This window comes from Streptosporangium sp. NPDC050148, assembly GCF_055586505.1.
Map to the genome: position 1 here is coordinate 1 of NZ_JBVJIA010000027.1, position 56715 is coordinate 56715.

A 56715-nucleotide genomic window follows, 5' to 3' on the forward strand; every position below is an offset into this window, starting at 1 on the left:
GTCACTTCGCCGACGCCGCCTGCAACACCGCGCCCGCACCAGCCATTACCAACGGCGACATTCGATCAACAACGAAGTGCTGTTGTAGTACTAGGCGCCTCGTACGTCGGAGAGCCATGCTCGGGGCGTGGACGAGCCGAACAGGTCGGTGCCACTGACCAGCCAATCGGCGCCGCTAGCCGTGGCGAGACGGCCAATCTCGCGGGTCACGCCGCCGTCGAGCCCCAGCAGGCGGGAGGCTCCGGGGGCGGCCTCCCGGAGCGCCCGCACGGTCGCGAGGGCCGACTCGTCGAACGTGGCGCCGGCCTCCCCCGGGACGACCGACATGGTGAGAACGGCCAGCTCGTCCGAGGGCACGAACGTCGCCGGGGTGCCCCGGGACAGGGCCAGGGCCGGCCGGGAACCGCGTCGTTCGATACGGTCGAGCGCCGCCCGCCACCCCTCGGCCTCGGCGTGGACGATGACGAGCTCGCAGAAGCCGGTCCATGCGTCGAGGCGGGCGAGCGGGTCGGTGACCATGAGGTGGGCCTCGGCGCGCATCCCGCTCTCCCCGGTCATTGCGGCGGCCGTCTCGACCGAGAACCCGCCCTCACGGGCGAAGACGCCGTCGGTAGTGTCCCAGTGGAGCACGTCGAGCCCAGCGTCGCGAAGCCGGTGCGCCTCACTTGCCTGTGCAGCTGGGGGGACCGACCACAGGGAGCCCGCGATCCGCATACGCTCAGCCACCGGCGGGGTGGTCGAAAGGCTCGTGGAGCACGACCTCGGCGAGGGCTCGGTCGGTGACCAGGGAGGACAGCAGCCCGGAGCGAGCCACGGCGAGCACGGCCTCAGCCTTGTCGGCGCCTGCGGCGACCGCGATGACGCGCGGCACCCGCCCGAGCTCCTGGGCGCTGATGGACAGGCACCGCTCGGCGAAGTCCTCTCCGACGAGGCGCCCGTGGCGGTCGATGAGGATCCCGGCGACCTCGGCCTGCACCCCCCTGGCCGCGAGTTCCGCGCGGTCGGCGTCGGACATGACCTCGCGGAACTGCGAGATCGGCGGATCCCATGAGCCGACGGCGACCACGGCGACGGTCACCTGAGTGAACAGCCGCATGGCCGCGGCGACGTCGGTCTGCCGTCGGAGGGCCGCCGCGGTCGCCGCGTCCTCCACGACCAGTGGCGCGAAGATGGCGTGCGCCTTGCCTCCCGCGCTCAGCGAGGCCTTGCGCACGACCTCGACGGGTGACTCGGCAAGGTCGGAGCCGACGGCACCGGTGAGCTGCACAACCGAGACGGGCGGTAGGGAGGTGAGGCTCTCGGTCATCGCGGTGAGGGTTCTGCCCCATGCCAGGCCGAGGACGTCGCCGGGGTGGAGCGTCTCGGTGAGCAAGGTTGCGGCGGCGGCCCCGACCTGGCTGCGCACCTGCGCGTCGGTTCCGAGCGTTTCGACAACAATCGCCTCACGGAGCCGCATATGTGCGCTGAGCTGGGCGGACATGACGTCGTCGACATACCCGGCGTCCCTTAGAGTGATGGTCACGATACCGGTGCTCTTCGCCTGCTCAAGCAGTCGGGCGATCTTGAATCGCGAGAGCTCGAGCTCCTTGGCGATCTCCACCTTCGAGACGTCATCAATGTAGAAGCGTCTCGCGACGGTCGCCATGAGCCTTCGTTCGGCGGCCGTCACCTTCGCAATATCGCTCATATGAGCGCCGGCATTGCTCATTCGTTACCTCACTGCGACCCGTATGCCTTGTTAGCAGACTCTAATGGACCCTATAGTACACAAACGAGCATCCCTGATGCTCATATGAGCGGAGCTCGGGAGGGGCAGTTGTGAGAACACGCCGTATGCCGGACGAGATCGGGATCTTCGGGATTCTGATCCTGGTCGCCCTCGTCATGAGCCTGCTGTCCGAGAACTTCCGGACCGTCGACAACCTACAGATCTTGCTACTCAACGGCGCGGTCATCGCCTTCCTCGCCCTGGGGCAGACCTTCGTGCTCCTGACAGGAGGCATCGACCTGTCCACGGGGTCGAACGTCGCCCTGACGGGGATGCTGGCGGCGGTCGTCATGAAGGCAGGGGTCGGGTGGCCGATCGCCGCGCTGGTGGCCATTCTCGCAGGAATCGTAGTCGGCCTGTTCAACGGCGCGATCATCCATTACCTGAAGCTTCCGCCGTTCATCGTGACCTTCTCCACCTTCGGCATCGCCGCGAGCATTCCCCAGATCATGACCGGCGCGAAGTCGGTGTCGGTCACCGACCCGATGTTCGCCGTCATCGGCCGCGGCGCCTTGCTGGGCGTCCCGATGCCGGTAGTCCTGGTCATCGTCGCCGCCTGCGTCTTGGCCTTCTTCCTGCGCAGGACCGCCACGGGCGTGCACATCTACGCCGTCGGCGGCAACACCGAGACCAGCCGCCTTGCCGGGATCGGGATCGGGCGCACCACCATGCTGGTCTACGCGGTGAGCGGCCTGTGCGCGGCGTTCGGCGGGCTCATCACCACCAGCCGGCTCATGGTCGGCTACCCCACCGCCGGTTCGGGCAACGAGCTGTTCTTCTCCATCGCGGCGGCCGTTGTCGGCGGCGTCAGCCTGTTCGGCGGCATCGGCTCCGTCCCCGGCGCCTTCCTCGGCGCGGTGCTGATCGCGACCGTGTCCAACGGCATGAACGTCATCGGCGTCGACAGCTTCTGGCAGCCGCTCGTCATCGGCGTCATCATCCTGCTCGGCGTCAGCCTCGACACCTACCGCCGCAGGCTCTCACTCTCCGACTTCTCCCGGCTGTTCAGCCGTTCCGGTCCCCCGGGCCCGACGACAGCTCGTGAACCGCTCGATTCCCTCGCGCCGGGCGAAGGCGCTGTTTCCAACGAAAACCGGAGGTAGCTCCCCATGAAGCGACGTTTTTCCCTGGCCACCGGCGCGGCGCTCGCCGCGCTGACCCTCGCCGGATGTAGCACAGGGGTCGACACCGGCGCCCAGGCCGGCGCCGGCAAGCCCGAGGGCGGCATCCCCCGGCCCGAGGCGTGCGCCGCCGACTCCAAGTACGTGGCGGTCGCGCTCCCCAACCTGACCAACCCCTACTACGTGGCCATGAAGAAGGGCTTCGAGACGGCGGGCCAGGCGGCGGGCTTCGAGACCGAGGTCCAGATCGCCAACGACGACGACGCGGCACAGCTCGCCCAGGTCCAGGCGATGCTCCAGAAGAAGCCGTGCGCGCTCGCGCTCAACCCCGTGAAGTCCGAGCCCGCCGCAGCGATCGTGAAACTGGCCAACGACGCGGGCGTGCCCGTGTTCACCGTGAACGTCACCGTGGACGACGCCGCGCTCAAGGCCCAGGGCGCGAGCATCGTGCAGTACCTCGGCGCCGACAACGCCGCGGGCGGGAAGCAGGTGGCCGAGCAGGTGCTCAAGGACATCGGCGCCGACGCCGACCTCAAGGTCGGTTTCATCACCGAGCCCGACGAGGGCCCGGTCGTCGCCCGGGACAAGGGCTTCGAGGACACCGTCGCCGCCGACGTCAAGGCCAAGATCGTGGCCAAGGTGGACGGCAACGTCAAGCCCGACGACAGCCTTGCCGCGACCACCGAGCTGCTCCAGGGCAACCCGGACGTGAACGTCCTGTTCACCAGCACCGGCCCCGCCTCTTATGGAGCGCTCCAAGCCATCCAGAGCGGCGGCAAGAAGGTCAAGGTCTACGGCTTCTGCGCGGCCGACGAGCCGCTGACCGACCAGTACCCGGCGTGCGTGGCACAGGAGCCCGAGGACTACGGCAAACGCGTGATCGAGCAGATCTCCGCCTGGCTGGGCGGCGCCAAGCCCGAGGCCCAGATCCTGCGCCCGCTCAAGCTTTACACCAAGGGCCAGACGCCCGCACCGGGCGAGGTGGGCTGAATGACCGGGCCGACGGCCACGGCCACGTCGGCCGGAGGAGCGCACCCCGGACCGGCGGAGGGTCTCCGGGCCGAGGGGATCGTCAAGCGATACGCCGGTGTCCCCGTGCTCTCCGGCGTGACCGTCACCGTCCGGCCCGGCGAGGTCGTCGGACTGGTCGGGCACAACGGCGCGGGCAAGTCCACCCTGCTCAGGACGCTCTCCGGGGCGATCAGGCCGGACGAGGGGACGATCAGCGTGAACGGCGGCCGGATGCAGCTGACCGGCCCCGCGGTCGCCCTGAAGGCCGGCATCTCCACCGTCTACCAGGAGCTGTCGCTCCTGCCGAACCTCACGATCACCCAGAATGTGTTCCTGGGCCGCGAGCGGCGGCGCGGCGCGCGGACGCTCGACGGCGAAGGCATGCGCCGAGCGGCCCGGGACCTGGTCGATCGCTTCGGTCTGCGGGTCGACGTGGACCGGCCGCTGGGCCACTATCCGGTGGCCACCCGACAGCTCCTGGAGATCGCGATCGCCACCGAGCGCGAGACCCGTTTCCTGCTCCTGGACGAGCCGACGACGAGTCTGGAGGGTGAGCAGGTCGACAGGCTGCTCGAACTGATCAGGTCCTTGACCAGGGAGTCGGGACTCGGCGTACTACTCGTCGACCACAAGCTCGACGAGTTGTACGCCGTGGCCGACTCGGTCGTGGCCTTGGTCGACGGTGAGGTCCGAATCGCCGGGCCGGTCGAGGAGACCGACCGGGCGGACGTCATCCGCGCGATCGCGGGTGAGGAAGCCGCCGTGCACCTGGCCGAGACTGGGCAGTACGACCAGCTCCCGGTGGAGGAACTGGGCGACCTGGCGTCAGGGCGGCCCCAGGGACGGCGTCCCGTCTCGGCGCTGCCGGTCGGGGCCCGGCCGAGCCTCCGGGTGCGCGGCCTGCGGGCGCCCGGCCTCACCGACGTGTCCCTCGACGCCTATCCGGGACGGGTTCTCGGCGTCTACGGCCTTGTCGGGTCGGGGCGCACGGAGTTCCTGCGCGCGCTGGTCGGGCTGGACAGGATCGACGCCGGGCGGCTGGAGCTGTTCGGAGAGCCTTATCGGCCGCGCAACCCCTCCCACGCGCGGCGAGCCGGCGTCGTCTACCTCACCGAGGAACGCAAGGTCGACGGGATCGTGCCTGGGCTCGACTCCGCCACGAACATCGTCCTGCCCGTGCTGCACGGCTTCTCCAGGTACGGAGTGCTGGACCGCCGTGCCATGGCAAGGAGCGCCGCCCGGTTCATGGACCAGCTCCACGTGCGCGGCGACAGAGACGCCCCGGTCGTCAGCCTGTCCGGCGGCAACCAGCAGAAGGTCCTTCTGGCGCGAGCGCTGGCGCAGGAGCCCCGACTACTGCTTCTGGACGAGCCCACCAAGGGCGTGGACATCGGCGTGAAGACCGAGATCCATCGCCTGCTCCGCCGCCTCGCCTCCGAGCAGGGCATGACCGTCGTGGTCGTGTCGAGCGAGGAGGAGGAGATCCTCGACGTGTCCGACGACGTCGTGACGTTCTCGCACGGGCGATGCGACGGCGGCGTCCAGCTCGCCTCCGAGCTCACGCTGGTCAAACTCCGGCAGGTCGCGTGGGGGGCGGCATGATCCCCCGCCTCGGGCCCGCTCCCCAAGAAAGGCAACAGAGAACATTGATGGCCGCTGCTGCGAATGATGTGCTGTCCGAGGGCCGCGAAGTCGTACGCCGGGAAGCGGACGGCGTGCTGTCCGTCGCCGACCAGCTGGACGACAGCTTCGTAGAGGCGGCCCGCCTGCTCTACGACTGCGAGGGCAAGGTGTTCGTCACGGGGGCCGGGACCTCCGGGGCGGTGGCCCGGCGCATGGCTCATTTGCTGTCCGTCTGCGGCACGCCGGCGCTGTTCATCCAGGCGGCCGACGCCCTGCACGGCACGATGGGAGCCGTCACGGAGGGCGACATCCTGATCGCGATCTCGCGGGGCGGCGGGTCCCGGGAGATCAACGACTTGACCGAGCGCGTACGGGAACGCGGTGCCCGGGTGATCGCCCTGACGGCGGTCACCGAGTCCGAGCTGGGGAACCGCGCGGACCTGGTGGTCAAGCTGGAGAGCCCGCCCGGCGTGGATCCGGGCGAGGTGATCGCCATGGGTTCGACGCTCGTCACCGCGGTGTGGGGCGACGCGCTCGCGTACGTCCTGATGAGGCTGCGCGGCTACGGATGGGAGCAGGTGCTGCACAGTCACCCGTCGGGGGCCGTGGGGCAGATCGACGACGCCCCAGAGCCCCTGCCCGCGCTGACCTTCGACGCCGGCACCGAGGCGGCGGGCGTGTCGAGGGGCACGGTCTGACCATGCCCATCGTCGCAGGCATCGACAGTTCGACGCAGTCCTGCACCGTGGAGCTCCGCGACGCCGGTGACGGTGCGCTGCTCGGGACCGGCCGCGCCCCGCATCCGGTGACGCACCCACCGCTCAGCGAGCAGGATCCCGCGGCCTGGTGGCGCGCCCTGGCCACCGCGCTCGCCCTGGCCTGCCGGGACGCAGGCGTACGGCCGGGCTCCATCGACGCCGTGAGCGTGACCGCCCAGTGTCACGGCCTGGTCGCCCTCGACGCCGCCGGCCAGGTCCTGCGGCCTGCCAAGCTGTGGAACGACACGACGTCCGCGTCGCAGGCGGCCAGCCTGGTGACGCGCTACGGGGCCCGGAACTGGGTGCGCGCGACCGGCCTGACCCCGACCGCCGCGCTGACCGTCACCAAGCTGGCCTGGCTGGCCGAGCACGAGCCCGGCAACCTGCGGCGCCTCACCACCGTGCTGGTGCCGCACGACTGGCTGACGTACCGGCTGACCGGCGAGCGTGTCACGGACCGATCCGACGCCTCCGGGACCGGCTACTACGCGGCGTTCGAGAATCGGTGGCGTACCGACCTGCTCACCGAGCTGGTGTCGCCGAACGTCGACTGGGACGCGGCGGTTCCCCGGGTGCTCGGCCTCGCCGAACCCGCGGGCCGCGTGCTGCCCGAGGTCGCGGCCGAGCTCGGGCTGCGGCCCGGCGTGCTGGTCGGCCCGGGCGGCGGCGACCAGCATCTCGGCGCCGTCGGTCTCGGCCTGAGGACCGGCGACGTCGCCTACAGCCTCGGCACCTCCGGGGTGGTGCTGTCGGTGAGTGCCGACCCCGTCTTCGACTTCACCGGCTGGGTGGACGGCGTCGCGGACGCGACGGGGGGCTACCTGCCGCTGGTGTGCACGCTCAACTCCACCAAGGTCACCGACACCTTCGCCCGCCTGCTGGGGGTCGACGTCGGGACACTGGGCCACCTTGCGCTGGCCGCCGACCCCGCGCAAGCACGGCCTACGCTGGTCGCCTATCTGGACGGTGAACGCAGCCCGGACCTGCCGAACGCCCAGGGGGTGATGGCCGGCCTGACGACCGCCTCGACACGTGAAGGCTTGGCGCTCAGCGTGTTCGAGAGCGTGATCTTCGGGCTCGTGCGCGGGCACCAAGCGATCGACGCCGCGGGCGTGCCGACCCCGGGCGAGGTGGTGGCCGTGGGCGGAGGCGCACGATCCCTCGCCTACCGGCAGGTCCTCGCGGACGTACTCGGCCGTCCGGTGATCACGCGGGACGCACCCGAGGTGAGCGCCCGGGGTGCCTGCGTCCAGGGCAGCGCAGTGCTCTCCGGTTCCGATATCAAGGACGTGCGCGACGCGTGGCGTCCACCTCTGGCGACGATCGTAACTCCCCGGCCCGGCGACTCGGCCGCGCTGATGGAGCGCTACCTGCTGCTGGCCGAGCAGGTGAGGGCGGACAACGGCTGACAGATCGCCGTCTCACGGACTCGTGCACCCGCCCTCGATTGCATCCCCCATCCATAGATTCGTGTACCCGCCATTCACAGATCCGTGCAAAGGAATGGACCCATGCCCCTCTACGTCGACTCCGCGGAACGCTCGGCCGTTGAACCTCTGCTGGCCACCGGCCTGTTCGCCGGTGTCACCACCAATCCTGCGCTGCTCGCTCGCGCCGGGCTGATCCAGGCCGACCTTCCCGCCGTATTCGCCTGGGCCACGGCCGCGGGCGCGAAGCAGGTATTCATGCAGACGTTGGGCACGACCGCCGGGAAGATCCTCGCCGCGGGCAGGAGGATCCGCGACCTCGGACCGCAGGCGATCGTGAAGATCCCCGCCACGCGGGAGGGACTGGGCGCCGCCCGTGTCCTGGCGGACGAGGACGTGCCCATTCTGGTCACCGCCGTCCACCACGCGACGCAGGCACTGTTCGCGGATGCCGTCGGCGCGCGCTTCATCGCGCCGTACGTCGGCCGGATGACGGACCAGGGCCGCGACGGCGTCGCCGAGACGATCCAGATGCATCAGGTGTTGTCCGGATCGGGCACGCGGGTGCTCGCGGCGAGCCTGCGTGACCGGGAGGACGTCGCGGCGCTGGCCGCCGCGGGCGTACCCGACTTCGCGCTGAGCGCTCCGCTGTGCGAAGCACTACTGGCCGACGAGCCCACGCTCGCCGCTGCCGACCAGTTCGAGACCATCGCGGCGCGCCAGAATTGACGACGCCTCCGAAATCACTCGGAACCATCCCCCGAGTATCTGGGGATGATGTGCAGGTGCAGGTGGAAGACCTCCTGGAAGGCCACCTCGCCGTCGGCGAGGAAGAGGTTCATCCGCTCACAACGTACCCCCGACCGCCGGCGAAGCGCCCGGGCGACCCGCTGTCGGGCCCGCCAGACCTGGGCACTGGTCTCTCCGACTCTATTTTCTTGATTTTGAATTCTTCTTTCCCCTTTGCAATGTAGATTTATGATGAAATGACCGTATAGTCACCGGCTGACCACCGATCGCGGCAGAAGTCGGCACACCCGATCTCGTGGCGGCACCGCCGACAGACGACGGTGACCATCGGCGTCCTGCCCTCTCCCTGCGCCCCTCACGGCGTGGTCTTCCCTCCCCTCACGTACGTGAGAACCACTCCCCGTCCCCCACGGTCACGGCGCATGTCTGCTCGGCGGTCGGTTCCGGCCCGGAGTGAGAGGCCCGAGGTGACGATCGATCCGATCGGGCACGGATCTGCACCGTAGGTGATCGATCCACGCTGTGACGTTCGCAGACGGTGGTTCAGGCCGATCCCGGACTCGCCGAGGTGCGCATTTCTAGCTGCTCGTCGCTGTAGGGCTGTTGTGCGCGCTGTCGGCGAGGGATGTCTGGTGGACGGCGGGCAGGACGCGGGTGGTGTGAGGTGTGGCGGGTTCCCTGGCGGGGTGGGGCTGACGGCGTCGGATGCCGCGGCGGCGCGGTCGTGCGGCGGAGGTGGTGGCGGGCGGGGCGGCGTGGGGGTGCACCACGGCGATGGCGGCGCTCAGCAGCTGGGTGTTGGGTATCGCCAGTGGGGCGTCGGGGGTGCGCAGGTGCACGTGGATGAGGCCGATCTCGGTGACGGTACCTTCGAAGGTGCCCCCCAGGGTGCCCGAGTGCAGCCGGATGTGGTCGCCGACGCTGACGGTGCGGGTGAACAGCAGGACGACGCCGGCGATGAGGTTGGCCAGGGTCTGCTGGCCGGCGATGCCCAGCAGGGCGCCGGTGAGCGCGCCGCCGAGCAGCAGCTGCCCCACCGGTACGGCGAGCAGTCCCAAGGTGAGCAGGAGGGTGCCTGCGGCGCCGGTCACGACGGCGAGGATGCGCACGACGCTGGCGTGCGTCTCGCCGATACGGGCGGCTGTGCGGGTGCGCAGCCAGGTGGCGCCGCGCAGGACCGCCATGGTGGCGGAGACGATGAAGACGGCGGCGCCCGCGGCGCACAGCAGCCGGCCGCTCAGGTCCGGTGAGCGCAGGTCGCCGGCGGATGCGATGACCGCGGCGACGACGGCGAGCATGGTCAACGCCGCGGGCTGCCTGCCGGGTACGGGCAGGCGTGTACGCGCGTCGCCCGAGGCGTACGACGAGGAGCGTTCGGTGCCGGGCTGGGAAACGGGGCGTGCCGCGGTGTGTTCTCGCGGGTCGAGCACCAGGGTGTGTTCTTGCGGGTCGAGCATGGTGTGATTCTTCGGGTCCAGACTGTGACGGATGTGGGTCCGGTGACGGCGCGCAGGACGCGAGCGGGCCGGCGCGCGTGGCCGGTTCGCGGTCCGGCACCCCCGGGTGAGGGCACCGGACCGCTTCGGAGGTGACCAGGGATAGGGCTCACGGGTGGGCGCGGTGGGCGCGGCGCGGGTCAGCCCGTGATCTGCTTGCGGTCGCCGTTGCCGTTGCCGCTTCTGATGCTGATCTTGCGGGGCCTGGCCTTGTCCGACACCGGGATGCGTAAGCTCAGCACACCGGCGTCGTAGACGGCTTCGAGCCTGTCGGTGTCGAGGGTGTCACCCAGGAACAGCTGCCGGCTGAACACGCCCATCGGCCGCTCGGAGATCACGCTCTCCGCGCCGTCCTTGCTCCGGCGCTGCCGCTGGGCCTTGACCGTCAGCACGTTGCGCTCGACGGTGACGTCGATCGAGTCGGAGTCGACGCCGGGCAGGTCGAAGTGGACGTTGAACCAGTCACCGTCGCGTTCCGCGTCGACGTGCATCACCGCGGGCCGGCTCACGGTGCCGACGAGCTGCTCGAAAATGTGGTCGATGCCCCGGAAGGGATCGGTACGCATCAGCATGGTCATTTCCTCCTTGGTGCTCCTTCACCAAAGCCTCGGTACCGGGATGCCCGGTGTTGAGTGCCCTCGACTCAACGCGCTTCCACCAGTACAACATGCTCGTGTCACTGTCAATCTTGACGCTGCCGTCTTTTCGAAGGCTGACGGCCGGGCCTTGCCGGGCGCCCGCATCCGATCTTCGGGGCGGGCGGACCGGCCGGTGCCGGCGCGCACACCTGCGCGAGTACGGACGCGCCGGACTCCGTACCCGGCTCCGAGCAGACGGGGAGGTGCCGGTACGGCGGCAGAGGCGGAGCGTTTGGGGGCGTGCACCGTGTGCGCCGTGTGCACCGCGTGCGCCGGACCGGCGCCCCTCCCCCTCGCACGCCGGTGATGGCGTCCCTCCGATGCCACCCGGCACGCCGGCCGAGTGCCGTCATGCGCACTTGTCGAGGGCCTCTGCCTGGTCCAGGAGCCTGAGTAGGCGCTTCATACGGGCCGGCACGCCGCTCAGACGGGCTTCGCCGTCGCGGCACAGGCCGGTCAGCATGCGCAGGCCGCCGAGGTCGACGAACGTCAACCGGCTGACGTCGACGACGAGGGGGGCCTCTGCCGCGCGGGCCCGGGTCAGGGTCTGGGCCACCGCGCGGGTGTTGGTGGCGTCGAGTTCGCCGACCAGCCGGGCCAGGCCTCCGGGCGGGGCCGGGTCGTAACCGATGCGCAGGACGCGATCGAGGTAGAGCACGGCCTCGACCCGGCGCTCACCGGAGACGGCCTGCTCCTGCACGTTGACGGTCACGGTTTCGCCTTCGGGTGTTCGTCGCGGGCCGACGGGGCCGGCGGCCGGTGTCGCCCGGCATGGCGAGAAGACCGGCGAGGCGACCGGCGAGGGCCGGTGCTGCACGACAGCCATGTGATCGATCCCCTTGCCTGCCCTGATGTGCGCCGGTGAATCCGGCCCCTTCACTTTACGCCGGAAAGAGGATACACGAAAGATGTTTCCGGTATCCTTCTTCCTGTGCTGGTGTCCGTAGCCGTCCGTTCCACGGCGATCTGCTCCGGCGACGCGGAAAGGGTGTGACGTGGCCGCCAACAGTCCCGATCAGCCTTCGTCCTCGTGGACCTTTCTGACCCACCATGCCCGGGTCCTGCTGGAGATCGCCCGCGACCCGCGGGCGCGGTTGCGCGACATCGCGGCCGTCATCGGCATCACCGAGCGCGCGGCGCAGGGCATCGTGACCGACCTGCACCGGGCGGGGTATCTGACCCGCTCCAAAGTCGGCCGCCGCAACCACTACACCATCGACCCCGACCGGCGTTTCCGTTATCCCACCGAGGCGGATGTGCCCATCGGCATGCTGCTGGACATCTTCACCCGCCACGACCGGACCCGCCGGACCCATCACGCGGATCCGGCATCGCCGCTCCCGGGCGACGCCGGCGGGTGATCGCGCCCCGGTCCGAGGTGCACCCGCCCGGGATCCCGCCGATCACGGCCGGGCCGGCGAACTCACCGTCGTTCCACGAAGGACCCCGACCTGGGCCCCGAGGATCGGGCTCCTCGCGGTCACTGCTACCGTCTCATGAAAACGGTTCCCATTATCGGAGTATTTCGTGGGCTCGTCCCCCGCCCCACAGCGCCCGGATCTCGACGTGCGCTCCACCCCTGCCCTCGCGCCCCCGGCGGAGGAAGCCTCCCGGCCACCGGCGGAGGAAGCTCTCCGGCCACCGGCGCGCGTACCGGTGATGCCCCTGGTCGTCGGCCTGCTGGCCTGCGCGCTCGCCACCTCGGTGCTGCTGGCGATCGGTCTGGGCGCCGCGGCCGTGCCGCCCGGTGAAACGCTCCGCTACCTGTGGGCCGCTCTCAGCGGAGGTCGGATCACCGCCGAAGAGGTGACGTCGTACCAGATCATCTGGCAGGTACGGACCCCGCGCGTGCTCCTGGCCGCCGTGGTCGGGGCCGGGCTCAGCGCGGTGGGCGTGGCGATCCAGGCCATGGTCCGCAACGCGCTGGCCGACCCGTTCGTCCTGGGCGTGTCCTCGGGAGCCTCGGCGGGAGCGGTGCTGGTCACCGTCTCCGGTTCCCTCGCCGCGCTGGGGATCTACGCGGTCTCGGCCGGCGCGTTCCTCGGGGCGCTGCTCGTCTCCGCCCTCGTCTACCTCACCTCGCGGGGAGCGGCGGGTCTGGCGCCGCTGCGGCTGGTGCTCACCGGCGTGGCGATGGCGTTCGGCTTCCAGGCCGTGATGAGCGTGATCGTGTACTTCGTGCCGGACGGCGAGGCGACCAGCACGGTGCTGTTCTGGTCGATGGGCGGTTTCGGGGCGGCGACCTGGGGAGCCCTGCCCTTGGTGACCTTCGCCGTCGCCGTCTCACTCGTCGTCCTGGCACGGCTCGGCCGGAGCCTGGACGTGCTCGCCCTGGGCGACGAGACCTCCGCGAGCCTGGGGGTGGACGCCCGCCGGCTCCGCCGGGGACTGTTCGTGCCGACCTCGCTGGCGACGGGGGCGATGGTCGCCGTCAGCGGCGCGATCGGGTTCGGCGGGCTGGTGATGCCCCACATGGTCCGCCTGTGGGCCGGTGCGGCACACGCGCGCGTCCTGGTGATCACTCCCCTGGTCGGCGCGATCTTCATGGTCTGGGCCGACCTGCTGGCCCGCACCATGGTGGCCCCCCGCGAGCTTCCCATCGGTGCCATCACCGCGCTGGTGGGCGTCCCGGTCTTCCTCGTCCTGCTGCGCCGCCGCGACTACCTGTTCGGAGGTCGCTGACCATGACGTTGCTGCTCGATGAGATCTCGGTCTCCGTCGACGGGACCGCTCTGCTGCGCGACCTCGCGCTCACCGTCGGCCCCCGGCAGGTCGTCGGCCTGGTCGGCCCGAACGGCTCGGGCAAGACCACGGCCCTGAGATGCGTGTACCGGGCGCTGCGGCCGACCGGCGGCGCGGTGCGCGTCGACGGCAGGGACCTGGACCGGATGCCCCTGCGGGAGAGTGCCCGGATGATCGCGGCCCTCACCCAGGAGGGAGGATCCGACCTCGACTTCACCGTCGAGGAGATCGTCGCACTCGGCCGTACCCCGCACCTGCGAGGCGACCAGGCGCTCGGCGCGACCGAGCGCGAGCTGTGCCGCCGGGCCATGGCACAGACGGAGGTCTCGCACCTGGCTGGCCGCGGCGTGCTGTCGCTGTCGGGCGGCGAACGCCAGCGGGTCCTGGTGGCCCGCGCCCTCGTGCAGGAGCCCCGGGTCCTGATCCTGGACGAGCCGACCAACCACCTCGACCTGCACCATCAGCTCCGGCTGCTGTCGATGCTCCGGGACTCCGATCTCAGCGTGCTGGTCACCCTGCACGACCTCAACCTCGCCGCCTCCGCCTGCGACCGGCTGGTGGTGCTGTCTCAGAGGAGCCTCGTGGCCTGCGGCCCTCCCGCTCAGGTCCGGAAAGCCAGAGCGAGCGCTGAATCGGCCGTGTTGGCCATGCATGTACCGGCCACCTGGCCCCGCCAGGTGGCGGCGAGATCAGCTCACCGGGCTCATCCGCAGACGTGCCCGGGTCGCAAGGCTGTGGTGCGATCGACTTGATCTATCCGCAGCGGAATGATGACGTTCTCCGCTCCGGAGTCAGGACGTGTCGGGTCCGGTCCCCGGCCCAGGCCGCTTCGAGGATCGCGGTCAGGCTGGCGGTGTCGGTCGGGCCCGGATGGTTCTGGATCAGGCGGGTGACGCCACCGGCCATCTCCGCGAAGCGCGGGAGGTCGGCGCGCGCCACGCCGATGTCCGCCAGGGTGGCGGGGATGCCGATGTCGGCAAGGAGCCCGTCGAGCCAGCTGAGGAACGTGTCCGCGGCCTCGGCGTCCGAGGCGCCGGTCACGTCGAGCCCGCACACCCTGGCAAGGACGGCCAGCCGGTCGCCGATGGCATCCCTGGCCGCGTCCAGCGCGTAGGGCAGCAGCAGCCCGACGCCCAGGCCGTGCGGCGTGCGGGTGGCCGCGCCGATGGGGTACTGGAGGGCGTGCGGAGCCGCGTTGCCCGCGTGGGAGAACGCGAGCCCGGCCAGCATGGACCCGTAGGACATGTCCGCGCGCGCGTCCTTGTCGCCTCCGTCCCTGACGACACGGGGCAGGCTGCGGGCGATCCGCTCCGCGGCCAGGAGCGCGTAGTGATCGGTGATCGGGTTGCGGCCGAGGAAGACCTGCTCCACCGGGTCGCGCGGTCCGTGGGCCCGGGGTCGCGCGGTGTAGCTCTCCACCGCGTGACAGAACGCGTCGATGCCGGAGTGGGCGGTGACGGTCGCGGGGCAGGTGTAGGTGAGCTCGGGGTCGACGATGGCGAAGTCGGGCACGATGTGGACGCTGGAGACCCCCACCTTCAGCGCGCGGTCCGGGTCGGTCAGCACCGAGACGGGCGTGAGCTCGGAGCCGGTGCCTGACGTCGTCGGGACCGCGACGAGAGGAAACGTCGGCCCCGGCACCTTCGACTCGCCGTAGAAGTCGCGCGGCGTCCCGCCGTGGCGCCGGATGACGCCGACGATTTTGGCGAGGTCGATCACCGTGCCACCCCCGATGGCGAGGATCACGTCGGCGTCCACCTCCGCGGCGGCCGAGACGGCCAGGGCGACGTCGGCGAGCGGCACGTCCGGGGTCGCGTCGGCGAACACCCCGACGACGTCGACCTTCTCCCGCACGGCGGCCACGATCCCGGCCACGCCCGGCTGCCCCAGCAGAACCCGGTCGGTCACGATGAGGACGCGCGAGCCGCACTCGGCCACCACTCGTGGGATGTTCTGCGCGACCCCTTCGCCCACCATCAGCTGGCGTGGTCCGCGGACGGTCTCAAGCATGTCGGTGCCTCTCTGGAACGTCGGCGGTGATGTGCCGGGCGGAGGTCCGGGGCCCGCCCCACGGGCGGAGGCCGGTCAGGTCATGTGCGCACAGGTCATGGTGATCCTCGGCGGGCACCCGGAGCGGCGGATCGGTCACGGCAGGTCGATCGCCGCGTAGGTGACGTCGAGGTACTCGAGGATGCCCTCGTGCGACCCCTCCTTGCCGATCCCGGACTGTTTCACGCCTCCGAACGGAGCCGACGGGTCCGAGATCAGGCCACGGTTGACGCCGACCATGCCCGTCTGGAGCCCCTCGGTGAACCGGAGCGCCCGCTGGAGGTCACGGGTGAAGACGTATCCGACCAGGCCGTGCTCGGTGTCGTTGGCCTTCGCCATCACCTCGTCGTCGGACGTGAACGAGATGATCGGCGCCACCGGGCCGAAGATCTCCGCCTGCAGTATCCGCGCGTCCTCGGGCACGTCGACGAGGACCGTGGGCGGGTAGAAGTGGCCCGGCCCGTCCGGGCGCCCGCCGCCCACCAGGACGCGGGCGCCGCGATCGACCGCGTCGGCGACGAGCTCGTCGATCTTGGTGACCGAGGCCTCGTCGATCAACGCCCCGACGTCCACGCCGTCGTCGAGACCATGGCCCACCGAGAGCGCGCCCATCCGCTCGGCGAAGCGCGCCGTGAACTCCTCGCGCACCGGCTCCTCGACGTAGATCCGGTTGGCCGCGATGCAGGACTCCCCGATGTTGCGCATCTTGGCCACCATGGCACCGTCGAGCGCGACGTCCAGGTCCGCGTCGGCACACACGATCAGGGCCGCGTTGCCGCCCAGTTCCATGGAGGTGCGCAGCACGTTGTCGGCCGCCTGTTGCAGCAGCACGCGACCGACCTCGGTCGACCCGGTGAACGAGAGCTTGCGGGTCCGGCGGTCGGCCAGCAGTGCCGAGACCACCTCGCCGGCACGCCCGGTCGTCACGACGTTGACGACGCCCGGGGGGACGCCGACCTCCTCCATGATGCGGGCCAGAAGCAGCATGGTGAGCGGCGTCTGGGCCGCCGGCTTGGTGATCGTCGTGCAGCCCGCCGCCAGCGCAGGAGCGATCTTGCGGGCGCCCATGGCCAGCGGGAAGTTCCAGGGCGTCACGAAGACGCACGGTCCGACCGGCTTCGGCACGGTGAGGATGCGATATCCACCCGCGGGAGCGGTGTTGTAACGCCCCTCGACGCGCACCGCCTCCTCGGCGAACCAGCGGAAGAACTCGGCGCCGTAGGCCACCTCTCCCCGGGCCTCGGCGAGCGGCTTGCCCATCTCGAGCGTTATCAGCCGGGCGACCTCCTCGGATCGCTCGGTCAGTGCCCGGTACGTCGCGGTCAGCAACTCCGACCGTTTTCGCGGCGGGGTCGCCGCCCACTGCGCCATCGCCCTGCTCGCCGCGTCCAGAGCGGCGAGCCCGTCGACGACGCCGGCGTCCGCCACCTCGGCGATGGTCTTGCCGGTGGCCGGGTCCTCGACGGCGAAGGTGGCTCCGTCGGCGGCGTCGCGCCAGGCGTCGCCGATCCGGAGCCGCCGGTGCTCGGGGGCCAGGACGTTCATCGGGTCGTTCATCGGGTCGCCTCCTGTGATGTCCTTGGTGATGTCCTTGGTGGTGTCCGGCGTGACCTCGGTGATCGCGCCCCACGCGTCGACGAACGGGTCGCACGGCCTCGTCGGGGCCGAGGGTGCCGAGCGGCTCGGACGTGGCCTCGGCCCCGGCCGCGGGGCGACGCCCCGCGCCGCCGATCGCCTTCCCGGGCCATGGCCGCTTCGGTGTCGTCAGGCCGTGCTCGCCGGTGACGGTCCGCCGAGGCTCGATCGCCGCGTGCGGGCGCACGGTGACGTCGCCGCCCTGCGCGGTTATCTCCCGGCCTCGGACAGCGCCAGCCCGGTGCCCGCGTCGAACAGGTGCGCACGGTCCAGGTCGACCGTGACGAGCAGCCGCTCGCCCGGCGTGCCGGTGACGGTGGGCCGTGCCTTGACCTTGAGGATCTCCGTCCCCACCTGGACGTCGACCACCGTCCGGTCACCGAGCGGCTCAAGGCCGTAGAGCTCACCCGGCAGCGACGCGTCCCCGCGCCGCTCGACGGACAGGTCCTCCGCGCGCAGGCCCAGCAGCAGCGGACGACCGTCCTCGGCGGTGGTCCAGCGGGGCCGCGGCAGCGTCCAGCCTTCGGCCCCGACCAGGCGGTCCCCCTCGGCGTGGCAGGCGAGCAGGCTGATCGGCGGGCTCCCGACGAAGCCCGCGACCCACTGGTTGGCCGGGCGCTCGTACACCTCGGCCGGCGTTCCGACCTGTTGCACCTTTCCTTCCTTGAGGACCGCGACCTGGTCGGCCATGGACAGGGCCTCGACCTGGTCGTTGGTCACGTAGACGAAGGTCGCCCCGAGGCTGCGGTGGATGCGGGTGAGCTCGGTGCGCATCTCGACGCGGAGCTTGAGGTCGAGGTTGGTCAGCGGCTCGTCCATGAGGAACGCGCGCGGGCGGCGGACCAGCGCACGGGCCAGGGCGACACGCTGCATCTCACCGCCCGACAACTGCGCGGGACGACGCTGCAGCAGACGTTCGATGTGCAGCAGGTTCGACATCTGCCCGACGGCGGCGGCGATCTCGCCCGAGGAACGGCGGCGTGCCCGCAGCGGTGAGGCGATGTTCTCGTACACGGTGTGCCGCGGGTAGAGGGCGTAGCTCTGGAAGACCATGGCCAGGTCGCGTGCGGCCGGGGTGTCACCGGTCGCGTCCCTGCCGTCCAGACGCACCGACCCGGCGTCGAGCCTCTCCAGGCCGGCGATCGCTCGCAGGGTCGTCGTCTTGCCCGCCCCGGAGGGCCCGAGCACGACGAAGAACGAGCCGTCCGGCACGTCCAGCGTCACCCCGTCCAGGGCCTGGACCTTACCGAAGGACTTGCACAGGTCGTGCACCGCCACGGTTCCCATCAGGCCACCAGCTCTTCCGTGCTCACGTCGTAGACCGGCGGGGGCCCGCCGGTGTGCCGCAGCCCGACCGGTGCGTCGGCGGCGAATCGGACGGTCGGTGGCATCCGGACCCGTACGTCGCGCCGGCCGTCGTGGTCGAGCACGTAGATGATCTCGTCGCCGAGCCACTCGGCCGAGATCACGCGGGCCGGGACCGAACGTTCCGCTCCCGGTTCCGTGACCTCCAGCGCCTCCGGCCGGACGCCTGCGACCAGGGAACGGCCGCGCGGCAGGCTCGGCGGCGGGGTGAGGGCCAGCCCGCTCTGGCCGCGCAGCTTCCCGTCGGCCACCTCCACCTCGATCAGGTTCATCGGCGGGGAGCCGATGAACGCGGCGCAGAAGAGACTCGCCGGACGGTCGTAGACCTCCAGCGGTGTGCCGATCTGCTCGACGCGGCCCTTGTTGAGGATGGCGATCCTGTGACCGAGCGACATCGCCTCGACCTGGTCGTGGGTGACGTAGACCATCGTCGTCCCCAACTCCCCCTGCAGGTGCTTGATCTCCGTGCGCATGTCGGCCCTCAGCTCCGCGTCCAGATCGGTGAGGGGTTCGTCCATGAGGAACGCGCGTGGTCGCCGCACCAGGGCGCGGGCGAGTGCGACGCGCTGCTGCTCCCCGCCGGACAGCCGGTGCGGCCGCCGGTCCAGGAGCGGGCCGAGCCGCATCAGCCGGGCGGCCTCGTCGACCCGCTCGTGCACCTCCTGCTTGGGCAGCCCTTCGGCCCGCAGCGGGAACGCCAGGTTGTCGCGGGTTCTCAGGTGCGGGTAGAGAGCGTAGAACTGGAACACCATGGCGATGTCGCGCTCGGCGGGCGGCAGGTCGTTGACCAGGGTCTCGCCGATGCGGATGTCGCCGGTGGTCTGCCTCTCCAGGCCGGCTATGGCCCGCAGCGTGGTCGTCTTGCCGCACCCCGAGGGGCCGAGCATCACGAACAGCTCGCCGTCGCCGATGGACAGGTCCACGTGTTCGACCGCGACCGTCCCGTCCGGGTAGCGCTTGTGCAGGGCGGTCACCTCGATGCCCGCCATCAGCGTCGCACCGCCCCGAGCGTCACGCCGGCGACGAGGTGCTTGCGCACCAGGTAGGCGAAGACGAGCACCGGCAGGGCGAACACCACGGAGGCGGCGGCCACGAGACCCCAGTCCACGGTGGTTCCGCCGATGAGGCCGGCGATGGCGGACGGGGCCGTCCGCACGCTGTCGCTGGAGGTGAGGAAGATGGCGAACACGAACTCGTTCCAGGAGAAGATGAGTGCGAAGACCGCCGTCGCGGCGATGCCGGGCAGGAGCAGGGGGAGGGTGAACCTCCAGAACGCCTGCAGGCGGGTGTAGCCGTCGAGCATGGCGGCGTCCTCGTACTCCGCGGGAACCTCGTCGACGAACCCCTTCATCATCCAGATGGTGAACGGGACGTTGAACGCGGTGTAGATGAGGATCAGGCCGAGCTTGGTGTCGATGAGCCCGGCCTGGCGGTACATGAGGAAGATCGGGATCACGACCACCACGGGCGGCATGAAGCGGGTGGACAGGATGAAGAACAGCTGGTCCTTCTTGGCCTTCACGGCGAAGCGCGAGTAGGCCCAGGCCGCCGGGACGCCCAGCACGGTGGCCAGTGCCGTGGAGGCCCCGGCGACCACGACGGAGTTGAGGAACGCCACGGACAGGGACGAGCGGCCGCCGCCGGAGGCGAGGAACACGTCCTTGAAGTGGTCCATGGTGACCGTGAAGTCGAAGAACTTGGCCGGGACGGCGTAGACGTCGCGGTTCTCCTTGATGGACGTCTCGATCATCCACAGCACCGGGAAGAGCATCACGACGGCCAGCACGGCCAGCAGCGCGATCTCCAGCACGGAGCGGCCCCGGCCGCCGCGGCGGCGCGCGGGGGGCGTGCGATCCCGGGCAGGACCCGCGGACACGGCCTCGTCGACGGAGAGGGCCATCAGTCCTCCTTGAGCTTGTTCAGGTAGCGCAGGTAGAGCTGCGTGAGGACGATGACGACGAGGACCATGAGGATCCCGTACGCGGAGGCGGTTCCGGTGTTGAAGCCCAGGAAGGCGACCTTGTAGACGTGGAACGACAACGTCTCGGTGGAGACCCCCGGGCCTCCGCTGGTGAGGATGTAGACGAGGTCGAACAGCCGGAAGGCCTCGATGGCCCGAAACAGCACGGCGATGAGGAGAAGCGGCCACACCAGCGGAAGGGTGATGGTGCGGAACCGGAACCACTCGGACGCCCGGTCGATCGAGGCGGCCTCGTACAGGTACCTGGGGACCGCGGTGAGGCCCGCGAGGGCGATGAGCATGATGAACGGCGTCCACTGCCAGGTGTCGACCACGATCAGGGAGATCAACGCCGTTCGCTGCCGGGTGAGCCACTCCACCTGCCCCAGGCCGAGCGAGCCGAGCATGCTGTTGATCACGCCGAACTGCGCGTCGAGCATGAATCGCCAGAACAGCCCGACCACGACCTGCGACAGCATCATCGGAACCAGGAACAGGGTGGTCAGCAGTCCTCGCCCGTGCGTGCGCCGCGAGATCAGGTAGGCGATGGTGAAACCGAGCACGGTCTGCAGGGTGACCGCGCCGACCACGTAGACCAACGTCGTCAAGGCCCTCAGGTGGACCTGCGGCGACGTCAGGATGGCGGTGTAGTTCTCGAACCAGACGAAATTGGCGGACCCCCCGCGGGTGGCCGAGTAGTCGGTGAAGGACAGGTACAACGCCCACAGCAACGGGAACACCGACATGGCGAGCAACAGCAGCAGCGCCGGGGAGATGAAGGCCACGGTGAGCCGGCGGTCGCTCAGGCGGGACCGGCCCGGGGCGGGCGGCGTCGCGGACACCACCTGCCCGGGGTGGCCGGTCGTCGGGGGGGCGGGGTCACTCACAGTCCGCCGCCGCCCTTGCGGTTGCCGGAGTCGAGCACGGCCTGCTGCTCCTTGGCGATGTCGTCGAGCGCCTCCTTCGGCGTCTTGGCGCCGTTGAGGGCCGCGTTCACGTTGGTGTTCTCGATGTCGACCATGCGCGCGTACTCGGGGACGTTCCACATGTCCCGCATCCGCGAGACCGAGTCGGTGTACACCTGGTTGAACGGCCCGGCGTCGAGGAACTCGGGCGACTCCAGGGCGTCCGTGCGCGACGGCACGCCACCGGCCGCGGCCCACTTCTTCTGGACGTCGGCCTGCTCGAACCACTTCATGAAGTTCAGGGCCTCCGCCTGCTTCTCCGCGGACGAGTAGGCCGACACGTGCATCCCCATGCCGCCGAGGGGCACCAGGTTCGTCTTCTGGCTCGGCAGGGTGGCGAACCCCAGCTTGTCGAGGATCTGCTCCCGCGTGGTGCCGAGCGTCGACTGCTCGGGGTCGAGCAGGCCGCCGCTCGCGGCGATCCAGTTGAACGCGATGCACGCCTTGCCCTGGGCGACCGCCGCGTTCACCTCGTCGATGAACCAGTTACCGGAACCCTTGGCGGTCAGCGGCTTCATCTTGTTGACCAGGACGTCCATCGCCTGCTGGCCCGCGGTGTCGTTGATGACGCCGTCGATCTTGCGCGTCTTGGGGTTCCAGAGGTTGCCGCCGTAGACGCCGTTGACCGTGTTGTAGGTCACGGCCGCGGCGTCGGAGCCGTTGGCCTGGTGGAAGGCCAGCCCGCTGACGCCGGGGTTGTCGGCCTGGCACTTCTCGGCGGTCGAGATCATCTCGTCCCACGTCTGCGGTGGCTTGTCGCCGATCAGGTCCTTGCGGTAGATCATCGTCCAGGTGTCGCCGAGCAGCGGCAGTCCGTACAGGCTGGCGTTCTCGTCGCGCTTGCCGGTCTCCGCCTGGGGGTACTGGCCGTAGGCCGCCAGGAGGTAGGGGTTGTAGGCCTTGACGTCGATGTTCTTCTTGACGAAGTCGGTGAGGTCGAGGATGTTGCCGTTCGTCACGGCCTCGCCGATGTGCTGCGAGTCCAGGATCGGGATGTCGAAGTCGGTCTTGTGCGCTGCGAACTGGGTGAACATCGCGTCGTGCCAGTTCGCGTTCGGCACGGTGTTGACCTTGATGGTCACGTTCGACCGCAGCTTGGTGTACTCCGCGTTCGCGAAGTCCTCCAGAGCGTGGGCGGGGGGCCAGTCGAACCAGATGAAGCTGAGGGTCAGCGGGTCCTTGGTGAGCTCCGGGACGGCCGCCGGCGCCTTGGGGGCGCCGGCCTTCGCGCCGTCGTCCTGGCCGCAGGCCGCCATGGTCGTGGCCACCAGCATGGCCGCCGTCGCCAGCCGCACCTTCCGGCGGGGGACGGACGGTCGTCCTGTTCGCGGATACCGCATCTTCTTGTCCTGCTTTCTGGGGGGACCTCTGGGCCTTGCCGCGTGCTTCGCCGGGCGGTTGCCGGGTCGTTCAGGCGTGTTGCCGGCGGTCGCAGGGGCTGACCCGCAGACCGGCGTCACGAGTACGCCGCGATGTAATGGGGCTTCAAGCAGTCGAGAAGTCCTTCGGTCCTTGTACGGCCCGGTGGCGGATCGAGGAGGACGTCGAGCATGCTCACGAGAGCTCCGACTGATCGAATCGGAGCGATGGCGGGCGGTTCCGCGATGGGTGAAGGATGGGTGGCATCCGCCACCTTTCCTATACGATCCGGGTGGGAGCGTCAATATCTTGCAGCATTGCGATCGATGCCGGCACATTCCCGAAGGCGCAGGAAAGGACCTCACGTCACGATGGACGACGAAGCGATGATCGCGCGACGCCGTGGGGCCACGACGGACGGGACGCCGCCGGGAAGATCTCGCGGCCGGCTTGCCGACGAGGTGTACGACACGCTGCTCGGACAGCTCATGTCGCTACGGATCGAGCCCGGCTCCCGCGTCACGATCGACGTCCTGGCGCGGGAGCTGGGGGTCTCGCAGACGCCGATCCGGGACGCCCTGAACCGCATGGAGGCCGAGGGCCTGGTCGTGCGCGTGCCCCATGCCGGCTATCGCATTCCCCCCCAGATCACCCGTGACCGATTCGAGGACATGCTGGAGATCCGCCTGCTCCTGGAGCCGGCGGCGGCGCGCAGATCCGCCGAACGCGCATCCTCGGCGCAGGTGGCCGGTCTGCGGCGGATGCTGGAGGAGATGGCGGAGCTGGAGGGGGGCGACGGGATCATGGCCTATGGAGCCTTCGGGCTGCGCGACGCCGCCTTTCACGATCTCGTCGCCTTCAGCGCGGGGAACCAGGTGATCCGCGAGGCGCTCGCCCGCCTGCACACCCACGTGCACCTGTTCCGGCTTCTGCACGACACCCAGGTCACCCACCTGGCCATGGCCGAGCACGAGGAGGTCCTGGCCGCGATCGCCAGGCGTGACCCCGACGCCGCCGCCTACGCCATGCGCCGGCACATCCTGCTGTCCGGCGAGCGGTTCCGGCGGCTGTTCGACCAGGCCGAGGGCGCGGACGGAATGGCGGCAAAGGCTTGACGGGAGGACCGGGCCGGGGAATGCTGACTCAACCGGATCGGATCGGATCCGATCGGATCCACCTCACCCGCCCCAGATGCGAGGAGACGTAGGTGCCCAGAGCGCTGCTCCTGACCGGCGACGCCGCCGAGGAGCTCGACACCATGTATCCCTACTACCGCGTGCAGGAGGGCGGCTGGGACGTCGACGTCTCGTCACGGACGATGCGTGACGTTCAGCTGGTCATCCACGAGTTCGACCCCGGCTCCGACGCCTACGTGGAGAAGAACGGCCGGAAGCTGCCGGTCGACGTGCCCTGGGCCGAGGTCGACGTCGAGCGCTATGACGCCCTCATCATCCCCGGGGGGCGTGCCCCCGAGTGGATCCGGGTCGACGCCGACGTCAGGCGCATCACCGAGCACTTCTTCGCGCGCAACCTCCCGATCGCGCTGGTGTGCCACGGCGCCCAGGTGCCGGCCGTGTACGGGCTGCTGAAGGGGCGGAGGACGGCGTGCTTCCCCCCCATCACCGGTGACATGGAGAACGCGGGCGCGACGGTCGTCGACGCTCCCGACGTCGTGGACGGCAACCTCGTCTCCTGCCGGGGCTGGCCCGACATGCCGCAGTTCGGCAGGGCGATGATGGAGGTCTTCTCGAAGTCCGTCGGCTCCGCATCGTCATGAGCGCACCGGACTCGTCCCGGTGACGGCACTTCGGACCGTCACCGTCGACGGCTCCCCCGTCCACGTCCTGGAGAGCGGCACCGGGCCCGCGGTGCTGATGCTGCACGGCTCCGGACCCGGTACGACCGGATCCGGCGCCTGGGCGACGACGGCACAGGCGCTGGGCACGTCCTGGCACCTGGTGGCTCCCGACCAGGCGGGGTTCGGCCGTACACCGGTCCCGGCGGGCTCCAGGGGCGGGCTCCGGCTGTGGACGGAGCAGGCCGCGGGCCTGATGGACGCTCTGGGTGCCGGGCACTACGCCGTGGTGGGCCACTCCATGGGCGGTGCCGTGGCGCTGGCGCTGGCGGCCGCGCGTCCCCGGCAGGTCACCCGTGTCGTGGCGGTCTCGACGATGGGCGCCCCCGGGGCGCCGCTGTCCGCCGAGCTCGACGCGGTCTGGGCCGCCCCCGCCGGCCCGCTCGGGGCACGGGACATGTTGAGCCGCCTCGTCCTCGACCAGTCGCTCGTGACCGATTCGGCCGTCGCCGCCCGTGCGGCCGCGATGCGAGCGGGGGCCGCCGCATACGCGTCGTTGTTCCCCCCGCCCAGGGCACGCTGGGCCGACGAGCTCGCCCTCTCGGCGCACACGCTGGCAGGGATCCGCGCGCCCGTGCTGCTCGTCCACGGCGCCGAGGACCGGGTCACCCCGCTCGGGACGGCGGCCCTGCCCCTGCTCGAACACCTGGCCGATGTCCGTCTGCACGTGCTCGGCCGGTGCGGGCACGTGCCGGCGCTCGAGCACCCGCACGACTTCAGGCGACTCCTGTCGTGCTTCCTCGGCCGGGACCGCCGAACCACGGGGTGACTCCTGACCGAGAAGGCACCGGTGACGACCACCGTGATCCGGGCGTCCGAAGCGACGGACCTGGAGGAGCCCGCGGTGACGCGGGACGGGGCGGGGATCGCGGTGCCGCGGGACCGGGACGCCGGCTTCGAGCCGAAGATCGTCCGCAGGCGGCAGCGGCGTCCGGCCGGCCGGATTCAGCCTGTCCGGGGCATGCGGCCGGAGCACCCTGGTAAAAAACTTTTGACGTCATGTCCGCTTTGCTTTACATTGATGATGTCAAAGTTTTTTTACATGGGAGCAGGGCATGTCCTCCGAAGAGAAACGTTCGTGGATCTACCTCGTGGTCGGCGCCGGTGTCGCCGCGGTCTACTTCGTCACCGTCATGTCGAAGGTGCCGGGCGCGGACGTCGCGCGGATCGCCTACGTGCGGCCGATGCTCATCGCCATCGGCGCCGGGATCGGCCTGGGCATCGCCGCCGGCATCGCGGCCGCCGTCGTCTCGCCGAGGGAGGCCGGCCGGACCGACGAGCGCGACCGGCAGATCCACCGGCTGGGCGAGTACGTCGGGTTCTACGTCATGAGCATCGCCGCGACGGTCCCGCTCGCCCTGGCCATGGCGGAGGCCGCCCACTTCTGGATCGCCAACGCGCTGTACCTGGCGTTCGTCCTGGCCATGCTCGCCTCGTCGATCACGAAGATCGTCTTGTACCGCCGGGGCTTCTAGTCATGGTCAAACCCACGAAGGTCACGAACTCGATCCGGGCCCTGCGGTTCGCGAACGGCGAGATGACGCAGGCGCAGCTGGCCGACCGTGTCGGGGTGACCCGGCAGACCATCATCGCCATCGAGCAGGGCCGCTACTCGCCGTCGCTGGAGATGGCCTTCCAGATAGCCCACGTCTTCGGCGTGCCGCTCGACGACGTCTTCCAGTACTCCGGCTCCGAGGACTGACCCCCCTCGACCGCGAAGGACGTCGCGGCCCACGCCGACCTCGTCACCGCCGTGATCGGGTTGGCGATGCCACCTGGCTGAGCCCCTCTGCCGTCACCCCGGCCACCGTCACGGAGGTGTCGATGATCCTCCGGCTGCTCGTGAAGGGCGTCAAGGCACCGCAGCGCGACCGTCCCGCCGCCGCCGTCGCCGCCGCGTGACCCTGACCGCGAGACCGCCACCGTGACCCTCTGCTCCCCCGGACCGACCCGGCCCCAGTGCACCGGCGCGAGAGCCGGGCACGGCCCCACCTCACCCGAGAGGACCCCTCCCCATGACCACCCCGAAGATCACCCCGGCCACCGTCCCGGCCACCGTCCCGGCGACCACCCGCACGAGCACTCCGACCAGGATCGAGACGACCATGACGACGACGATGATCGCGATCGCCCGCGACGCCTACTGCGAACCGGCGCGGCTCCGGCTGCGCGACATGGCCGTCCCGAGCATCGGCGCCGACGACGTGCTCGTCCGCGTCGAGGCCGCGGGCGTCGACCAGGGGGTGTGGCACGTCGTCACCGGCCTGCCCTACCTGGTGCGCGCCGCCGGTTTCGGATTGCGCCGTCCCAAGAACCCCGTCCCGGGCATGGACGTCGCCGGCCGCGTCGCGGCCGTCGGTGCCGACGTCACCCGGTTCCGTCCCGGCGACGAGGTCTACGGCACCTGCGACGGCGCGTACGCCGAGTACGCCCGCGCCCACCAGGACAGGCTCGCCCCCAAACCGGCCACCCTCACCTTTGCCCAGGCCGCCACGGTGCCCGTCTCCGCCTGCGCCGCCCTCCAGGGGCTGCGCGACGCCGGCGGGCTCACCGCCGGGCAGAAGGTCCTCGTCACCGGCGCAGGCGGCGGCGTGGGCAGCTTCGCCGTGCAGCTCGCCAAGGCCTACGGCGCCCACGTCACCGGCGTGTGCCGTACCACCAAGACCGACCTGGTCCGCTCCCTCGGCGCCGACCACGTCATCGACCGCACCCGCGAGGACTTCACCGCCGGCACCGACCGCTACGACCTCATCCTCGACACGGCCGGCAACCGCTCCCTGAACCGGATACGCCGCGCCCTCGCCCCCCGCGGCACGCTCGTCATCGTCGGCGGGCCCGGAAGCGGACGCGTGCTCCAGGGCGCCGACCGCCAGATCCGGGCGATGCTGCTGTCACCCTTCGTCGGCCAGCGCCTGACCGGCCTCATGTCCACCGAGCCCGCCGCCGACCTGCGTACCCTGGCCGACCTCATCGACTCCGGCGCCGTCACCCCGGTCCTCGACCGCACCTACCCCCTCGCCCGGACCCCCGAGGCCATCGACTACCTCAGAACCGGCCGGCCCACCGGCAAGATCGCCATCATCGTCTGAGGGCTTTACGCGCCTGATCGCCTCGGAAGGCCGACCTGGCCGATCTTCAGCCGGGGGCGGGAGACGCACGGCGAACGACCGCCGACGGGTTCCGACGGCGATGCCATAATCCGTCGTATGACAGCTGATCTGCCGACCTCAGGGGGTGGCCGCCCCAGCTTGGCCCAGGTGGCCGCGCTGTCGGGAGTGTCGGCGAAAACGGCGTCGAGGGCGTTGAGCGGTGAGGGATATGTGGCGGCCAAGACCCGCCGGCGGGTGCACGAGGCCGCAGACCGGCTCGGTTACCGGCCCAGCGGGGTCGCTCGTGATCTCCGTCGCGGCGCCAGGGCCTCCACGCTCGTCGGCCTGATCAGCGGCGACCTGGCCAACCCGTTCTACTCGCGGCTGGCCAGCGGGCTGGAGCGGGAACTGCGGATGAACGGCCTGCAGCTCATCACCGCCAGTACCGAAGAGAACCCCGAATGGGAACGACAGCTCACCGACACACTGCTGGAACGTCGTGTCCGAGCCCTGGTGATCGCCTCGACCATGGCCAGGCACGACCACCTCGCCGGTGAGCGGATACACGGCATCCCGTTCGTCTTCGTCGACCGCCCGCCGGCCGGGCTGTCCGCCGACGCGGTGCTGCTCGACAACCGCGCCGGCGCCCGGCAGGCGGCGAGACATCTGGTCGCGGCCGGGCACCGGCGCATCGGCGTGGTCGGGGACCTGTCCCGGTTGTTCACCCATCGTGACCGGATCGCCGGGTTCACCGAGGCGGTGGAGGCGGCCGGAATCACCGACTGGGCCGACTACCTCCTGGAGGACGCGCACGACGTGGCCGCCGCCGAACGGGCGGTGAGGCACCTGCTGGGCCGGACCCCGGCACCGACCGCGCTGTTCACCCTGAACAACCGGATCACCACCGGTGCGCTGCGTGCCCTGCGCGGGCACGCGGCGCCACCGGCGTTGATCGGCTTCGACGAGCTGGACCTGGGTGACCTCCTCGGGGTCAGCGTGGTCACGCATGACCCCGAGGAGATGGGGCGGTGGGCGGCGCGGCTGCTGCTCGACCAGCTCTTCGGTGACGCCTGCGAATCGGCTCGGCACGTGGTGCTGTCGACCCGCCTGCTCATCCGTGACTCGAGTGAGCGTCCGCCGCCGCACGGCATCGGCGGCTGATCGCCCGCGGCGCCGCCTCCCGTGTCTCGACCTGGGGCGGCGTCAGGGTGCGGCGTTGAGCAGGTCGAGCGCGCTGTGCTGGCAGCTGTGGTTGGTGGGCGTGAGCGGGCCGGCCCAGTGGCTGCCGTAGCCGTCGAGGCTGTCGCGGTTGCGGGCATGGGCTGTGTCGGCGTTGCGCTTGAGGTAGGCGTCGTAGGCGCCGCCGGTGACCCTGTTCAGGGCGCCGAGGCCGCGGATCGCCGCGCCCTTGAACGACGCCCCGTCACCGCCGCAGGTGTCGCTCTCGTTGGGTTCGCGCAGGATGCCGCCGGGGCTGAGGTAGCCACTGGCGGTCAGCGCGTCCCCGATCCGGCGGGCCGTGGCCAGGGCGTTCGCGTCCCCGGTGAGCCTGTTGAGCTCCACCAGCGCGTTGATCAGCACGCCCTGGTTGTAGGTCCAGGTGGTGTCCCCGTTGTTGCGGCAGGTGCTCAGGTCGATGCCGTCGTTGACCAGGTTCGAGCCGTTGACCATGCCGGTGTTCTGGAACCAGTTCCAGGCGGCCTGGGCCCGGCCGCGGTAGACGGTGTCGCCGGGGATGCGCTGGGACAGCTCGGCGTTGAGCTGGATGTAGAGGCTGTTCTCGATGGCGTTCTTCTGGGCCCGGTCGGTCTTCCACCACACCCCGCCGCCGCAGCGGCCGTCCCAGTAGGCGTGCATGTGGTCGGCGTCGGCGCGGGCGGTGTTGAGGTAGCGGCCGTCGCCGGTGACGTCGTAGGCGGCCACCCAGGCCAGGCCCCACCAGCCGGTGTCGTCGAGGTACTCGTTGCGGAACTGCCCCTGGTGGGCGTTGACGTTCTTGTCGTAGGTGCCCGCGATCGCGTAGCGGTAGCTGCCCATGCCGCTGCGCTGGATGTTCTCGATGAGCGCGGTGAGCGCGTTGGCGCCGGTCCACCACCCGTTGCCGTCGAACAGGCCGGTGGCGCGGTCGTAGCGCATCATCAGCGCGGTGGCCGCCGCGGTGCGCCGGTCACCGGCGTTCCAGGTGCTGCGCGTCCACGCCGTGCAGGTGATCTCGGGCCGGTTGCCCGCCTTGCCGCAGGCGCGCAGGGCGCCGACGCCCTGGCCGGCCCAGTCGTCGACGTTGAACATGGCGGTACGCGTGCCGGAGGCCCCGGCCGGGATGACGGTGAAGCCCAGGCGGCTGTCGGCCCAGGTGCGGCCGCCGTCGAACGAGCGGTCCAGCCACACCTCGTCCGTGGCGCTGCCGCCGTCGACGGTGGCCCAGGCCATCGAGTCGGTGTCGTTGACGTGCACGGCGAAGCGCCGCCCGTACAGGGTGCTGGAGACCGGCTGCCGGTCGGAGGGGGAGAGCGCCGGATCGCGCCCGTCGCAGTGGCGGTTGCAGATCGTCGCGGCGGCACGCGCACCGGCTCGCGCACCGGTGTCGGTCACGGCCCGGGCCGGGCCGGTGACGACCGGTGCGGCCGCCGTCACGACGGTCACGGCGGCCAGGACCGCCAGCCCGCGCAGGGACTTCATCATGGTTCCTCGATTCACTGTGGCGAAAGTGGTGAGGTGGTGCCGGGGCCCGGTGCACCGAAGGCGCCGAGTCCCGTTCTCATCGGGGGCGGACGGTCGGACCGGCGTGGCGCCGGCGTCGAGGTGAGGGGCGCCGCGAATTCCCGTTCTCTTCGTGTACGCCGTTCCGGGCCCGGCAGTCGGCGGCGGATCCGGAACGGCTCGCGCCGTCGGTGAGCCTGGGCTGCGCCGGGAACATCGATTTCTCTTTCGACGCCGCCGGAACGCTCGCGAGGAGCGATCGAGGGTGGGCGGTGGGCGGCTCTGGTACGGGGGGCCACCAGAGCCGCCCACCGGATCATCGGAACGGGCCGGCGCCGGTCGTCGTCGGCGCGACCCGTTCACGCGGACGGCAGCGTCCAGCGTTGGGCCGGTGAGCCGTTGCAGTCCCGCAGTTGCAGCCGGGTGCCGTCGGTGTCGGCGCCGTTCGTGACGTCGAGGCACCGCCCGGACTGCGGGTTGACGAACGAGCCGCCGGAGGCGAACGGCCGGTCGAAGACCATGTTGAAGTAGAGGGTGCACGTCGGGCTGGAGGCGCAGAAGTGCCCGGACGTGATCGAGCCCCGGACCTCGGTGCCGCTCACCGCGGTGAAGTTCAGGTCGGTGGTGCTCGTGGCGCCGGAGCCCAGTTTGAACAGCAGGTCGGCCCGGTTCGTCGAAGGGAACGTGAAGCGGGCCATGCCGGAGCGCGTCGTGGTCGTGAGCTCGGTCTCGACGCCGTTGCCGAGCGTCACCGTGTACGCGCCGGCACCGGCCGACTCCGCGCTGTGGGAGAAGCTCGACGTCGCGGCGCCGTTGACCGCGCCGGTGGTCGGCATGATGGGGATGTCGGCCATCGCGTTGCAGCCCGACCGGGACAGATGGGTCAGGCTGAAGCCGGTGATGGTGCCGTCGCCGTAGACGTAGTTGCCGCCCGGAGGCCGCGACGGCGTGTCGGGACTCCACTGCACCATGCCGAACGGCGCGTCGGCGCCGGGGAAGGTGTCGCCCTCGTGAGAGGTGCCGAGCAGCGGGTCGACCATGGCCGCAGGATCGGCCACCGGTGCGGCCGCCGCGGGAGTGGCGATGCCGACCGCGAACGCGAGGCTTGGGAGCAGAAGTACGGGGATCGCTGGAAGCGATCGCCATCGAGCCTTCATGGTGACTCCGGAGATCGGACCAGACCGGGGGGAATCAGTCCGAATAGGGGGGTGCGGTAACCGTAATAAAAGATGATGTTCACCGATACGTCAACGATGTCACATTCTGCGGTTTGACCGTTCTTCGAACAGCCGACCACCCCGTCGACCTGGGGAAACGACGAAGAAACCGTTGCAGCGACGCCGTGCTGGAACGTTACACCGTCACGTCGATTTCATTGCGGTCCGTACGGTCACCGGCCGGTCGTCGGCCGGATCACGACAGACCGCTGCGGGCACGAGCCCGTCCGGCACCTCCCACCGGATCGCTCGCGCCCGCCTGCCCTGCTCGGACCGCGAGAAGTCCCGGGCGGCCGCCGCAGTCGCCCGCGTCGGCCGGCCGCCTTCGAACGCAAGGCCTTGCCCATCGCTGCAAGAAGTCGTGAACCCGTGAGCCGTCCGATCTGCGAGAACCGCGCCCTGACGGCGCACTGCCTCGTCGGGCCGGGCTGGATCGAGTCACTGCTCCTCGGGGCGATCCCGGCTCCCACCGACCCGGTGTCCGCCGCCGCGCTGTGCCCATCTCGATCACCGACTCCCGCGGCGTCGAGACGTGCCGCTCCGCGGTGGAACGGCGGCAGAATGCCGTCAGCGCCGGATCAGACCGGACGCCCACCGACCATCAGTCGAGGATGCTGGCGTGCAGGGCGCGCAGCACCGCGTTGGTCCGGTCGCGCGCCCCGAGTTTGAGCAGCAGGGTCGAGACGTGGTTCTTCACCGTGCCTTCGGCCAGGAACAGAGCCTGGGCGATCTCGCGGTTGCTGTAACCCTCCGCGACGAGCCGCAGCACCTCCACCTCCCGTTCGGTGAGCTGCTGGACCGCCGGCAGGCCGTCGTCGTCCGCCGACCGGCGGCGGTGCACCGCGCGCAGCAGCCGATCGGTGATCGACGGCGAGATCAGCGTCCCTCCGTCGGCCAGTACGCGGATGGCCCGGGTCAGCCGTTCGAGCGTCACGTCCTTCAGCAGGTAGCCGCACGCCCCCGCCCGCATCGCGTCCAGCACCAGGGTGTCGTTGTCGAACGTGGTCAGCACGAGCACCGGCGGCGAGCCGTCCGCGCGCCCCTGCAACGCCCTGAGCACCCAGATCCCATCGTGGCGGGGCATGCGCAGGTCGAGCAGGACGACGTCGGGGGCGTGCTCCTCGATCGCCGCCAGCGCGGACATGCCGTCGTCGGACTCCCCCACCACCTCGATGTCGTCGGTCAGGTCGAGCAGGCCGCGGATGCCCTGTCGTACCAGGGTCTGGTCGTCGACCACGATCACCCGGATCACCGCGCGGGCACCCTGGCCGTGACGCGGAAACCGTCGCTGCCGTCGAGCCGTACGTCGCCGCCGATCGCGTCGATCCGCTCCCTCATGCCGCGCAGCCCGTTGCCCGGCCGCAGCTGAGGGCTGCCACGCCCGTCGTCGACGGAGGTGAGCTTCACGACCCGGTCCGGGGTGCTCTCGATCCGGATGCGCAGCGAGGTCGCGTTCGCGTGCCGGATGGTGTTGGTGACGATCTCCTGGACGACGCGGATGAGCGTCATGGTCACCTCCTCGGTGGGGCGTACGTCGTCGTCGATCCACACGCCGACGTCGAGGCCGGGGATGTCGCGCACCACGGCGGCCAGGGACTCACGCAGGTCGGGCGCGTCGGCGCGCAGCTGCCCGACGGTCGTGCGCACGTCGCGGAGCATGTCCCGAGCCACCCGGTCGGCGCGCTCGATGTGCACGCGCGCGCCGGGGCCGTCGCGGTGCCGGGCGACCTCCAGCTCCAGGGTGAGCGCCGTGAGCTGGTGTCCCATCAGGTCGTGCAGTTCGCGGGCGATGCGCAGGCGTTCGTGGGCGCGTGCGGTGTCGGCCAGGATGACGCTCGCCGCCCGCAGCTCCAGATGCGCCTCGCCCAGCTCGTGGCGCATCCGCTGCTCCCGGATGGTCGCCAGCGAGCTCAGCAGTGTCGCGACCTGGATCAGCAGGTACAGCAGCGCGCTGAGGCCGATCTGACTGGAGGTGGCGCCGGTGAGGCCCACGGTCACGGCGATGACGACGGTGTTGAGCACGACCACCACCGGGCCCGCCCACGGCGGCGCGACGTACGCGCTCAAGGCCGCGGTGAAGACCAGCAGGATCGGCAGCCACCCGGCGCCGGGCGCCGCCAGGATCGTCAGCCACCCCAGCACGACGGCCGCGCCGTAGCAGGCCCACGCCCGCCTGGGCCGACGATCCTCCCAGGCCGCCGCGACCAGCGAGGCGGCCAGCAGCGCCACGAACAGCACACCCCACACCGGCCGGGGCACCTGTGTCCCGGCCGCGCCGAGCAGTATCGGGGCGCCCACCGCGAGGCACACCAGCAGTATCGCCAGCCCCGCCCACACGTCCGGCTCGATTCGCCGCATACCGATACTCTACTGACGCTCGCATCCGCGCCGAGGTGCCGAAAGTCATGGGTGCCGATACTGACCATCGGCACAGGCGCCACGGGTCCGCCCTTCCTAACGTCGACGGCATGCATGCGACAACGTCATCTCCCGCCGTCGAGGCGGACCGTCTGCACAAGCGCTACCGTTCCAAGGTCGCCGTCGAGGACGTCGGCTTCTCGGTCGCCGTCGGCGAGATCTTCGGCATTCTGGGACGCAACGGAGCCGGAAAGACGACCACCGTCGAGCTGGTCGCCGGGCTCAGGCGGCCCGACCGCGGCACCGTCCGCGTGCTCGGCCTGGACACCCGGCGCGACCGGGCCCGGCTGCGCCAGGTCCTCGGGGTCCAGCTGCAGGAGGCCGCCCTGCACTCCGCGCTCACGGTCACCGAGTTGGTCCGCCTGTACGGAACCTTCTACCGAGACCCGCTGCCGACCGGCGAGCTGATCGAGTCGGTCGGCCTGACCGCTTCTCACCGCACCCGCTTCGAGAACCTCTCCGGCGGCCAGCAGCAACGGCTGTCGATCGCGCTCGCCCTCGTCGGGCGGCCCCGGGTGGTGATCCTCGACGAGCTCACCACCGGGCTCGATCCCGAGGCGCGCCGCCAGATGTGGTCGACCCTCGAACGACTGCGCGAGTCCGGCGTGACCGTCCTGCTCGTCAGCCACGCCATGGAGGAGATCGAACGATTGTGCGACCGGGTCGCGCTGCTCGACGAGGGACGGATCATCGCCCTTGACTCACCCTCCGGACTCGTGCGAAGGGCCGGGTTCGCCCAGAAGGTCACCTTCCGCGCGGCCACGCCCGTGCCGAGCGGGCTGCTGGAAGGACTTGACGAGGTCGAACGGGTGCGCGCCGACGGCGACCGCGTCGTCGTCGAAGGCCGCGGTGACCTCATCCAGGCCGTCAGCGTCGCACTCGTGCGCGCCGGCGTCGTGGCGACCGGGACGCGCAGCGAACAGGCCGGCCTGGACGACGCCTTCGTCGTCCTGACCGGGCACCGGCTCGACACCGAGGGGGAGAAGATCCGATGACGGACGTCGCCGTCCACCGCCCCGGCCCGCGAGCCTGGGCCGCGCTGCTGATCTGCGAGCTCAAGATGGTCGCCCGCGACACCGCCGGGCTGATCGTGCCGATCGGCCTGCCCATGCTCATCCTGGTGATGAGCGCCTCCTCCGCCGGCCGGGAGACGATCGCGCACGGCCGCACGGCGTTCGACGTCCACGTGCTGCCGCTGGTGTTCACGATGGTCGTGGCCACGACCGGCATCGTCAACATGCCGAGCTTCCTGGCCTACTACCGCCGCAGCGGCATCCTGCGGCGGCTCGGGGTGACGCCCGTCTCGCCCGCGCTGGTCCTCATCGCCCAGGCGGCCGCCGGCGTGCTGCAGATCGCCGTCGGCGTCACGGCCGCCTGGATCCTGGCCGTGCTGGCGTTCGACGCCAATCCCCCGGTGCGCGTCGGCGCGGCGCTCGGCGTGCTGGCGCTGACGGTGGCCGCCATGTACGCCGTGGGCCTGATCGTCGCCGCACTGTCGCCCACCCCGAACTCCTCCGTGGCGATCGGCCTGAGCGTCTTCTTCGTCCTGGGCGCCACCGGCGGCATGTTCGGCGGGCTCGACAGCCTCCCGGAGGCGATCACGGCGATCGGACGGTGGCTGCCGTTCGGCGCCGGGAGCCAGGCCCTGTCGGCCGCCTGGATCGGCGCCCCCATCGAGGCCTCCAACCTGATCGGACTCGCCGCCGCCGTCGTGTTCGGCGGCGTCGTCGCGGCCGTGTTCTTCCGCTGGGACCAGGCTCTGTCTCCTTGAACGGAACCGGCTCCTCATCGACCCGCCGGCTTGAGGATGTCGGCCCATCGTGTTCAGCGTCGCGTCCGGTTGAGGATGGCTGCGAGGTGAAGTGCCGCCTGCGAGGCCGCTTGCGTGGCCGCTTGCGTGGCCTGACCACCACACCGAAGGTGTCCGCCAAAGCGGGGCAAGCTCAGTCCGCGACCGCGACTGGTCACCGGACACGTGGGAAGAGTGGGCCCGCACCACCTTGACCTCCCAGCTCTGCGCCGACCCCGGCTAAGCGGAAGGACGTCAGGAACGGCACGGCCCCTGACCTGGGAGCCGCCTTCGACGATCACCGCGAGCCGGCGTCCGAGGCGGCGGGCCCGAGCGGCGCCGAGCGTCGGGGCTCGGCGCCGCCGAGGTCGCCCGTGGAGGTCATCTCTGGACGAAGACGGCCACGGTGTGCGCCGGGACGGTGAAGGTTCCGGTCGCGGGGTCGTAGGCGGACCGTTTGACGGTGGGATCGGTTCCGTTCCTCTGGGCGGGGTGGAGACCCTGGCGGGTGCCGGCCAGGTCGGTGAGGGGCTGGGAGCGGGCCTGCTCGGTGGCGTTGCAGATGACGGTGACGGACCTGCCGGCGCCCCTGAGGCCGGTGCCGTCGAGGTGCTGGGTGATGACGCCGGGGATCTCCCCCGCGATACCCGACAGGGGGAAGGTGAGGCCTTTCTGGACGTCCGCGCGGGTGGTGAGGGAGAACAGCGGGCTGGAGCGTTTGATGTCCAGGAACCGCCGGTAGGCGTCGGCGGTGTCGGCGATGGTCCGGCAGCCCGGGACCAGGGCCGGATCGGCCAGCAGGGGCCTGGCCAGGGGCCAGGTGTCCCGGTTGCTCTCGGCCAGGGGCAGGCCGCGGCCGAAGCCGTTGCCGTCGGCGCAGTCCCAGTGGACGGCGTTGAACCAGTCACCGCTGTAGTAGGAGTTGTCGTCCAGGGACTTGGAGCGCAACAGGTCGGAGCCGGCCTGGACGAGGCCCGGCCCCTGGGGCAGGGCGGTGGTGGCCAGGGCCAGCGCCTGGAGACGTCCCCGGACCCTCATGGGGGTGGGGGTCGTCGGGCTTGCCGCCGCGGACGGCGTCGCGGAGCCGGTCGTTGAAGGTGCCGATGCCGGTTCCGGCCATGTTGGGCTGGGTGGCCTGGACGAAGCGGGCGTTGTTCGCGACGACCCCGTAATTCCAGCCTTCGCCGTACAGGTAGACGTTCTTTCCGTCGACGCCGTCGCGCCGGGGGGTGAGCCCGGCCAGGGCCGCCTGGACGTCGAGCATGGTCTGCTTGGAGTCCAGGCCCATCAGGTCGAACCGGAATCCGTCGATCCTGTACTGCTTGGCCCAGGTGGTGACGATCGCACCCTGCGAATGATCAGGAGGGCTCGGCGGGGTTCCTGCTCAAGGACACCGGGCCCGCCGGCACCGCCGAGGTTCATCGGCGCTCGCGCGGCACCTATGGCGTTCCGCGGAACCATGCCGTCTTGCATCGGGAAGGGGCCGGTCGTGGTCGGCGCCGGGTGGCGCGGCTGATGAAGGCGGCCGGGTCGCAGGGCCGTCCCCGGCGCCACCGGCAGCAGACCACGATCACCGACGGACGCCTGCGAGGCCACGCGGTCGCCCGTGAACCTGCTCGCCGGACCACGCCACGACACCGTCCTGACCGGCTGATTCGTCCTGAGCGCATCCTCATCGCCTATGCCACGCTCGGTCACCGCCGAAAGCGGGCCAGAGCCGAATACGAGACAGAGCCGTTCACCGGGCAGACCCACTTCGGGCGGGGGCCACGTTCGGGAGCGGAGGACCTGAGCGGAGAGGTCGGCCCGGTGCCCGGGCGGGGTTCGGGCTCGAAGTGGGTCTGCCCGGTGCCTGAGGGGACCACGCCGGCGTGCCGGACGCCGCCGGATCGGCGATCACGAAGAGAGCGCTCCCTGTCAAAGGACGGTTGCGTTCACCTTTCCTGTCGGCGACGGAGCGCCACGGAACGGGCTCATCTCGACGGCCGACCGGATATGACGCGGAAAACGCTCTCCTGAAAAGCCGCCGGTTCGACCAGCTCAGAGGGCACCGGCACGGTACAACAGGAGGAACGGGGAGCGTTCCCCGGAGCACGTCGATGTTCGCCGGGGGTGTGCGGGCTGTTTCCGCCAGGTTAAACAGCCTCTTGACAAGGATTGTCGAGCAAGAGCAATCTCGGGTTGGGAGAGCGCTCCCTCAGCTTTTCCTCGGTGTCCCCCTCCAGAGACCCCGAACCCCCCGCCCCGAGACCCTGACCACCGGTCCACCCCCCACAGAGACCTGGAGTCTCGCCCATGGCCTCGCTCCGCCGATGGTTACCCCCCCTGACCGCTCTCCTCACCCTGTCCGCGCTCCTGTACCCGCTCCCGGCCACCGCGACGACGCCCGCCGTGACCGCCACCACTGCGACCGCCGCCACCGTGATCGCGGCCGACACCACGACCGCCGCCGCGGCGCCGGCCGCCGCTTCGGCGAGTGTCGCCGCCCCGCCCGTCGACCCCACCAAGTTCCAGCAGGTCACGCTGGCCAAGGGGGTCGCCGAGGTGGGAGAGCCCATGACGATGGCGGTGCTGCCCGACCGCTCCGTCCTGCACACCGCCCGTGACGGCACGGTCCGGATCACCGACGCCGCCGGGAACACCAAGGTGTCGGGCAAGCTCTCCGTCTACTTCAACGATGAGGAGGGCATGCAGGGCGTCGGCGTCGACCCCGGCTTCGCCACGAACCGGTTCGTCTACCTCTACTACGCGCCGCCGCTGTCCACGCCGCCGCACGGTTCCCCGCCCGACGGCACCGCGGCGGAGTTCGCGCGGTTCGACGGCGTCAACCGGCTCTCGCGTTTCAGGCTGAACACCGACGGCACGCTCGACCTCGCGAGCGAGAAGAGCGTGCTGGAGGTCAGGGCCAGCCGCGGCGCCTGCTGCCACGTCGGCGGCGACATCGACTTCGACGCCGCGGGCAACCTCTACCTGACCACCGGCGACGACAGCGAGCCCGGGTTCAACGACGGCTACGCCCCCCTGGACGACAGGCCGAACCGCAACCCCGCGCTCGACGCCCAGCGCGGCGCCGCCAACACCAACGACCTGCGCGGCAAGGTGCTCCGCATCAAGGTCAACGCCGACGGGTCGTACTCGATCCCGGCCGGGAACATGTTCGCGCCGGGAACCGCGAACACCCGCCCGGAGATCTACGCGATGGGCTTCCGCAACCCGTTCCGCATGAGCGTCGACAAGGCCACCGGCGTCGTCTACCTCGGCGACTACGGCCCCGACGCCGGCACCGCCGGTCCCCGCGGGCCCGGCGGCCAGGTCGAGTTCAACCGGATCACCGGGCCGGGCTTCTTCGGCTGGCCGTACTGCACCGGCAACAACACCCCGGCCGAGACCTACGCCCGTTACAACTACGACACCGCGACGATCGGCGCGAAGTACGACTGCGCGGGCGGCCCGGAGAACACCTCGCGCAAGAACACCGGCCTGGTCAAGCTGCCCGCGGCCAAGCCCGCCTGGATCACCTACGACGGCTGCAGCCTGCCGGAGTTCGGCTGCGGCGCGGAGTCGCCGATGGGCGGCGTCGTCTACCGCTACTCCGCCGCGCTGAACTCGCCGGTCAAGTTCCCGCAGTCGCTCGACGGGCACTTCCTCGCCGGTGAGCTCCAGCGTCAGTGGATCAAGGACATCGAGGTCAACGCGAACGGCACCCGGGGCACCATCCAGCCCTTCCCCTGGTCGGGCAAGCTGGTGATGGACATGGCGTTCGGCCCCGACGGCGCGCTGTACGTGCTCGACTACGGCACGGGCTGGTTCAACGGCAACCAGGACTCGGCGCTGTACCGCATCGAGCACATCGGGACCGGCGGGCGCGCGCCCATCGCCAAGGCCAGCGCGGACAAGGTCTCCGGGAAGGCGCCGCTGACCGTGGCGTTCTCCTCGGCGGGCAGCTCCGACCCGGACGGCGACGCGCTCACCTACTCCTGGGCGTTCGGCGACGGCGGCACCTCCACCGCGGCCAATCCCACCCACACCTACACCACCGACGGCAGGCGGATCGTCACGCTGACCGTCAGGGACGGCGCCGGCAACACCGCGACGGCCAACGTCGAGATCAACGTCGGCAACACCGCGCCCGTCGTGAGGATCGACCTCCCGCTCAACGGGCAGGTGTTCGGTTTCGGCGACGCCGTGCCGTACCGGATCACGGTCACCGACGCGGAGGACACGACGATCGACTGCGCGAAGGTGAAGATGACCTACATCCTCGGTCACGACACCCACGGCCACCCGCTCGCCGGCGCCAACGGTTGCTCGGGCACGATCCAGACGCCCGGTAACGGCGAGCACGACGGGGCCGCCAACCTGTTCGGGGTCTGGGACGCCGAGTACACCGACGCGGGCGGGCTCACCACCCACGCCCAGCACGTCACCCAGCCGAAGAACCGGCAGGCCGAGCACTACACCACCTCCCAGGGCGTCGCCCAGTACGACAAGCCGGCCGCGCACGGAGCCAAGACCGTCGGCAGCATCGAGAACGGCGACTGGATCTCCTTCGACCCCTACGTCCTGAGCGGCGTCACCAGGCTCACCGCCAGGGTCTCCTCCGGCGGGGTCGGCGGGACGATCCAGGTCAGGGCGGGTTCGGCCACCGGGACCCTGCTGGGCACCGCCACCGTGGCGCCGACCGGCGGGTGGGAGACGTTCGTCGACGTCTCCACCACCCTGACGAACGCCCCGGCCGGGACCACCAGGCTCTTCCTGGTCTTCGCCGGGGGGACGGGGGCGTTGTTCGACGTGGACGACTTCACCCTGACCACCGGGGGCCCGCCCACGGGCACGCTGCTGTCGGCAGGGCGCCCGGTCACCGTGTCCTCGACCGAGAACGCCGCCTCCGCGGGCTCCAACGCGGTGGACGGCAACCTCGGCACCCGCTGGTCGTCGGCCTTCTCCGACCCGCAGTGGATCTCGGTGGACCTGGGGTCGGCCAGGCAGGTCAGCCGGGTGAAGCTGCAGTGGGAGGCCGCGTACGGCAGGGCGTACCGGATCGAGACCTCGACCGACGGAACGACCTGGACGCAGGCGCACGCCACGACCGCCGGTGACGGCGGCGTGGACGAGGCGACCTTCACCGCGACCAGTGCCAGATACGTGCGGGTGTACGGCACCCAGCGCGCGACCGCGTACGGCTACTCCCTGTGGGAGATGGAGGTCTACGGTGCGTAATGTCATCGCGGTCGTCACCGCGTTGTTCGTCGCCATGATCGGGCTGGGTGCTCCGGCCCTGGCGGCCGATCCGGCGTACAAGGTGCTGGTCTTCTCCAAGACGGCCGGGTTCCGGCACGACGCCATCCCCGCGGGCATCACCGCGTTGCGCGGGCTGGCGACTGAGAACGGCTTCACCGTCGACGCCACCGAGGACGCCGGCGCCTTCACCACCGCCAACCTCGCCCAGTACCGGGCGGTCGTCTTCCTGCTGACCACCGGCGACGTGCTCAACGCCACACAGCAGACGGCGTTCGAGTCCTACATCACGGGCGGGGGCGGATACGTGGGCGTCCACGCCGCCGCCGACACCGAGTACGACTGGCCCTTCTACGGCGGCCTCGTCGGCGCCTACTTCGCCTCCCACCCCGCCATCCAGCAGGCGACCGTACGGGTGGAGGACCGCACGCACCCCTCGACGGCCCACCTCCCGGCGACCTGGGTGCGCACCGACGAGCTGTACAACTACCGCACCAACCCCCGTTCCACCGCCCACGTGCTCGCCACGCTGGACGAGTCGACCTACTCCGGCGGGTCGATGGGGGCCGACCACCCGATCTCCTGGTGCAAGGCCTACCAGGGCGGACGGTCCTGGTACACCGGTCTCGGCCACACCAGCGCGTCCTACACCGAGCCGAACTTCCGCGCGCACCTGTACGGCGGGCTCCGCTACGCGGCCGGGGTCGTCCCGGGCGAGTGCGGGACCACGCCGACCCCGACCCCGACGCCCACCCCCACGCCGAGCCCGGGGGGCGTGCTGCTGTCGTCCGGGCGTCCGGTCACGACCTCCTCCACGGAGAACGGGGCGTTCGTCGGGAGCAACGCGGTGGACGGCAACGGCGGCACGCGCTGGTCGTCGGCGTTCTCCGACCCGCAGTGGATCTCGGTGGACCTGGGGTCCGCCCGGCAGGTCAGCCGGGTGAAGCTGCAGTGGGAGGCGGCCTACGGCAGGGCGTACCGGATCGAGACCTCGGCCGACGGAACGACCTGGACGCAGGCGCACGCCACGACCGCCGGTGACGGCGGCGTGGACGAGGCGACCTTCACCGTGACCGGTGCCAGGTACGTGCGGGTGTACGGCACCCAGCGCGCGACCGCGTACGGCTACTCCCTGTGGGAACTGGAGGTCTACGGCAGATAGACCGCCGGGGCCGCGACAGCGGGCCCCGGCGGTTTCGAGGTTTCCGGTGACGAGAATCCCGGTCCGGTGCGCCGGGCCGGGATTCCCGGCGTTTCCCGGCGGTCGCCTCGCGGGCGCGGCCCGGGGTTCGAGGCTGCTGCCGCACGACTTTCCACGGCAGAGTGGCTGTGTGCCGCGAGTGCCGCGAGTGCCGCGAGTGCCGACCGGTGTACTGCACGCCGCCACCCATGGCTCACCAGGCCGGTCGGCCCCGTTCACCGGGCCGGCTACGGCTGCGCGGGCCGGAAGTAGTGGCCCTCCTCCAGGTCCTCGATCAGGCCGGGCCGGGTCGGGTGCCATCCCAGCAGTTCGCGGGTCGATTCGCTGGAGGCGGGGTTGTCGACGGCGAGGACCGACGCCGGCCAGCCGAAGTGCCCGGTGGCGTCGTCGGCGGAGACGGAGCGGGTCGGCAGGTCGAGACGACGGCCGATGAGCTCGGCGATCGAGCGGATCGGCACGCCCTGGTCGGCGACCGCGTGCAGGACCGATCCGGCCGGTGCGCCCTCCAGGGCGAGCCGGAAAAGGTGCGCGGCGTCGATCCGGTGCACGGTCGGCCAGCGTTGGGAACCGTCGCCGATATAGCCGGAGACGCCCTTGTCGCGGGCGATGCCGACCAGGGCCGCCACGAACCCATGGTCTCCCTCCCCGTGCACGGTCGGCGGGAGCCGCACGACACAGGAGCGGATGTTCCGGTCGGCGAGGCCGAGGGTCAGGCGTGCGGTGCCCCTGCGGGTCTCCGGGCCGTCGGCCACGTGTGCGGGCGGCGGGTCGAACGTGCGCCCGTCCTCTTCGGTGCTCACACGGCCCGGGGTGAGCCCGAGCAGCCCGGAGGCGAGCACGAACGGCCGGGTGGAGCCGGCGAGCGACTCCCCCAATGTCTCGACGGCGCGGCGGTCGACGTCGGCGGCACTCTGGAAGTCTCCCCGAAAGGCGATGTCGTGGTCGAACGCGAGGTGGACCACGCCGTCCGACGCGGCGGCGGCGTCGCGCAGGATGCCGAGGTCGTCGAGCGTGCCGCGGACCACCTCGGCCCCGGCCCTGGCGAGGGCGGCGGCCGAGGTGCCGGAGCGGGCAAGCCCGACGACCTGGTGACCCGCGTCGATGAGTTCGGGAGTGAGGACGGAGCCGATCCATCCCGATGCCCCGGTGACGAGAACGCGCATGAGTGAGCCTCCGGTCGAGGGGTGATCGTCCCCGTACCGACGGTACGGGGACGATCAAGTGATGTCAGTAACTGTCATCGCACGGTAGCACCCGATGTCAGCCACTGTCATCAGGTACGATGCCGGACATGGGGCGATGGGAGCCGAACGCACGCGGCCGACTCGAACAGGCGGCGCTGGAGCTCTACCTCGAGCGCGGCTTCGAACGGACCTCGGTGGCGGACATCGCCGAACGGGCGGGGCTGACGGAACGGACGTTCTTCCGCCACTACACCGACAAGCGCGAAGTGCTGTTCGCGGGTTCGAGCGCGCTGCGGGAGCTTCTCGAGGACGCGGCCGTACGGGCTCCCGAGCCCACCCCTCTGATAGAGGTGGTGGAGGCGGCCTTCCGGGCCGCCGCGGTCCCGATGCAGGAACGCCAGGAGCAGGTCCGCCGACGCCAGGCCGTCATCGCCGCCACCCCCGAGCTGCAGGAACGCGAGCTGATCAAACTCGCCTCCCTGTCGGACGCACTCGCCGAAGCGTTGCGGCGGCGGGGGGTGGACGACGTCTCCGCGAGCCTCGTCGCGGAGACGGGCATCGCCGTCTTCAAGGTCGCTTTCCGGCGCTGGACCGAGCAGGCCGAGCAGACCGAGCAGACCGGGAAGACCGGGAAGAAGGACCTGTCCCACTTCATCGGAGAGTCGTTCGCAGGCCTCAAGGCGGTGACCGGCAAAAGGACGGGATCCGGCAGCCGCACCGCCGAGTGCGGTGGTCCGGTTCGACGCCGGTGATGACGGCGGTCTGCCGCAGGGAGTTCGGCGCGCCGCGGGGTCCTTGCCCGAAGCCGGCGGCTTGATCGCGGGCACCGCCTGGACGGGCGCGGCCGACCGGGGATGCCCCGGACGGACGGGCCGACCGCCACCCGCAGGCTGCGCGAGCCAGGGACGTCGGCGCGGATCATCGTCCTGACCATGTCCTGACCATGTCCTGACCATGTTCGACACCGGCGAGATGGCCCTCGCGGCACTGCGCGAGGGCGCAGCCGCTAGCTCGGCAGGGGGAATTCGGGGCGGCGGCCGATTCGTTCGCGGACGACGGTGGAGCCGAAGCGCCGGTCGATGAGGCGTGCCGCCTCGGCCCACTGCTTCATGGTCTTGACCGGGCCCAAGGCGTTCGTGACGAAGGGGTCGCTCCATCGCGCCTTCGCGCGCTTCCACAGCACGTCGGGGGGATCGGCGAGGATGTTTCCCACCGTTCCCTCGTAGATGGGCATCGCCCGTACCTCTCCGTCCGGCTCGATCTGCAGGACATTGAAGACGATGCCGCGGGCGATCAGTTCGGGGTGCATCTGCAGGATACGGTTGTCGGTCGTGCCCACCATCACCGAGGCAGGTGCGAGGGCTCGCAGCCGCCGGGCGTGGTCCGGGTCGTTCAGCCGGTCGATCTGTTCCTCGGTGAGCAGCTCGTGCTCGTCGAATCGTGGGCGGCTTGCCAATCCCCCCGGTACGGCCGCCCCGAAGGCGATGAACCGAAGATGGCCGAACCGGGACGCGACGGCCTCGCAGAACAGCTCCATGTGCTGGAAGTTGCTCTGCAGCAGGATGCAGTCGATGCCGAAGTCGAGGGGCGGTCGCCCGCCGGACCTCCGCTCCGCGCTGACCTCGTCGAGAATCGTCAGCGCCCGCATCGCGCGGGAGAACGAGCCTCGCCTGCCGCGAATGCGGTCGTGCACCTCGGGGGTCGCACCGTCCACGCTGACCACGACCTTGTCGCAGACGTCGGCCAGCTTCCGGGCGGTGTCGTGATCCATCAGCCAGCCGCTGGTGTAGACGGCGACTTTCAGGCCGGCGCCGGCCATGCGTTCGATGACCTGGATCAGGTTCGGGATCAGCAGCGGCTCACCTCCGGCGATCGCGACCCCTTGCGGCCGCATGGCGGCGATGGCCTCGGCGACGCGCAGCATGCCGCCCTCGCTCAGTCGTCGTGCGGGCCGCCTGCCCGACTCCGAATAGCAGTGAACGCACCGGAGCGGGCATGCGTAGGTGATGTCCCAGATCACCTCGTCCGGCCCCTCGTGACGTGTCATTTCGTGTCTCCTTCGAACTGCGGTCGTTGTGATCGCCGGGTGTGCGTGCTACCGAGGCGCCCTGCCCCCGCGGGTTTTCCGATGACCGGCCGGGCCGGCGTGGAGCGGGAGTTCCTCACCGGTTCGCCGTGGGTGCCGATCCTCGTGCGGTGCCGTCGAACAGCGGGATGCGTCCGGCCCGGCGCGCCGGGCCGCTCCGGTGGGCGACGACGAGGGTGGTGCCGGGGCGGCGGGCGAAGGCCGACAAGGATCGTCCTCATGCCGGGTCATGCCGGGTCATGCCGGGTCATGCCGGGGCTGCCCGCGTGGCGAGCGCGAGGTCGTCCCTCACGGGGCCGAGCAGGAAGTCCACGACCTCGTCGAGCAGCGCCCTGCCGCCCCGGCCGCTCAACGGGTAGTGCCCCCCGCCCGCTACCTCCCGGTAGACGAACCTGCGGTCCGCCGCCAGCCTCCTGGCCAGGGCGCGCGAGTGCTCCACGGGGACGACGTCGTCCTGCTCGCCGTGGACGACCATCAGGGGCGCCTGGATCCGGGGGCACAGGCGGAGCAGGTCTCGTGGGCCGAGGTCGTCGTCGAGGTCGGTACGACCGCCCAGCCGCTCGAGGAGCGACCGCACCGCGGGCGAGCCGTCGGCGTACAGCCGGGGGCCGGACAGGAAGGGGCCGACCGCCACGCACCTCGACCACATCGGTGGGTCCGCGGCGGCTGCCAGCAGGGCCAGGAACGCGCCGTACGACGCGCCGAACAGCATGGGCGCCGACTGCCGCGGGTGGTGGCGCGCCGTGTCGACGACGGCGAGGAGGTGGCGGATGTCGGCCAGATCGGGGCCGCCCCACCGATCCACGATGGCGGCTCGATGCGCGGCCCCGTAACCGGTGCTCCCGCGCTGGTTGGGCGCGATCACACTGATTCCCGCCTGGGCGAAACGCTGGAGGGTGGGGTCGAAGCTCAGGTCCCAGGCGGCTTCGGGGCCGCCGTGCAACGCGACGAGCACATGTTCGGTCCGCCGCCAGTCCGGACCGTAGACGACGGCCTCCATCGGCGCGGCGGGCCCGTCGAAGCGCTCGAGCCGGGCATCGCACCAGGGCGGGGTGTCCGGCGTGTCGTGTCCCTCCACCCACTCCGCGCCGGTGCCGGACGGGTCGACGGCGAGCACTCCGCAAGGATGCGCGGGGGCGGAGTGGCCGAAGCGCAGCGCGCCCTCGGTCCAGGCGCTCGCGAACCCGATCACCCCTGGCGGAATCGGCTGCTCGCGCACCTTGCCGGTGCGCCGCTCGTGGATCAGCAGGCCGGAACGCGCCCCGTCGGTGACCTTCAGCGCGAGCCGGTCCCCGGCCGGGTCGACGGCCAACGGCAGCACGACCCCCTCGATGTCGTTCAGCTCGCCCGGCAGGTGAGCATGCGCGTCACCGGGGGTGAGCCAGCCCAGCTTCACGCCGTCCGGGGTGTCGACCGCGACCAGCACCTCCCCCGTCGCGGGGGACGACAGCAGGACCGCGCCTGCGTCGTGGGCGAACGGTGTCACGGCGTCGTTCGTCAGATCCAGTACGACGGCTCGGCGTTCGCCGTCCACGATGTGATTGGCCGCGAGCCGACGGCCGTCGGGCGTGAGACGGCACTCCTTCGTGATCATCCCCGGTAGGCCCGCGACCGGTTCGAGGCCCTCGTCGGTGAGCCGCTGGACGACCGTGCGGCCGTCCGTGCAGGACACCAGCATGGCCGGCACGGCGGGATCGGGGCTCGCAAAGGCGCGCAACCCCTCGGCTCGCACGGTGGCCACCCGATGCTCGACATGGCCGCCGGAACCGGACGGGGTCATGACGGTCACCTCATGGGTGCCGGATCCAGGCCGTAGCAGGACGATCCTTCCGTCCTCCGCCGGAATCACCTGCGCCGGTACCACGACGGCGGCCGCCGTGCCGATCCGCCGGACGTCCGCGTGCCCCCGCTCGAACGACCACGCCTCGATGGCGGTCCGGCCGTCCCCGTCGACGACCAGGCAGGCGGCGTGTTCCCCCCGCGCGGAAAATCGGAGGCCGACTCGACGAACCGGGTCGCCCGGCACCACATTCACCACGATCCCCTCCATCCGGTTTTCGTCAACGGACGAACCCGCCGGGCAAACGCCGTCCCATTCCATCCAGGCGGCCCGGTGAGATGCCGGCCCCTCCCGGGCAGAGCCTCGGGAGAGGCCGGCACGTGTCATTCATCTGAGACCCGTCGGACGATCGAACGGGAATCAGGGAAACGACGGTCTCGACTAGATCGTCGAACCCTGGTATTCGCAGGTAATGATGAGACACGTCGCGAAGCACGGGTAAAGTCCCACGACCGCGGGGTCTTCGGCGGGCAGCGTGTCCAGCGCCATGATGTCGATCTCCACAAGAATCACCTCCCTCCATGCTGAGGCTCTCTCCGTGCCGCGGAAGCGCGCACGGTGGTCCAAGGGAAAACCGGTGTTCACGCCCCCGGGGCGAAAGCCTCGGGCAGCCATGGCCGCGGGCCACCGTGCCGCAGCCGGATGAGGAAGGCCAGGATCCCGGACAGGCCATTACCGAAGTACGCGAAGCTGTCGGTGCCGGACGCATCGGGAATCAGCTGGCGACCGTCTCGGTGAAAACGCCGCAGACAGGCGGCCCGGACGAGCTCCCACGCCCATCGGCGACAGCGCGGGCTTCCGGTGGCGTCGGCCATGTCGATCAAGAACTCACCGCCGCCGGCCAGGCCACAGCACTGGCCGAGCATCGTGGACCATCGGGACCGGCGGATCGCGGTGGCGGCCTGATCGAGCAGCGGGCAGAGGCGTTCGTCACCGGTCTGGCGCCACATCTGGAGCAGGAAGGCTCCCACCCCGCTTGATCCGCTGCACCAACGCGTGTGCAGGGTTTCGTCGCCGGGCCCGGCACCCCAGTAGGCGGCGCCGTCCTTCAGCCGCGCGGCCGACACGAGCGTGTCGGCCGCCTCCCCCGCCAGGTCGACGTAGGAACCGTCGCCGAGTGCCCGTCCGGCGGCGAGCAGGAAGGCTCCGACCCCCGCCACCCCATGGGCGAAGCCGTAGTGGACGACACCGGCCAGGGAAGAGTTGAAATCCTGCGGGACCGGCCACAGGATCTGGCCGTCTCGACGTTCGGCCGCCGCCAGCAGAGCGTCGGCCGCCGTCCGCGTCCGGGCGAGGAACTCCTCGTTCCCGGTCCTCTCCCAGAATCGCAGCTGGGTGAGACCGGCCCCCGCGGTGCCGTGACAGACGTCGGGGTTGGGCCAGGAAAGGGGCACGCGCAGCGCGAGATCGGCCGCGACGTCGACCAGCCCCCGGTCGTCGAGCAGCCGGCCCGCTTCCAGCAGCGCCCATGCCGTGCCCGACCGGCCGAACTGCAGACCGGGCAGCAGGCGGGGCTCGCACGGCACGGCACGGCGGATCCAGTTCGCCGCGACGGCGACGGCCTCTCCCAGCGCCGCGCTCGGCCGGACCTCGTAGGCACGGGTGAGCACCCCCAGCACCCCGGCGGCACCGTGCTGCACGTTGAGCGGATCGGTCGACCGGTCCATGGGCGTGGCCGGCCACAGTCGTGCCTCGTTCTCCGGCTCCATGGTCGCGATCAGATGATCGATCCCGTCGGCGATCAGCCCATCGACGGCCGCGTCACCGATCTGCTCGGGTCCGGCAGAGACACCACGCGAAACGGCAGGGGCTTCCTTCAGGAGGTCGCGTACGGCCGCCAGGCCGGGACGCCGCCCGGGATCCTCGTCCATGAGCCCGAGGATGACGGCCGCCAGGCGACGCACGACCGGATTGCCGACCGACATGTGCGCCAGCCAGGCCCGCAGGCGCTCGTGCGTCGTACGCGCCTGCGGCCGCTCGGGCGCGAGCAACGGATCGACCCCGCTGGCCAGGTAGAACAGCGTCGCACCCAGGCCGTACAGGTCGACCCTCTGGTCGGGGGCGGGGCCCCGACCAGACACCGCCAACTGCTCGGGAGCGCCGTAGCCGGGAGTGAACGCCCGCACCGTGGTCTCACCGGGGCGGGCGGCGAGCTCCACGTCGATCAGGCGCAGGTCGCCTTCGGGCGTGACCATCACATTGTCGGGAGTGAAGTCCTGAAAGACCAGCCCGCGCCCGTGCACCGCCTCCAGCAGGTCGATCAGCCGCGAGGCCAGCCGGACCGTCTCGCCGGCCGGAGGCCCCCAGGCGGCGTCGTCGGCGAACCGCAGCCGCGTCCACACCGACTCCCGCAGGGTGACACCGGCGACCGCCTCCTGCACCAGGAACAGGTCCCCCTGCTGGTCGAACAGCCCGACCAGGCGAGGCGTCACCGTCGACGTGCCCAGCCTCTCCAGCAAGGACGCCTCATGCCTGAGCGCGTCACGGGCGTCCCTCCCGGTCAGGTCGCCGTTCACATGGGCTCTGGCCTGCTTGACGATCACCTGCTCGCCGGTCACCTGATCCGTGGCCCGGTAGACACCCCCCCTGAAGGCGTGCCTGACCGCGACACTGACCGCGTACCGTCCGTCCAGCAGGACCGCCGCGGGTGCGGCGGCCTGGCCGGTGGCGCCGGCCGGCGCGGACCGGAAGGGATCGCGTGGCGCCCAGGCCGGCGGGGTGAACCATGCCTTGCGCTGGTCGAGAACCGGCTCGCCCCCGGGGTCGACCAGCATCGCCTCGTACGACCCGTCGTTGCCGAGCATCGGCAGCCCGTGGAACACGCCGAACCGGTAGTGCACCAGGCTGCCCTCACGGTAACGCCGATCCGACAGGATTCCCGGACCCGGCAGCCCCGCCGTCGACTCGTGCAGCTCCTCGGCCAGCAGGCGCAGCCGCTCCTCGTCGCCCTGCGGGTACGCCGTGATGAACTTGCCGCCGCCACCTCGGTCGTAGCGCGCCGACGTCAGCTGCCGCACGACGCCGAGGGTGTGCGCGAACTTGAATTCGCATCCGTGCCGGACCAGCACGTCGGCGGCCCGGGCCAGTACGTGAGGAGCGGACAGGACCGTCGCCGACAGGTGCAGCTTCCATCCCTGCACGGCCCGCCGTCTCGGCTGCCGACCGGGACGCACACTGCACCAGAAATCGCCCGGCTCCACCCGCCAGTCGACGGCCTCGTGGCGGCCGACAATGGCACGTACGCAATCCTCCAAAAGCGTGTCTTCGACTGCCATGCTCTGTGCACGTGGTGTGGTCATGCTTTTTCTTCCGTCGGTGACGAGACAACGATCCGACCGATTCGATCTCTCCTGCCACGGCTCGCTCTCGTCGGCGTCCCGCCGGCGGCCAGGGGCGCCGACGAGCTGAGCGACAGCGTGAACGCGCATGACGGCTCCCTTCGAGGCTGGTCGTGATCAGGCCGCGCAGGCCGGAAAAGAAAGCCGCGGTGGCGTGACGAACTACTGGAGCACCAGTTGTAATCGGCCATTCACGGCCGGGTCTGCGGCATTTTGCACACTGAGCACTTTCCACCCCGCGCAGCCAGTGATTTCCACGGCCTCCAGGATGAGGATCGCCCGCACGATCGCGGCTCTGGTCGAAACACCGACGAAGCCGACGGGACGGGCGGCGGCCAGGTCGTGAACGACACCGGGCAGCACCGGTGAGGCCCGAACCGGCCGGCGGGGACGGCGAGAACCTCGACGTTCAGGCCTCGCGATCGTCCTCGCGTCCCGCCGGGTGGATCACGACCTCGGTGAGGGGTCCGGCCCGTCCGCGTCATGAAGGCGGGGCGAGGCCGCCCGGTCCCGCCCCGCGGACCGTCCGGCATCCTCCAGGAAGGCGCGGACCTCCTCGGCCTCCGGAACGCCGAGCTCCCCGTAGAGGCCGAGGGCCAGCCGCCCGTGCTCACACGCCCGCTCCGCACGGCCGAGCGCGAGGTGGGCGCGCGCCAGCCCGGCATGGGCACGGGCCCGCTCCGGCCGGTTGCGCGCCAGGTCGGCGAGCGCGAGCGCGGCCTCGTGCTCCTCGGCCGCCCGGACCGGATCGCCCGCCGCCTCGGCCAGCCCGTTCAGCGCCACCGCCTCGTCGGTGACGTTACCGAGCCTGCGGTAGAGGGCCGCGGCCTGCTCGTGACGGGCACGCGCCTGAGCGAGCTCCCCCTGGTGCCGCAGGACGACACCGAGATGGTCGAGGGTCACCGCCTCCCCCGCCGGGTTGCCGACCTTACGATGGAGCGCCAGGGCCAGATCGAGATGACGCCGGGCCTCCTCCGGACGGCCGTCCCGGTCCAGGACGAGGGCGAGGATGCCGAGCACCTGCGCCTCACCCCACGTGTCGGCGCCGATCCGGGTCAGATCGAGTGCCTGCCCGAGGTACCGCCTCGCCTGCGCGTCCCGCCGCCGACGCAGAGCCACATTGCCCAGCGTGAGCAGTGCCCGGGCCCGCTCCGAGGCCTCCTCGCAAACGTCGAGGGCCTGGTGGGCGTGTTCCTCCGCCCGCTCGTACTCACCGACCCGCCAGTAGGTCCACGCCAGGTCGGCGAGGGCACGCCCCTGGACCTCGCGATCACCGAGCATACGGCTGCGCTGGAGCACCAGGGAGTGGAGCGTGAGCGCGTCGTCGTGGTGCGCCTGCCGGTCGAGGAAGGGGCGCATCGCCAGGGCCAGGAGGCCCAGGCAGATCTCGGGCCCGTGAACCGCGGTCGCGATGATGTTGGAACGCTCGGCGTCGAGCCAGGCGCTCGCCTCCGCGGCGTCACGGACGGGCGCGATCGGGGCGACCGGCCGGGGAATGCCCTCCCGCTGGCCGACACTGTCGGGAAAGAGCCGGTCCATCGCCGCCCGGGAGCGGTGCAGGTAGTAGGCGAGCAGCCGCATGACGGCGCCGTCGTCCTCGGCGATCGAACGGGCGTGCTCACGCAGCAGGTCGTGAAAGGTGTACCGCCCCGGTTCGAGCTGCAGGAGCATGTGGGCGTCGAGGAGCCCCTCGAGGAGCTCCTCCGCCTCCTCCTCACAGACGCCCGCCAGCGCGGCGGCACCACCGGTGTCGATGTCGCGGCCGGGCACCAGCCCGAGCAGGCGGAACATGCGCCGCTCGGCCTCGCACAGATGCTCGTAGGACAGCGCGAAGGCCGCCGACACCCCGTCCAGGAGCCGGCGATGGTCCCGCAACCGGCCCGCCAGATAGGCCACGCTCCAGCGCGGCCGGTGCTGGAGGCGGGCGGCCGAGATCCGGATGGCGAGCGGAAGGTGCCCGCACAGCCGCAGCACCTCGCGTACGGCGTCGGGCTCGCGACGTGCCCGTTCACCCACGATCCGCTCGAACAGCCCGGCGGCGTCCTCCTCACCCGGCGGGTCCACCGAGAGCGCGTACGCGCCGTCCAGGGCGACGAGCCGCCGCCTGCTGGTGATCAGCATCAGGGTGTCGGAGTGTCCCGGCAGCAGAGGACGTACGTGCCCGGCGTCGAGGGCGTTGTCGAGCACGACCAGCACACGGCGACCGGCCAGCTCGGCGCGCCAGAGGGCGCCCCGCTCGACCGGTGGGACCGGAATGCGGTCGGCGGGCACCCCCAGCTGGCGCAGCAGGGCCTCCAGCGCGGCGGCGGCGTCGATCGGCTCGCGCCCCGCGGTGTGGGCCCGCAGGTCGATGAAGAGCCGGCCGTCCGGGTAGCGGGAGGCCAGCCGGTGAGCCGCGTGGACGGCGAGCGTGGTCTTACCCACCCCCGCCATGCCGTCGATCGCGACGACCGTCGCCCCGCGGCCCTCGCCCATGAGCCGTTCCAGCTCGGCGGCCCGTCCGGAGAAATCGGGAATGTCGTACGGCAGGAAGGTAGAACGGCGCGGTGGATCCGGAACCACCGGTGCCGCGCCGACCGGACGCAACGCCGGATCGTCCACCAGGACCGCCCGTTCCAGCTCGATGAAGGCCCGCCCGGGGTCGAGACCCTGCTCGTCCGCGAGAACCGCACGGTAGGAACGCGCCGCCGCCAGGGCGTCGGCCTGCCGCCCCGCCCGGTGCAGGGCCAGGACGAGGTGACCGTTGAGCCTCTCACGAAGCGGGGCGGCCGCCACCTGGGCGGCGAGCCGGTCGAGCAGCTCCTCGTGCCGCCCCGCGGCGAGCTCCGCCTCCACCAGGCGCTCGTACGCCGACAGCCGCCGGTCCTTCCACAGCTCCCGGGCGCCACCGACGTAATACGCCTGCACGTCCTCCAGCGCCTCACCGCTCCACAGATCCAGGGCCGCCCGCAGCTCACCGGCGGCCACCAGCTCGGTGAACTCCCGCGCGTCCAGCTGCCCGGCCCCGGGCCGCGCGACGTAACCGCCCGCACGGGTCTCGAGAAGCTCCGCGGCCCCCGCGGCGCGCAGCACCTTGCGGATCGCGGTGATCGAGGCATGGATCTGCGACCGGGCCGTCTCGGGCCGGTCATGGCCCCACATCGCCTCGATCAGCCGCTCGATGCCGACCACCCGGCCCGCGTTCAGCAGAAGATAGGCCAGAACGGCCCGGTGACGGGGGGCGATGCCGGTCAGGGGCGCGCCGTCGACGATCACCTGGACCGGACCGAGAAGGGTGAGGCGCAGCATCGTTCCCCCATCACCGTCACATCGCGGGCGCATAGCGAATGTATCAATCCGGGCGGCCAATCTGATCTCACACGAACCGAGACGAAGGAAACACCATGGAAGCCCGGATGAAGAACCCCGCCACGATCATCCCCGCCGCGATACAGCCGATCCAGGCGCTGATCGGGGCCGCCCGGTCGCAAGGACTCCCCGAGGAGCTCATGGAGATGATCCACCTGCGGGTCAGCCAGATCAACGGGTGCGCCTTCTGCGTCGACGCCGGCCTGAAGAGCCTGCGCAAGCTCGGCGAGAGCGAGGAGCGCATCGGCCTGGTCGTCGCCTGGCGCGAGGCCCCGTACTACACCGACACCGAGCGAGCCGCGCTGGAGCTCGCCGAGGCCGCGACCCGGCTGGCCGACCGCGCCGACGCCGTCCCCGACGAGGTCTGGAACAACGCCGCCGACCACTTCGACGAGCGGCAGCTCGCCTCGATCCTGCTGATGACCGCCGTCACCAACCTCTTCAACCGCCTGAACGCCCCCATCCGGCAGATCGCCGGCACCTGGTGATCGTCGAACCCCACGCATAGGAGACACCGACATGTCCGCCGTCCGCTCACACCGCTACTCCGTCACCGACGCCGACCTGGAGGAGTTCCTGGCCCGCCGGAGCTCGCTGATCGCGACCGTACGGGAGGGGCACCCCGGCCTCACCCGCGCCGTGCTGATCCGGCTCGAGGACGGCACCTACACCGACACCTGGCACTGGGAGACCGCCGGGCAGATGGATGCCGCGTTCGACGCCCTGCCCACCTTCCCGGAGGCGCCGCTGACCATGGCCCTCACCAGAGACGGCACCGCCCTGAACGGCCGGGTCGTCGACGAGCGCTGAGATCCGGAGCCCCCGGGCCGGCCGGGGACGCGAGATCGCCGAGGACGCCGATCACCGAGATCTGCACGGTCCGGCGCCGTCGAGGGCTCCGGACGCCCCCCTCCGGGAGCGGGCGTCCGGAGCCCCGGAAACCCGGAGGGAGTGCGCCGAAAGCCCCCGCCACCGCCAAGGCCGGCCGACGCGCTGCTCACGGCGATCCAGGCGGAGTGCGCGACCGTACGATCGGCACCCTTGACCTCAAGCTAACTCAAGGTCCTACCGTCCATGCCATGAACACAACGAACACCGCCGACCGGACGAACCAGACCGACATCGAAGCCATCAAGAAGGTGGTGGCCGTTGTCGAGCACTCCCAGAACAACGAACTCCCCGATGAGTTCGTCGCCCTGTTCCGGACTGACGCGATCTGGACGACCGGCGGCGGCAAGCGCCTCTTCGGCCGCGACGCGATCTCGACGTTCACCCACCGGGTGCTTCCCGGCGCCATGCAGGGCACGACGGTCACCTTCGAAGTGGAACACATACTGTTCATCCGCCCCGACGTCGCCGCCGTGAAGGTGCACCAGGTCTACCGGAACCCCGACGGGACACAGGAGGTGGGCACCCCCCTGTTCGTCATGGCGAAAGAGGACGGGCAGTGGCGCCTGACCGCCTGCCAGAACACCAGCGTGCTCGGCGACGACTGACCACACTCCACGACGACACGCCTCCGACGACCCCGGTTCACCACCGCTCGGCCTCTCGAAACTCAGGACGCCCCGTCGCTCAGAATCGGCGACGGTCACCAGGCCGAGGCAGAGGACCGGTGGAATGGAGGTACATCCGAAGCCGGACGCGGGAGCCTGCGTCGACCTGGTCGATGGTGAACTCATCGCACAGATACCCCATCAGCCACAGTCCGAGCCCACGGGTCGTACCTGGCCCCGGGCACTCACCAGAAGCGTGCTCGGCCCGCAGGCGTCCCGCGGCGTCGATGATGTCAACGGTCAGCACCTGGGCGTCGTACTGGATGATCACGGTACCCGTCGCGTCACCGTGTTCGAGCACGTTGATGACGGCCTCGTTGGCCGCCAGTACCAGGTCGACACGCCGTGTCCCGACCAGCCCGGCCCGGTCGGTGTGGTGGTGCAGGTGTCGGCGTAAACCGCTCAGGTCATTGCTGATGGGCCAGCGGTAACACTGCTGGGTGTGCACGCCTCGTTCCTCCCGATGAACGCCGTCTGTGACCTCACCGGAAGGCTGACCGACGCGCCTGTCAGAACCAGGTCATTGTGACGATGGACGACACAAGAATAGCCACCCGGCCTCGCCGCCGCCTGCCCGCATGAACCCTGGGTGGAGCACCTCGACCGGCTGCAGCCGCGCTTCGGCGAAGGACCGAAGATCGCGGACGGTCACAGCCACCCGTCCGGACGGCCCGGCCTCGGAGTGACCCTCGGCGACCGGATCTCCGCCCGTACCGTCGGCCGGGCTGTGATCCGGGAAGCATCGAGACGGCCTGCGCGAGCCCTGTTCTTTGTTGTCGGGTCTTCAGTCCCCTCATGTTTTTGATCTTGAAAAATTCGATCGCCTTTACAATGTAGATTCATACGGCAGGAGGGCGGCGGCGGATCGTGACCGTCCATCGCGTCGCCGCGTCGCCGTTGCGGCCCGTCGCGATGCGCGATCCGGTTCGGACCGTCGTATCTGCCGGCGTCCTTCCTCGCACACGTCGCCAAGGTCGATGTCGGCCAGGATGCACGACCGGACACAGTCGGAGTCGACCGATCCGCACCGAAAGTATCGTAATCTTGGCGAAAACTATAGGTGAGCAATGATGTGAATTACGACGCCATTCCATGATCACACCGGGCAGAGTCGCCGCCCTCTGCCCGGCGAACGTCGACCCCTTCGACACGAAACTTTCATTCCGCGTACCGAAAGCGGTCACGAGCC

52 protein-coding genes are annotated in these 56715 nt (G+C 70.8%); 25 read left to right on the top strand and 27 right to left on the bottom strand.

All coding sequences use genetic code 11. The features are described from left to right. Positions 1-90: 90 nt before the first annotated feature. Positions 91-726: a hypothetical protein gene (locus tag ACZ6RT_RS27030; RefSeq protein ID WP_470156933.1), complete on the bottom strand. Its 636-nt coding sequence runs from the start codon at positions 724-726 to the stop codon at positions 91-93. Then, a complete protein-coding gene (locus ACZ6RT_RS27035; RefSeq protein ID WP_470156934.1) occupies positions 719-1708 on the bottom strand; it encodes a sugar-binding transcriptional regulator in 990 nt (329 codons plus the stop codon). The genes ACZ6RT_RS27030 and ACZ6RT_RS27035 overlap by 8 nt, the downstream gene beginning before the upstream one ends. 125 nt (positions 1709-1833) lie before the next feature. On the opposite strand from ACZ6RT_RS27035, the gene ACZ6RT_RS27040 reads away from it, so the two are divergent. The 6 genes from ACZ6RT_RS27040 (at position 1834) to ACZ6RT_RS27065 (ending at position 8437) form a co-directional block, all read left to right on the top strand. Further along, the gene (locus ACZ6RT_RS27040) at positions 1834-2871 is read left to right on the top strand and encodes an ABC transporter permease (protein ID WP_470156935.1); all 1038 of its coding nucleotides are present in this window, start codon (positions 1834-1836) and stop codon (positions 2869-2871) included. A gap of 6 nt (positions 2872-2877) precedes the next feature. Beyond that, positions 2878-3879, top strand: a complete 1002-nt coding sequence (locus tag ACZ6RT_RS27045; RefSeq protein ID WP_470156936.1) for a substrate-binding domain-containing protein — start codon at positions 2878-2880, stop codon at positions 3877-3879. Beyond that, a complete protein-coding gene (locus ACZ6RT_RS27050; protein ID WP_470156937.1) occupies positions 3880-5502 on the top strand; it encodes a sugar ABC transporter ATP-binding protein in 1623 nt (540 codons plus the stop codon). Positions 5503-5549: 47 nt separating this feature from the next. Next, positions 5550-6221, top strand: coding sequence for an SIS domain-containing protein (locus ACZ6RT_RS27055; RefSeq protein ID WP_470156938.1), 672 nt, complete (start codon positions 5550-5552; stop codon positions 6219-6221). 2 nt (positions 6222-6223) lie between these two features. After that, a complete protein-coding gene (gene xylB, locus ACZ6RT_RS27060; protein ID WP_470156939.1) occupies positions 6224-7690 on the top strand; it encodes a xylulokinase in 1467 nt (488 codons plus the stop codon). Positions 7691-7792: 102 nt separating this feature from the next. Further along, positions 7793-8437: a transaldolase family protein gene (locus tag ACZ6RT_RS27065; protein ID WP_470156940.1), complete on the top strand. Its 645-nt coding sequence runs from the start codon at positions 7793-7795 to the stop codon at positions 8435-8437. A 14-nt stretch (positions 8438-8451) separates the two neighbouring features. Here the strand turns inward: ACZ6RT_RS27065 and ACZ6RT_RS27070 are convergent, their stop codons facing one another. From ACZ6RT_RS27070 to ACZ6RT_RS27085, 4 genes are all read right to left on the bottom strand, one after another. Next, positions 8452-8691 (bottom strand): HIT family protein, encoded by a 240-nt coding sequence (locus tag ACZ6RT_RS27070; RefSeq protein ID WP_470157013.1) that lies wholly within the window; start codon positions 8689-8691, stop codon positions 8452-8454. Between the two features lie 345 nt (positions 8692-9036). Further along, positions 9037-9915, bottom strand: a complete 879-nt coding sequence (locus ACZ6RT_RS27075) for a mechanosensitive ion channel domain-containing protein (protein WP_470156941.1) — start codon at positions 9913-9915, stop codon at positions 9037-9039. Positions 9916-10094: 179 nt separating this feature from the next. Further along, positions 10095-10526 (bottom strand): Hsp20/alpha crystallin family protein, encoded by a 432-nt coding sequence (locus ACZ6RT_RS27080; protein WP_470157014.1) that lies wholly within the window; start codon positions 10524-10526, stop codon positions 10095-10097. A gap of 415 nt (positions 10527-10941) precedes the next feature. After that, a complete protein-coding gene (locus ACZ6RT_RS27085; protein WP_470156942.1) occupies positions 10942-11304 on the bottom strand; it encodes an STAS domain-containing protein in 363 nt (120 codons plus the stop codon). A gap of 283 nt (positions 11305-11587) precedes the next feature. On the opposite strand from ACZ6RT_RS27085, the gene ACZ6RT_RS27090 reads away from it, so the two are divergent. From ACZ6RT_RS27090 to ACZ6RT_RS27100, 3 genes are all read left to right on the top strand, one after another. Beyond that, positions 11588-11953, top strand: coding sequence for a helix-turn-helix transcriptional regulator (locus ACZ6RT_RS27090; RefSeq protein ID WP_470156943.1), 366 nt, complete (start codon positions 11588-11590; stop codon positions 11951-11953). Between the two features lie 298 nt (positions 11954-12251). Continuing rightward, entirely contained in the window at positions 12252-13274 is a 1023-nt protein-coding gene (locus tag ACZ6RT_RS27095) for a FecCD family ABC transporter permease (RefSeq protein ID WP_470156944.1), read from the top strand. A gap of 2 nt (positions 13275-13276) precedes the next feature. Further along, positions 13277-14086, top strand: a complete 810-nt coding sequence (locus ACZ6RT_RS27100; protein ID WP_470156945.1) for an ABC transporter ATP-binding protein — start codon at positions 13277-13279, stop codon at positions 14084-14086. A 1-nt stretch (position 14087) separates the two neighbouring features. Here the strand turns inward: ACZ6RT_RS27100 and ACZ6RT_RS27105 are convergent, their stop codons facing one another. The 7 genes from ACZ6RT_RS27105 to ACZ6RT_RS27135 form a co-directional block, all read right to left on the bottom strand. Then, positions 14088-15344, bottom strand: coding sequence for an iron-containing alcohol dehydrogenase (locus ACZ6RT_RS27105; RefSeq protein ID WP_470156946.1), 1257 nt, complete (start codon positions 15342-15344; stop codon positions 14088-14090). A gap of 135 nt (positions 15345-15479) precedes the next feature. Next, positions 15480-16940: an NAD-dependent succinate-semialdehyde dehydrogenase gene (locus ACZ6RT_RS27110; protein ID WP_470156947.1), complete on the bottom strand. Its 1461-nt coding sequence runs from the start codon at positions 16938-16940 to the stop codon at positions 15480-15482. Positions 16941-17228: 288 nt separating this feature from the next. After that, entirely contained in the window at positions 17229-18305 is a 1077-nt protein-coding gene (locus ACZ6RT_RS27115; RefSeq protein ID WP_470156948.1) for an ABC transporter ATP-binding protein, read from the bottom strand. After that, on the bottom strand, positions 18305-19372 hold the full coding sequence (locus tag ACZ6RT_RS27120) for an ABC transporter ATP-binding protein (protein WP_470156949.1): 1068 nt from the start codon (positions 19370-19372) through the stop codon (positions 18305-18307). The genes ACZ6RT_RS27115 and ACZ6RT_RS27120 overlap by 1 nt, the downstream gene beginning before the upstream one ends. Then, on the bottom strand, positions 19372-20283 hold the full coding sequence (locus ACZ6RT_RS27125) for a carbohydrate ABC transporter permease (protein WP_470156950.1): 912 nt from the start codon (positions 20281-20283) through the stop codon (positions 19372-19374). The genes ACZ6RT_RS27120 and ACZ6RT_RS27125 overlap by 1 nt, the downstream gene beginning before the upstream one ends. After that, entirely contained in the window at positions 20283-21230 is a 948-nt protein-coding gene (locus ACZ6RT_RS27130) for a carbohydrate ABC transporter permease (RefSeq protein ID WP_470156951.1), read from the bottom strand. The genes ACZ6RT_RS27125 and ACZ6RT_RS27130 overlap by 1 nt, the downstream gene beginning before the upstream one ends. Beyond that, on the bottom strand, positions 21227-22648 hold the full coding sequence (locus ACZ6RT_RS27135) for an extracellular solute-binding protein (RefSeq protein ID WP_470156952.1): 1422 nt from the start codon (positions 22646-22648) through the stop codon (positions 21227-21229). The genes ACZ6RT_RS27130 and ACZ6RT_RS27135 overlap by 4 nt, the downstream gene beginning before the upstream one ends. Positions 22649-23038: 390 nt before the next feature. Here ACZ6RT_RS27135 and ACZ6RT_RS27140 point away from each other — a divergent pair, with 390 nt between their 5' ends. The 7 genes from ACZ6RT_RS27140 (at position 23039) to ACZ6RT_RS27170 (ending at position 28772) form a co-directional block, all read left to right on the top strand. Next, the gene (locus ACZ6RT_RS27140; RefSeq protein WP_399191438.1) at positions 23039-23782 is read left to right on the top strand and encodes a GntR family transcriptional regulator; all 744 of its coding nucleotides are present in this window, start codon (positions 23039-23041) and stop codon (positions 23780-23782) included. Positions 23783-23874: 92 nt separating this feature from the next. Further along, the gene (locus ACZ6RT_RS27145) at positions 23875-24444 is read left to right on the top strand and encodes a DJ-1/PfpI family protein (RefSeq protein WP_399191440.1); all 570 of its coding nucleotides are present in this window, start codon (positions 23875-23877) and stop codon (positions 24442-24444) included. 19 nt (positions 24445-24463) lie between these two features. Beyond that, on the top strand, positions 24464-25291 hold the full coding sequence (locus tag ACZ6RT_RS27150; RefSeq protein ID WP_470156953.1) for an alpha/beta fold hydrolase: 828 nt from the start codon (positions 24464-24466) through the stop codon (positions 25289-25291). 286 nt (positions 25292-25577) lie between these two features. Next, entirely contained in the window at positions 25578-25997 is a 420-nt protein-coding gene (locus ACZ6RT_RS27155) for a hypothetical protein (protein ID WP_399191444.1), read from the top strand. 2 nt (positions 25998-25999) lie between these two features. Continuing rightward, positions 26000-26224, top strand: coding sequence for a helix-turn-helix transcriptional regulator (locus tag ACZ6RT_RS27160; protein WP_470156954.1), 225 nt, complete (start codon positions 26000-26002; stop codon positions 26222-26224). Positions 26225-26537: 313 nt separating this feature from the next. Then, the gene (locus ACZ6RT_RS27165; RefSeq protein ID WP_470156955.1) at positions 26538-27611 is read left to right on the top strand and encodes an NAD(P)-dependent alcohol dehydrogenase; all 1074 of its coding nucleotides are present in this window, start codon (positions 26538-26540) and stop codon (positions 27609-27611) included. Positions 27612-27728: 117 nt separating this feature from the next. Further along, a complete protein-coding gene (locus tag ACZ6RT_RS27170; protein ID WP_470156956.1) occupies positions 27729-28772 on the top strand; it encodes a LacI family DNA-binding transcriptional regulator in 1044 nt (347 codons plus the stop codon). A gap of 42 nt (positions 28773-28814) precedes the next feature. On the opposite strand, the gene ACZ6RT_RS27175 is transcribed toward ACZ6RT_RS27170, so the two are convergent. The 4 genes from ACZ6RT_RS27175 to ACZ6RT_RS27190 all read right to left on the bottom strand — a co-directional run bounded on the left by ACZ6RT_RS27175 (position 28815) and on the right by ACZ6RT_RS27190 (position 33886). Beyond that, the gene (locus tag ACZ6RT_RS27175; RefSeq protein ID WP_470156957.1) at positions 28815-30293 is read right to left on the bottom strand and encodes a glycoside hydrolase family 76 protein; all 1479 of its coding nucleotides are present in this window, start codon (positions 30291-30293) and stop codon (positions 28815-28817) included. A 377-nt stretch (positions 30294-30670) separates the two neighbouring features. Beyond that, the gene (locus tag ACZ6RT_RS27180) at positions 30671-31351 is read right to left on the bottom strand and encodes an RICIN domain-containing protein (RefSeq protein ID WP_470156958.1); all 681 of its coding nucleotides are present in this window, start codon (positions 31349-31351) and stop codon (positions 30671-30673) included. 778 nt (positions 31352-32129) lie between these two features. Next, a complete protein-coding gene (locus ACZ6RT_RS27185; protein WP_399191458.1) occupies positions 32130-32780 on the bottom strand; it encodes a response regulator in 651 nt (216 codons plus the stop codon). Further along, positions 32777-33886, bottom strand: a complete 1110-nt coding sequence (locus ACZ6RT_RS27190) for a sensor histidine kinase (protein WP_470156959.1) — start codon at positions 33884-33886, stop codon at positions 32777-32779. The genes ACZ6RT_RS27185 and ACZ6RT_RS27190 overlap by 4 nt, the downstream gene beginning before the upstream one ends. Before the next feature lie 110 nt (positions 33887-33996). Between ACZ6RT_RS27190 and ACZ6RT_RS27195 the strand changes: the two genes are divergently transcribed. Continuing rightward, on the top strand, positions 33997-34941 hold the full coding sequence (locus ACZ6RT_RS27195) for an ABC transporter ATP-binding protein (protein WP_399191462.1): 945 nt from the start codon (positions 33997-33999) through the stop codon (positions 34939-34941). After that, the gene (locus tag ACZ6RT_RS27200; protein WP_399191464.1) at positions 34938-35717 is read left to right on the top strand and encodes an ABC transporter permease; all 780 of its coding nucleotides are present in this window, start codon (positions 34938-34940) and stop codon (positions 35715-35717) included. Before ACZ6RT_RS27195 ends, ACZ6RT_RS27200 begins: the two co-directional genes overlap by 4 nt. Positions 35718-36116: 399 nt before the next feature. On the opposite strand, the gene ACZ6RT_RS27205 is transcribed toward ACZ6RT_RS27200, so the two are convergent. Continuing rightward, the gene (locus ACZ6RT_RS27205) at positions 36117-36773 is read right to left on the bottom strand and encodes an alpha-1,6-glucosidase domain-containing protein (RefSeq protein WP_470156960.1); all 657 of its coding nucleotides are present in this window, start codon (positions 36771-36773) and stop codon (positions 36117-36119) included. 342 nt (positions 36774-37115) lie between these two features. Between ACZ6RT_RS27205 and ACZ6RT_RS27210 the strand changes: the two genes are divergently transcribed. The 3 genes from ACZ6RT_RS27210 to ACZ6RT_RS27220 all read left to right on the top strand — a co-directional run bounded on the left by ACZ6RT_RS27210 (position 37116) and on the right by ACZ6RT_RS27220 (position 42135). Next, positions 37116-37754: an IS3 family transposase gene (locus tag ACZ6RT_RS27210; RefSeq protein WP_470157015.1), complete on the top strand. Its 639-nt coding sequence runs from the start codon at positions 37116-37118 to the stop codon at positions 37752-37754. Positions 37755-38030: 276 nt separating this feature from the next. Continuing rightward, a complete protein-coding gene (locus ACZ6RT_RS27215) occupies positions 38031-40955 on the top strand; it encodes a PQQ-dependent sugar dehydrogenase (RefSeq protein WP_470156961.1) in 2925 nt (974 codons plus the stop codon). After that, positions 40948-42135, top strand: coding sequence for a ThuA domain-containing protein (locus ACZ6RT_RS27220; RefSeq protein WP_470156962.1), 1188 nt, complete (start codon positions 40948-40950; stop codon positions 42133-42135). Before ACZ6RT_RS27215 ends, ACZ6RT_RS27220 begins: the two co-directional genes overlap by 8 nt. Positions 42136-42401: 266 nt before the next feature. Here the strand turns inward: ACZ6RT_RS27220 and ACZ6RT_RS27225 are convergent, their stop codons facing one another. Beyond that, positions 42402-43337 carry an SDR family oxidoreductase gene (locus ACZ6RT_RS27225; protein ID WP_470156963.1) on the bottom strand — a complete coding sequence of 312 codons (936 nt, stop codon included), beginning with the start codon at positions 43335-43337 and terminating at the stop codon, positions 42402-42404. A 128-nt stretch (positions 43338-43465) separates the two neighbouring features. Here ACZ6RT_RS27225 and ACZ6RT_RS27230 point away from each other — a divergent pair, with 128 nt between their 5' ends. Beyond that, positions 43466-44110, top strand: coding sequence for a TetR family transcriptional regulator (locus tag ACZ6RT_RS27230; RefSeq protein WP_470156964.1), 645 nt, complete (start codon positions 43466-43468; stop codon positions 44108-44110). Between the two features lie 254 nt (positions 44111-44364). On the opposite strand, the gene ACZ6RT_RS27235 is transcribed toward ACZ6RT_RS27230, so the two are convergent. The 7 genes from ACZ6RT_RS27235 to ACZ6RT_RS27265 form a co-directional block, all read right to left on the bottom strand. Beyond that, positions 44365-45405 (bottom strand): radical SAM protein, encoded by a 1041-nt coding sequence (locus ACZ6RT_RS27235; protein ID WP_470156965.1) that lies wholly within the window; start codon positions 45403-45405, stop codon positions 44365-44367. A gap of 115 nt (positions 45406-45520) precedes the next feature. Next, complete coding sequence (locus ACZ6RT_RS27240) at positions 45521-45652, bottom strand: hypothetical protein (RefSeq protein ID WP_470156966.1); 132 nt, start codon at positions 45650-45652, stop codon at positions 45521-45523. A gap of 39 nt (positions 45653-45691) precedes the next feature. Next, positions 45692-47482 carry an alpha/beta hydrolase family protein gene (locus tag ACZ6RT_RS27245; RefSeq protein ID WP_470156967.1) on the bottom strand — a complete coding sequence of 597 codons (1791 nt, stop codon included), beginning with the start codon at positions 47480-47482 and terminating at the stop codon, positions 45692-45694. Between the two features lie 183 nt (positions 47483-47665). After that, complete coding sequence (locus ACZ6RT_RS27250) at positions 47666-47788, bottom strand: ALQxL family class IV lanthipeptide (RefSeq protein WP_399191481.1); 123 nt, start codon at positions 47786-47788, stop codon at positions 47666-47668. Positions 47789-47865: 77 nt separating this feature from the next. Next, on the bottom strand, positions 47866-50712 hold the full coding sequence (gene lanL, locus ACZ6RT_RS27255; RefSeq protein ID WP_470156968.1) for a class IV lanthionine synthetase LanL: 2847 nt from the start codon (positions 50710-50712) through the stop codon (positions 47866-47868). Positions 50713-50784: 72 nt separating this feature from the next. Beyond that, the gene (locus ACZ6RT_RS27260) at positions 50785-50985 is read right to left on the bottom strand and encodes a hypothetical protein (protein ID WP_470156969.1); all 201 of its coding nucleotides are present in this window, start codon (positions 50983-50985) and stop codon (positions 50785-50787) included. Positions 50986-51069: 84 nt separating this feature from the next. Beyond that, positions 51070-53910 carry an AfsR/SARP family transcriptional regulator gene (locus ACZ6RT_RS27265; protein WP_470156970.1) on the bottom strand — a complete coding sequence of 947 codons (2841 nt, stop codon included), beginning with the start codon at positions 53908-53910 and terminating at the stop codon, positions 51070-51072. Positions 53911-54005: 95 nt separating this feature from the next. On the opposite strand from ACZ6RT_RS27265, the gene ACZ6RT_RS27270 reads away from it, so the two are divergent. The 3 genes from ACZ6RT_RS27270 to ACZ6RT_RS27280 all read left to right on the top strand — a co-directional run bounded on the left by ACZ6RT_RS27270 (position 54006) and on the right by ACZ6RT_RS27280 (position 55466). Then, a complete protein-coding gene (locus tag ACZ6RT_RS27270; RefSeq protein ID WP_399191489.1) occupies positions 54006-54458 on the top strand; it encodes a carboxymuconolactone decarboxylase family protein in 453 nt (150 codons plus the stop codon). A 31-nt stretch (positions 54459-54489) separates the two neighbouring features. Beyond that, positions 54490-54780, top strand: a complete 291-nt coding sequence (locus ACZ6RT_RS27275) for a hypothetical protein (RefSeq protein WP_470156971.1) — start codon at positions 54490-54492, stop codon at positions 54778-54780. Positions 54781-55049: 269 nt separating this feature from the next. Continuing rightward, positions 55050-55466 (top strand): SgcJ/EcaC family oxidoreductase, encoded by a 417-nt coding sequence (locus ACZ6RT_RS27280; RefSeq protein WP_470156972.1) that lies wholly within the window; start codon positions 55050-55052, stop codon positions 55464-55466. 79 nt (positions 55467-55545) lie between these two features. On the opposite strand, the gene ACZ6RT_RS27285 is transcribed toward ACZ6RT_RS27280, so the two are convergent. Beyond that, positions 55546-55974 carry an ATP-binding protein gene (locus ACZ6RT_RS27285; protein WP_470156973.1) on the bottom strand — a complete coding sequence of 143 codons (429 nt, stop codon included), beginning with the start codon at positions 55972-55974 and terminating at the stop codon, positions 55546-55548. Between the last annotated feature and the right edge of the window lie 741 nt (positions 55975-56715).

Excerpts from the sequence above, each read along its gene's own strand:
- ACZ6RT_RS27275 (WP_470156971.1), top strand. The coding sequence starts at position 54,490 with ATGTCCGCCGTCCGCTCACACCGCTACTCCGTCACCGACGCCGACCTG.
- ACZ6RT_RS27055 (WP_470156938.1), top strand. The coding sequence starts at position 5,550 with ATGGCCGCTGCTGCGAATGATGTGCTGTCCGAGGGCCGCGAAGTCGTA.
- ACZ6RT_RS27160 (WP_470156954.1), top strand. The coding sequence starts at position 26,000 with ATGGTCAAACCCACGAAGGTCACGAACTCGATCCGGGCCCTGCGGTTC.
- ACZ6RT_RS27155 (WP_399191444.1), top strand. The coding sequence starts at position 25,578 with ATGTCCTCCGAAGAGAAACGTTCGTGGATCTACCTCGTGGTCGGCGCC.
- ACZ6RT_RS27120 (WP_470156949.1), bottom strand. The coding sequence starts at position 19,372 with ATGGCGGGCATCGAGGTGACCGCCCTGCACAAGCGCTACCCGGACGGG.
- ACZ6RT_RS27140 (WP_399191438.1), top strand. The coding sequence starts at position 23,039 with ATGGACGACGAAGCGATGATCGCGCGACGCCGTGGGGCCACGACGGAC.
- ACZ6RT_RS27175 (WP_470156957.1), bottom strand. The coding sequence starts at position 30,293 with ATGATGAAGTCCCTGCGCGGGCTGGCGGTCCTGGCCGCCGTGACCGTC.
- ACZ6RT_RS27235 (WP_470156965.1), bottom strand. The coding sequence starts at position 45,405 with ATGACACGTCACGAGGGGCCGGACGAGGTGATCTGGGACATCACCTAC.
- ACZ6RT_RS27270 (WP_399191489.1), top strand. The coding sequence starts at position 54,006 with ATGGAAGCCCGGATGAAGAACCCCGCCACGATCATCCCCGCCGCGATA.
- ACZ6RT_RS27230 (WP_470156964.1), top strand. The coding sequence starts at position 43,466 with ATGGGGCGATGGGAGCCGAACGCACGCGGCCGACTCGAACAGGCGGCG.
- lanL (WP_470156968.1), bottom strand. The coding sequence starts at position 50,712 with ATGCGCGTTCACGCTGTCGCTCAGCTCGTCGGCGCCCCTGGCCGCCGG.
- ACZ6RT_RS27165 (WP_470156955.1), top strand. The coding sequence starts at position 26,538 with ATGACCACCCCGAAGATCACCCCGGCCACCGTCCCGGCCACCGTCCCG.
- ACZ6RT_RS27225 (WP_470156963.1), bottom strand. The coding sequence starts at position 43,337 with ATGCGCGTTCTCGTCACCGGGGCATCGGGATGGATCGGCTCCGTCCTC.
- ACZ6RT_RS27075 (WP_470156941.1), bottom strand. The coding sequence starts at position 9,915 with ATGCTCGACCCGCAAGAACACACCCTGGTGCTCGACCCGCGAGAACAC.
- ACZ6RT_RS27280 (WP_470156972.1), top strand. The coding sequence starts at position 55,050 with ATGAACACAACGAACACCGCCGACCGGACGAACCAGACCGACATCGAA.
- ACZ6RT_RS27195 (WP_399191462.1), top strand. The coding sequence starts at position 33,997 with ATGCATGCGACAACGTCATCTCCCGCCGTCGAGGCGGACCGTCTGCAC.
- ACZ6RT_RS27170 (WP_470156956.1), top strand. The coding sequence starts at position 27,729 with ATGACAGCTGATCTGCCGACCTCAGGGGGTGGCCGCCCCAGCTTGGCC.
- ACZ6RT_RS27045 (WP_470156936.1), top strand. The coding sequence starts at position 2,878 with ATGAAGCGACGTTTTTCCCTGGCCACCGGCGCGGCGCTCGCCGCGCTG.
- xylB (WP_470156939.1), top strand. The coding sequence starts at position 6,224 with ATGCCCATCGTCGCAGGCATCGACAGTTCGACGCAGTCCTGCACCGTG.
- ACZ6RT_RS27215 (WP_470156961.1), top strand. The coding sequence starts at position 38,031 with ATGGCCTCGCTCCGCCGATGGTTACCCCCCCTGACCGCTCTCCTCACC.
- ACZ6RT_RS27095 (WP_470156944.1), top strand. The coding sequence starts at position 12,252 with ATGCCCCTGGTCGTCGGCCTGCTGGCCTGCGCGCTCGCCACCTCGGTG.
- ACZ6RT_RS27035 (WP_470156934.1), bottom strand. The coding sequence starts at position 1,708 with ATGAGCAATGCCGGCGCTCATATGAGCGATATTGCGAAGGTGACGGCC.
- ACZ6RT_RS27125 (WP_470156950.1), bottom strand. The coding sequence starts at position 20,283 with ATGGCCCTCTCCGTCGACGAGGCCGTGTCCGCGGGTCCTGCCCGGGAT.
- ACZ6RT_RS27200 (WP_399191464.1), top strand. The coding sequence starts at position 34,938 with ATGACGGACGTCGCCGTCCACCGCCCCGGCCCGCGAGCCTGGGCCGCG.
- ACZ6RT_RS27205 (WP_470156960.1), bottom strand. The coding sequence starts at position 36,773 with ATGAGGGTCCGGGGACGTCTCCAGGCGCTGGCCCTGGCCACCACCGCC.
- ACZ6RT_RS27100 (WP_470156945.1), top strand. The coding sequence starts at position 13,277 with ATGACGTTGCTGCTCGATGAGATCTCGGTCTCCGTCGACGGGACCGCT.
- ACZ6RT_RS27135 (WP_470156952.1), bottom strand. The coding sequence starts at position 22,648 with ATGCGGTATCCGCGAACAGGACGACCGTCCGTCCCCCGCCGGAAGGTG.
- ACZ6RT_RS27190 (WP_470156959.1), bottom strand. The coding sequence starts at position 33,886 with ATGCGGCGAATCGAGCCGGACGTGTGGGCGGGGCTGGCGATACTGCTG.
- ACZ6RT_RS27110 (WP_470156947.1), bottom strand. The coding sequence starts at position 16,940 with ATGAACGACCCGATGAACGTCCTGGCCCCCGAGCACCGGCGGCTCCGG.
- ACZ6RT_RS27265 (WP_470156970.1), bottom strand. The coding sequence starts at position 53,910 with ATGCTGCGCCTCACCCTTCTCGGTCCGGTCCAGGTGATCGTCGACGGC.
- ACZ6RT_RS27115 (WP_470156948.1), bottom strand. The coding sequence starts at position 18,305 with ATGGGAACCGTGGCGGTGCACGACCTGTGCAAGTCCTTCGGTAAGGTC.
- ACZ6RT_RS27040 (WP_470156935.1), top strand. The coding sequence starts at position 1,834 with ATGCCGGACGAGATCGGGATCTTCGGGATTCTGATCCTGGTCGCCCTC.
- ACZ6RT_RS27105 (WP_470156946.1), bottom strand. The coding sequence starts at position 15,344 with ATGCTTGAGACCGTCCGCGGACCACGCCAGCTGATGGTGGGCGAAGGG.
- ACZ6RT_RS27180 (WP_470156958.1), bottom strand. The coding sequence starts at position 31,351 with ATGGTCGACCCGCTGCTCGGCACCTCTCACGAGGGCGACACCTTCCCC.
- ACZ6RT_RS27080 (WP_470157014.1), bottom strand. The coding sequence starts at position 10,526 with ATGCTGATGCGTACCGATCCCTTCCGGGGCATCGACCACATTTTCGAG.
- ACZ6RT_RS27050 (WP_470156937.1), top strand. The coding sequence starts at position 3,880 with ATGACCGGGCCGACGGCCACGGCCACGTCGGCCGGAGGAGCGCACCCC.
- ACZ6RT_RS27065 (WP_470156940.1), top strand. The coding sequence starts at position 7,793 with ATGCCCCTCTACGTCGACTCCGCGGAACGCTCGGCCGTTGAACCTCTG.